Source organism: Labrenzia sp. R5_0 (assembly GCF_017743835.1).
Classification (GTDB): Bacteria; Pseudomonadota; Alphaproteobacteria; order Rhizobiales; family Stappiaceae; genus Roseibium; species Roseibium algicola.
Genome location: NZ_JAGHRK010000005.1, coordinates 113,593 through 171,263 on the forward strand (window position 1 = coordinate 113,593; position 57,671 = coordinate 171,263).

The following is a 57,671-nucleotide window of genomic DNA, read 5'->3' on the forward strand; positions in this document are numbered from 1 at the left end:
AATGAGTTCGCTGCGCGCACAGCTGCCGGCAGGAATTTATGCGGCACGGCAACGGAGGGCCTTCCATGCCTGACATGAGATTTGCTCCGCCCAATCCGCTGCGCATAGCCGACCGTGCGTCAGGCCTGAATGCCGTCAGTGTGCGAAGCTACAACGAGCGCCTGGTGCTTTCGCTGCTTCTGCAGAACTCCTCGACGACACGGCTGGAGATCGGCGAACAGACGGGCCTTTCGGCGCAGACCGTGTCCGTACTCGTCAGGTCGCTGGAGCAGGAAGGACTGGTGGCGAAGGGGGAAGCGCAAAAGGGGCGCGTCGGCCCGCCAACCGTGCCGCTGACCCTCAACCCTGAAGGGGCCTATTCCATCGGGATCAGCGTCGGCAACCGGCACACCGATATCGTTCTCATCGATTTTGTCGGCAAGATCCGCTTTCACAAGACCTTGCCCAATCCACAGCTTGCCCATGGCAGCAACCATTCGGAATTTCTGGAGACGATTGCGAGCGCGGTTAAGCTGCTGCCGGATGCGGAACGCGAACGCCTGGCTGGCGTCGGTCTTGCCCTGCCCCGCCGACTGTCGGGCGGCATGGACGAAGAAGCCTATTTCAAGGCCTTGCAGGCGGAGATCGAGCAACAGCTCGGCATTGCCGTTTTTGTCCAGAACGACATCACCGCAGCGGCCAGCGGTGAGAGCATGTTCGGCGCTGCCAAGACACTTTCGGACTATATGTTCTTCTACCTCGGCGCCGACCTGCACGGCCGCCTTGTCCTCAATCACCAGATCTACAACGGCAATTCCGAAGTCAGCTTCGATGTCGGCATTGCGGCGCTGGAGAGAGACCTGTCGGCACAGGGCAAGGAAGTCGACCCGCTCTGGGACCGTTCAGGATCCTGGCCAGACTACGGTGCTCTGGTGAGCGATTGGGAAGAACGGCTGATTGCCCAGATGCGCGCCTCCCTGCATGGGGTTGGCCAATTCGTGGAAATCGAAACAGTCATCCTGTCGTCTTATGCGCCTGAAAGCATTTGCCAGGACATCTGCCGGAAACTAGAAGCAGCAGCCCCGCAGATCAAGGCAATCGCCGGCAACATCGTGCCGGCACCGAAGGCGATCGGTGCTGCCAGTCTGCCGTTCAGTTCCAGGTTCATGGTCAGCGGAAACTGACCCGCTGAGGTCAGTATTCCCCGACAACCCGCCTGATCTTTTCCGCGGTCGGAAATTGCTTGATTTAAAATGTTCATAATAATAATAAACATAAAATCATTCGGGAGAGAGCCATGTCGACGTCAGCGATCGTTCAATTCGGGACCAGCCGCTTCCTGCAAGCGCATGCGGATCTATTCATTTCCGAAGCCATTGCCGAAGGGCAGGACGTCGGACCGATCACGGTGGTTCAAACCAGTGGCGACGCGTCCCGGGCACATCGCCTGAAGGCGCTTGCAGACCCTTCCGGCTACGAAGTCCGGATCAAGGGCATCGACAACGGCACCCTGGTGGACACAAGCAAGACCGTCAGCAGCATCAAACGTGCCTTGTCCTTGCCGGAAGACCTTGCCGAGGTCGCGAAAGCCGTGGCCGGCGAGGCAAGGATTATCCTCTCCAACACCGCTGATGCGGGCTATCGGCCAAGTGAGGCAGACAAGAGCACCGACTTTTCCATCGACATGTCCTATCCGGCCAAGCTGACGTGGTTCCTGTTCCAAAGGTTCGGCATGGGCGGCGCTCCGGTGCAGGTCATGCCGGCCGAACTGATTCCCGAAAACGGCAATGTTCTGAGAGATCTCGTCCTTTCCATTGCAGCTCTTTACCCGCCTGAATTTGCAGACTGGCTCCGCTCAAACGTGACCTGGGTGAATTCCCTGGTCGACAGGATCGTCTCCGAACCGCTGGAACCCGCCGGAGCAGTGGCCGAACCCTATGCGCTTTGGGCAATAGAGAAACAACCCGGCCTCATTCTGCCCTGCGTGCACCGATGCGTTCAGGTGGTCGAGGATCTGGAACAGGTCGAGACCCTGAAGCTGTTCATCCTGAACCTTGGACACACCTACCTGGTGTCACGATGGCTGGCTGCAGGCGGTTCGTCCCTGCAGTTTGTCCGGGAACTGATTGACAGTCCCGACTATGGCCCCGACCTTACAGATCTCTATCGACGCGAAGTCATCCCTGCCTTCGAGGCTCATGGCCGCAAGAACGAAGCGGAAGCCTATGCCGCCACGACAATCGACAGGTTCAAGAACCCGTTTCTGGACCACAAGCTTGCCGACATCGCACAGAACCACAGGGAAAAGATAGACCGACGTATTTCATCTTTCCTGTCCTGGGCACGGAAAGCCGACGCGTCACTTCAGATGCCCCGGCTGGATACAGTGACGGCTGGTGCCGAGGCAGCACGCGCATGAGGGCACGCAGACAGATCGGCAACACAGGTGTTCTGGTAACGGATATCTCCTTCGGAGCCTCCGCCATCGGAAACATGGGTCGGGTAGTGCCGGAACCAGAGGCGAACGAAGTTCTCCAGTCTGCCTGGGACGCCGGGATCCGGTACTTCGACACCGCACCTCATTATGGCCGTGGCCGGTCGGAAGAGCGGCTAGGCCGGTTCCTGAAGTCCAGGTGGCGTGAAGACTACGTCCTGTCCACCAAGGTTGGACGCGTTCTGTCACCGGGAACTCCTCTGAAGGAGGCCGACGGTTTTTTCAACCCGCTTCCGAACGCTGTTCGCTACGACTATTCCGGCGACGGCATTGAAGCGTCGCTGGAAGGCAGTTTCGAGCGGCTGCAGACGCGCCATGTCGATATCGTCTACATCCACGACATCGGCACCTACACACATGGCACTTCAAACGAAACACATATGCGGGACTTGCTGGCGACCGGTCTCGACCGGTTGCAAAGGTTGAAAGCCAAGGGAAAAATCCGCGCCTTCGGCCTCGGCGTGAATGAAACCCGGGTTTGTCTCGACCTCCTGAATGAGACCGACCTGGACGCCATCCTGCTTGCAGGACGCCTAACCCTGCTCGACCGGGAAGCCGAAGACCAACTCGTCGGGCGGTGCCGGGAAAAAGGCACAAGCCTGGTTCTCGGCGGGATCTTCAATTCCGGAATTCTGGCAACGGGACCGGTTGAGGGCGCCTGGTTCGATTACGCACCCGCGCCAGCGGAAATCCTGGCAAAGGTGACCGCGCTCAAGGAACAGGCCACGACACTGGGACTTCCGCTTGCCAGCGCGGCCCTTCACTTCGCCCACAGCTATCCCGGTGTCGCCTCTGTTCTGCTCGGCACATCGAAGGCCTCATCCCTGAAGCGCAATCTCGACTGCCTCGCCGAAGCACCGCCCGCCAGCTTTTCAAGAGTGTTTGGCACCCCTGCGCAAGAGGGCCTTCAGGCGAACTTGTGAACCCGCAGCGACTGCAGAAGCGTTTCCTTCGATCTCCGCAAATGCTTTAGCGCTGCGGCTTCCGACCTTGCGCCGTCCTTGTCGAGCATCGCGTCGATCCATTCGAGATGCTCCTCGATCGCGGCCGCATTGCGTTCCAGCTCGTCGCGTTTGTCCCACATGTAGTGGTAGTTGAAGATCAGCTTGATGAGCTTCTGTGCCTCGAGAACAAACCGGTTTTTGACCACACTGTTGACGGCTGAATGAAACTTTTCGTCCAGCAGGGAGAAGTCGTGATACCGCTCCTCAAGGACCGACTTCAGGTCCTCATGCTCGCGCTTCAAGGCCTTGAGCTTTTTCCAGATCTCGTGCTCGGGCGGAAGGGTTAGCAGCTGCCGGACCGCATTCAGCTCGAGCACCATTCGAAACTCTGACAGTTCAACCGCAAATTCCGACGTGAACCCAAGGAGCGACCAGCCTCCTCTTGGACGGCGCTCCACAAGACCGAGACGGCTCAGTCCGGCCAGAAATTCCTGAAGGTTGTGGACGGGAACACCGAATTGCCGCGACAGTTGCGCCACATTGAGCGACGTTCCCGCCGGAACGTCGAAACGCAGGATCCATTCAAAGAACCTGTGCTCCAGTTCCTCCGTGGACAGGGAGCTTTCGGCAGGAACCAGGCGGTGCTCCGCCTGCGGTTTCCGGATCAGCGTCTTGGTACGGCCTTCCCAGCGAATGAGATTGTCGCTGTCCAGCTTTTGCAATGCGGTGCGTACGATGGTTCTGCTGACTTCCATCTTGTCCGCAAGCGCGGTCTCGGCGGGCAACTCGTCGCCAATCGCCATGGTGCTGCAGATGTCCAGCAACCTGTTGTATGCGCGCCTGAATCGTTCGTCCGTTCTTGCCATGGCAGCAACCTAACATATCCAAAACGCTGAACAATTCCGATTGTTTGTATTAAAAAATAAAAAACTGTTGACGCGTCGCATTACCTGACCTCATATTGTTTTTAATAATTTTATTCAATATCCGGCCCGGGAGGATTTATGGCGGATCTTGATCGAGGCGCAGAGCCTGCTTCCTGGACCTTCAAACTGTCTGCAGGTTCCTTTCACAAGTTATCGGCGCTCCTGACCCTTGCCCTGCTGATCTTCGCGTTCTCCTTCGGAAACGCGGCCTTTTTCTCCATCAACAACGGACTGACGGTGCTGCTGCAGACGTCCGTCATCGGCTTGCTGGGCATCGGGATGACGATGGTGATCATTACCGGTGGCATCGACCTGAGCGTCGGCTCCGTACTTGCCCTTTCGGGAACCATCACCGGATTGAGCATCAAGGCGGGCGTGCCGGTCGGTCCCGCCATGGCGATCGGCGTGATGGCCGGCGCCGCTTGCGGTTTCGTCAACGGCTTCGTCATCACCAAAATGCGGATCACCCCGTTCGTGGCAACGCTCGGCATGATGCTGATCGCCCGAGGCGTTGCCCTCCAGCTGACGGGCGCAGCGCCGATTTCGCGCCTGGGCGAAAGTTTCGGTCTTCTGGGCAATGGCTCCTTGTTCCGCATCGTGGAGAAAACCGGCGGCATCTTCCCGAAAGTCGTCTTCCCCGGAATTCCCTATCCGGTCATTCTGCTCGCGGTTGTCGCGCTTGCCGCAGCCTATCTTCTCAGGCGCCGCCAGATCGGCCGGCATATCTATGCCACAGGCTCGAACGAGGAAGCCGCGCGTCTATCCGGTGTCCTGGTCGATCGCACCAAGATCTTTGCCTACGTCCTTTCGGGAGCGCTTGCAGGGCTCGCGGGCAACGTCCTGATGTCCCGTCTCGTGACGGTTCAGCCGAACGAAGGCGTCATGTACGAGCTCGACGCGATCGCCGCGGCCGTCATCGGCGGGGCTTCGCTCATGGGCGGCGTCGGCAATATTTCCGGAACGATGATCGGCGCAGCCATCATCGGCGTTCTGCGGAACGGCCTCAACATGGCAGGCGTGTCCGCATTCATCCAGCAAATCGTGATCGGGGTCATCGTCATTCTGGCGGTCTACGTCGATCAGATCAGAAACCGGCGCTGAGAAAGCCGGACGATTTCCAGAGCAACTTCAGACGGAGGAGAATGAAATGAAGAAGCTTTTGACAACAGCGATGATGGCGAGTGCCCTTGCGCTGTCCGCAGCAGCCGCGCAGGCCGGAGAAATTGCGGTCATCGTCAAGACGACGAATTCGAACTTCTGGCAGAACGTGAACAAGGGCGCCAGCGCGGCCATCGAAGGCCAGTCGGACCACACGATGACCTTCAACGGTCCGGCGTCGGAATCGGCCGTTGCCGATCAGGTCAGCCTTGTCGAGAACGCCATCAACCGCGGCGTATCTGGAATTGTCCTGGCACCATCCGATCCGGAAGCCCTGATCCCGGCGGTGAAGAAAGCGTATGAATCCGAAATTCCCGTCGTCATCATCGACTCCGGCCTCGCCGACAACGGCAAGGAATTTTACCAGTCATTCCTGTCGACCGATAACTGCGCTGCCGGTCAACTGGTTGCCGACAAGATGATTTCGGAAGTCGGGACAGAGGGCAAGGTTGCCGTGATGTCCTATGTCGCGGGTGTCGGCTCCGAACTTGGCCGCGTCGGCTGCTTCGTCAAGCGGATCGAGGATCAGTCCAAGATCGAGATCGTCGGCCCCTATTACTCCCAGTCGCAGATGGCCACCGCCTTGAACCAGACCACCGACGTTCTGGCGGCAAATCCGGACCTTGTCGGCATTTTTGGCGCCAACGAACCGACGGCCATCGGCATGGGCCGGGCCCTGGCACAAGCTGGCAAGGCGGGCAAGGTCACGGCAATCGGCTTTGACGGCAACACCGACCTTCAGGATTTCGTCCGTGATGGCACCCTGGCCGCAACGGCCGTTCAGGGCTCGTTCCAGATGGGCGAGATAGGGGTCCAGACCATTCTGAAGCTCTTGAACGGTGAACAGGTTCCGAACTTCATCGACACCGGCGTTGTCCTGGCGACCAAGGACAACATCGATCATCCGAGCGTTCAGAACGTCCTTTACTAACGCACCACAACGCGGCCGGAAGCCTTTCTGTTCAAAGGCTTCCGGTCTTTTCAATCGTCGATCGGGACACGGAATATGAAACCAGATGCACAATCCGCGGCACCGCTGGTGCAGATGGAGGCAATCGAAAAGCACTTTGGCGGCATAAGGGCGGTGAATGGTGTTTCTCTGGAGCTTTATCCAGGTGAAGTCGTTGGCGTTCTCGGCCACAACGGCGCCGGCAAATCGTGTCTGATGCGCATCCTGTCCGGGGCCATGATCCCCAATGAGGGGACAATCCGCGTCAATGGCGAAATCGCCGACATTCAATCGCCCCACGACGCCCGCGATCTGGGCATCGAAACCATCTACCAGACGCTTGCCCTTGCAGATCATCTGAACGCACCCGCCAACCTGTTTCTCGGCCGGGAACTGAAAACAAGGTTCGGAAATCTGGACGACAGCCGGATGATGGCCGAGGCGGTCCGTGTTCTGAAAAGGCTTAACCCGAACTTCAAGAACCTGAACGATCCGGTGTCGAGCCTCTCGGGCGGTCAGCGCCAGGTTGTTGCCATTGCCAGAGCGATCTATTTTGACGTCAAGATCCTGATCATGGACGAGCCGACAGCCGCTCTCGGCCCATCGGAAACGGCCATGGTCGGTGCCTTGATCAGACAATTGCGCGAAGAAGGAATAGGCATCCTCCTGGTGAGCCACGACATGCATGACGTGTTCGAACTCTGCGATCGTGTCATAGTGATGAACAAGGGCCGTAAAGTCGGCTCGCACCGGATTGAAGACGTGACCAAGGATGATGTTCTCAGCCTTATCATCAAGGGCGACCTTCCTCACGACTGGGCTCCCCGGAGCCGGAAAGCCGTTCAATGAATATTGAAAAGACTAAATCACCGGCAGTGGCCCGATCAATGGAATGCGGTATCGTCATCGAACCGGGTGTTTTCAGGCTCGAAACGCGGGCCCTGCCCGAGGACGCGCCGGACGGCTGGGTGCTTGTGGACATCGAGGCCGTCGGCATTTGCGGCACCGACTATCACATTCTGGAAGGCAAGCACCCTTTCCTGAACTACCCGCGTGTCATTGGTCATGAGCTTAGCGGCAGGGTCGCGGAAAGTGTCGGCCCGTGGACTGCCGAGGAACTGGTGGTGGTCAACCCGTATCTTTCGTGCAACGCCTGCCGGGCCTGCATGAAGGGCAAACCGAACTGCTGCAGCAGCATCGAGGTTCTCGGTGTTCACCGGGATGGTGGAATGTGTTCCCGCATCGCCGTCCCCCAGCAAAATCTCTATCCGGCGACCGGCTTGACGGAACTTCAGGCGGCGATGGTGGAGTTTCTTGCAATCGGGGCCCATGCCGTTCGCCGGGCGGCGTTATCTGCCGACGACAGGGTTCTGGTCACCGGGGCCGGCCCCATCGGCATCGGCACAGCTCTCTTTGCCCGGCTTTCGGGAGCCGAAGTCCATCTTCTGGACATGAGCCAAACACGGCTGGCCCAGGCGACGGAAAAATTCGGCTTCAAGAACACGCATCTCGTCGGAACCGACATTCTGTCAGGTCCGCGGCAAGACGGCTTCGACGTGATTTTCGATGCAACAGGCAATGCGGCCGCCATCGAAGCGGGCTTTCCTCTTCTTGCGCATGGCAGCCGCTATGTACTGGTGAGCGTCGTGAAGGAAACCATCAGCTTCAGCGACCCGGAGTTTCACAAGCGCGAAACCCAGATCATCGGCAGCAGAAACGCCACGAGAGAAGACTTCGAGACCGTCATGTCGGCAATTCGCTCAGACCGGATCGACACGGACGCGCTGTGCACGCTGACCGTGCGCCTTGAGGATCTTCCGGCGAAGATCAAGGAGCTGGCGACAGACAGGGAAGCCTTGATCAAGGCCATCGTCACTCTCTAAGCCCCCTTGTCGGATCAGGCAGACCACCAGCAGGCCTGCCCGGTCCATGCTCGCTCAAGATTGAAAAAGCGACATCATACCGTTTCCGAACGCGGCTCCCGGTTGGCCGGTGAAATGGTCGCAAGGGCGCTTGCCTGGCGTCGGGAGTTCCTGTGTTTGGCGATCTGATTGTCTGCGATGACACCGATCAGGATTACGCTGCCCATAACCGCAAAGTTGAGCGATGAGGGAATGCCGAGCAGATTGACGAGATTCTGAAGCATCTGCAGCAGAACGACACCCAACACGACGCCGACAACGGACCCCTCCCCTCCTCTTAGGGAAAATCCTCCCAGCACGGCGGCTGCAATTGCATAGAGTTCATAAAAATTACCGTGGGATGCGGGGTGGATGGAGCGGGTATACATGGCAAAGAAGATGGCCGAGAGACCGGTTAGAACAGCGCAGATGACATAGGCCAGAACAATGACCCGCCTCGTGTTGATTCCGGTGTAGCGGGCTGCTTCCTCGTTCTTGCCCACAGCGAAAAGATGCCTGCCGAATACGGTGCGATGAAGCACGAACCAGGCGATCACCGCTATAACGGTGAAGGCGATGATCGAGTGGGGGACACCGCCGCTCCGCCCCGAAATCAGCCACTCCAGAACCGGAAAACTGTCTCCGAACGAAAAGCCTGCCGTCCCGTCCTTGGTGTAGAACCGTGCGACCCCGCGATAGATCAGGAGGCCGCACAAGGTGACGATGAAGGGCTGAAGCTTCAACCGGGTGATCAGCCAGCCGTGGATGAAACCGAAACAGGCTCCCAGCAGAAGCACGATCAGGCAGGCAACCGGCCAGGGAACGCCCTGCTGAACGATCAGATCGACGAAGATGACACCAAGAAGCGCGATAAGAGAACCGACGGACAACTCGATACCGGCCGTCACGATCACGAAAGCTTCCGCTAGGGAAAACAACCCGAAAAGACCAATGAGATTGGCCGTGTTCGCCAGGTTGATCGGCGACAAGAACCGGGGATTGATCAGGGCGACAACTGTCCCGACCACCAGAACAAGTACCGCCAGTCCGATATCCTTCTTTTGCATTCTGTCTCCCCAACTCCCTTACCCGACCGCCAGCCGGAGTATGTTTTCTTCCGTCAGTTCATCACGACCCAGGATCCCCGACACGTGCCCCCTGCGCATGACGGCCACACGATCCGACACCCCAATGACTTCCTCCATGTCACTCGAGATCATCAGGATACCGACGCCTTCGTCCGCGAGCGCCTGCATGAGGTGATAGACTTCCGCCTTCGCGCCCACATCGATGCCTCTGGTCGGTTCGTCGAAAATGAGAACCTTCGGCTTCATCGCCAGCCACTTCGCCAGCACCACCTTCTGCTGGTTTCCGCCGGACAACTCAGCAGCGGCCCGTGTGATGGCGCTGGTCTTGATGGAAAGCCGGGCGCGCGAGCTTTCCGCCAGCGTTGCCTCGCGCGCCCGGTCAACGACACCTCGGCGGCTCAGCTTGTTGAGACAGGGCAAGGAAATGTTCGCGCAGATCGCAAAATCTAGAAGAAGGCCCTGCTCTTTTCTGTTTTCCGGCACCAACGACAGCCCTGCGGCAATCGCTTCTGGAACTGAATGAGTTTGCAATTCCCGGCCGTTGAGCCGGATGGTGCCATCAACCAGCGGCTCCACACCGAAGACGGCGCGTGCAAGTTCCGTTCGGCCCGCACCAACCAGACCGGCAACTCCGAGGATCTCACCGGCATGAAGTGTCAGGTCGACGTGTGAGCCGGGAAAGGTCGACGTCCGCACACCCTGCAGCTCAAGCACTGGCTCGCGCAATTGGTGGGGCTTTTTTTCATAGAACTGACCGACATCCCTGCCGATCATCATCCGTACCATTCTGTCCTTGCGGATGCCGGCACCCACCAGTGCACCTGCGTTCCTGCCATCGCGCAGGCACACAACCCTGTCCGCAACATCTTCCACTTCACTCAGACGATGGCTGATAAACAGGATTGCAACGCCCTGATCCTTCAGCCGCCGCATGACCTGAAGCAGCCTGTCGGTTTCCGACAAGGTGAGACTTGACGTCGGCTCATCGAGGATGACCAGGCGTGCATTCATCGACAATGCGCGGGCAATTTCGAGCAATTGCTGATCTGCGAGCGAAAGGTCCGCAACGGAATCGCTGGCACCGAAACGCGTACCAAGCATCTCGAGAATAGGTTCCACCTTGGCCACCATGGCGCGCCGGTCGAGCAATCGTAGCGGACCGGATGTGATTTCGCGCCCCAGAAGCACGTTTGCGGTCACGTCAAGATTTGAAAACGGATTGAGCTCCTGATGGACGAAGGCAATGCCGAGCGCAGAAGCTTCGACCGGGGTCAGTCCACCGGTCCGGACGCCGTCTATGATGATATCGCCCCCGTCAGGGGAGATCGCGCCACCCAGCACTTTCATCAAGGTGGACTTGCCGGCGCCGTTTTCGCCGATCAGGCCAACGATTTCTCCGCCCTTGATGCTCAAATCGACATCCTGAAGGGCAACGACACCCGGATAGACTTTCGTTACCCGTGCGAGTTCGAGGGAAATCTTCTCAAATCCGGGGATCAAGGTTTTGGCTCCGCCATAATGATCGGCTTCGGCTGCACGGGCCGGCAATGATCCGGTCCGCGCAGCCTCAGGGTCCGCCTGGGAGGGCCCGACCTAGCCTTTGATGCGCTCTTTCAGCTGCTGTTCGAACGGATCGACATTTTCCGCATCGATGATCTTCGTCGGTACGATGATCAGACCATCAGCCGGAATTCCGGATTTGTCGCCTTCCAGAAAGTCGGCCATGAGGTGCATGCCCTGATAGCCCCACTGATAAGGATCCTGCACCACCGTTCCGGCGAAGCTGCCTTCACGGATAGCACCGAGAGTGATCGGGTCCTCGTCGAAGGCAATGACGGTGATTTCACGCAGTTTGCCAGCCGCCTGAAGCGCTTCGTAGATCTTCGGGGGATTGTATGAGTAGAAGCCGACCATGCAGTCGATTTCCGGATTGGCAGCGAGAACGTCATCGACGTTCGACCGGGCCTTGGCGAAGTCGACGTCGTCACCTCGGACGTCGACCAGCTCGATGCCCTTGTCTTTCACGGTTTCGCGGAAACCGGCGATGCGTTCCTTGGCGTTATCGGCACCGAGAAAGCCGACAAAACCCATGCAGGTTCCCCCGTCCGGCAAGGCCTTGATTGCAATTTCACCAGCCTGATTTCCAGCAAGCGTGTTCGATGACCCCAGATAGGCAATCCGGTCGCTTTCCGGTGCATCGCTGTCGGTCGTGAACAGCGGCACCTGTGCGGCAACACGATTGAAGGCGTCGGTCGATGTCTTGGGATCCACAGACGAAATCATGATGGCGTCAGTCCCGGCAGCCACAAGGTCGTCCATGAGGGCATTCTGAAGCGCTGCCGTTCCCTGGGCGGGATACCGGAACTGCAGCTCGTAGCCGGGCAGTTCCGCCTGCGCGGCGTTCACGCCGGCTTCAGCCAGTTTCCAGAAGTCGGAGGCCGCGTTCACAACGAATGCCAGTTGCGGCTTTTCCTGCGAATGCGCCGCCGTGGCGGCGAGTGTGGCAATGGCTGCCACGCAAAGGGTTTTCCGAAGTTTCAATTTTTCCTCCCTGTCTCTGGGCAACGATACATTGCCCGCAACAAATTATTACTAATATTAATTAATTGAATTGTTCAAGTATTAATTAACAGACCATCCTTAGAAGCTAATCGAGAAGTAATATTTCGAACCTTGGCACCCTTCGCGAAAAAGATCTGATGGGCGCACGCACGCGCACCGGCAGGAAAGCACCATGTGAAAGCCATGGCCCCGCCAGGAAAAAGCGCCGCCGAACCAATGCGCCAGTTCGGCGGCCAGTGGAGAAGTTGTCTAGTTGTCTGCGCAGAAACCAGGATCTTCCTGGTTACAGACATCCAGCCCCGTATAGAGCGGATCGTCTACGCTATCTCCGTTGATGAGCTGCATCATCACATCCGGTGCACGATAACCCATTTCAAATGGCCTCTGGCCGACCTGGGCATGACTCCTGCCATCGCGGAAGGCTTTCGTCTGAGGCGGCAAGGTATCGCCGGCGATGATGATCAGATCCTTGGATTTCAGCTTGTCCATCACCTGATCCGTCACCTGCGTATAGGCCTGCGGCGCGAACTGAGCCCACCCACCGATCAGGATGAACGCATCAAGATCGGGATTGGCGATGAACGTGTCAGCCATCTGCTGGTTTGCAAGATCAGCCTGGTCATTGGTGAAAACGGGACATCCATCGATCTCGGTCCAGCCGTTCTGGCCAGTCAGGCGATCGACACCTTTTTCTCCAGCGGCCGTATCACGGAACCCCTGAGCCCGGGCATTGATATTGTCGGCAGCAACGTTTCCAAGTTGCAGGCAAACCGTTCCGCCATCCGCCTTGAGCTTCGCGGCCTCCTCGGCCATCTTGACGCCCATCAGATAATTGTCGGTACCAAGATAGGTCTTGCGAAGGTCGCGGTCGTCAGCCAGGAAATCCGCATCAATGGTCATGACCGGCACGCTTGGCGCGATCTGACGGATGCGGTTTGCCATGGCAGGTGCGTTGGACGGCGAAATGGCGATTGCGGCAACACCGCGGGTAAGCAGATCATCCACGATCTGGACCTCACCAGCCTCATCGGCGGATGATGCGGGGCCGGTATAAAGACATTCATATTCGCTGTCCGCGTTTTCGGACATCCACTTCTGGCAACCCAGATTGATCTGTTCGAAGAAAGGGTTATCAAGCCCCTTCACCACGATTGCGAGGGTTTTCTTGTCTTGTGCAAGGCTCGATCCGACTGAAATTGCCAAAACGGCAGCGGCGCCAAGCAACAGTAAATTCCGTCTCATGCGTGTCACTCCCTTCTGTCCAGCAGGTCCCGGAGCGATTTACCCCGGGTACCAGATTTTACGGGGATCTTTGATGTCCCTTCTGTAGTTCCAGGCCCCTTCAACAAGAGCCTCCAGGTCTACCGACGGCTCCCAGCCCAGCCTCTGGCGCGCCTTGGAATTGTCGAGCCAGTTGCTGTGGAGAGAGGTCGGAATTTCCGCGATTTCGTAGGATCTTGTGGCCGCGAGATGGTTGGCGACGCACCGGTAGTCGACCGGTTCGTTCATGGAGATATTGAAAAGCTGGCCAGCCGCCTTCGGACTGTCCAATGCCGCAAGGATCGCGGAAACCAGATCATCCACGTGCACGAAATTGCGCTTGAGCGGCGCACCTTCCCGATCCAGCAGCAACGGAGCAAATCGGCCGCCGGCAAGGCGCTGGATTTCATCGGCGGCAAGAAAGTCCGACCACAAGGGCCCGCCGAACTGGTCCGGACCAAAGCTCAGCGCAAACTTGAAGTCGTCCTTTTCCATGATCCAGGGCGCGCGCAATATGCAGCCGTTCAGACCATATTGATGCCGGTATTGCTCCAGCATTACCTCTTCCAGAACCTTGGTCAGGGCATAACAACCCGGATAAGCCTTGCGTTCCGAAGTTTCCGTGACCGGCTCCGAATATGGCTGGAAGGCATGACCAACGGCACAGTCCCCGCTGATCAGAACGAATTGCCTTGCATTTGCCAGTTTCCGGAACTCTTCGAGCAGGACAAACATTCCTTTCACGGAAACGTCGATTGCAAGTTCGGGAGATTCCTTGACGGCTGCCATGTGAAGCACATGCGTAACACCGGCCATGGCTTTCGACACACAAGCGGGATCGGCAATTGAGCCGCGGATGACCTCTACGCGGTCGCCGGGATCAATCGTCCGGTTGTTGCACAGAGCCACAACGCTCCACCCGCTGAACATGTCCTCAGACAGAAAGCGTGGCAGGAAGTTTTGCCCGACCTTGCCCGTGGCACCTGTAAGCAGAAGCTTCATTTATCTCCCCTTGCCTTTATTAAATAATATTTACTAATATTAATTAGTCAAGAATTGAAAAACGACACCAAAACGTGTGTCATGCGGTAAGCTGAAACCGGCTTGCCACGGGGACATGACCGGGAGGACTTCCCAAGTGGCGACGTCTATCTGGCCGGGTGTTTGGGGAGGAAAATCAGAATGTCGAGGCTGAGGCTGAGCGGAATCTCAAAAAGCTTTGGAGCCATTCAGGCTTTGAACGACGTATCCCTGGAAGTGGCTCCGGGCGAGGTTTTGGGACTGATGGGGGACAACGGAGCGGGTAAATCAACCCTGGTAAAGATCGTTGCGGGCAACTTCAGGCCCACCCACGGTTCGATTTCCATTGATGACACAAGCGTGGATTTTCATCGTCCGCTCGACGCGCAGGTAGAAGGTATTGAGGTCGTTTATCAGGACCTGGCGCTTTGCGATAACCTGTCGGCGGCGTCCAATGTCTTCCTTGGCCGAGAGCCGCGGCGATCCTTCGGCGGGATCAAGCTGCTGGACTATGCCACCATGTACAAGCGCTCAGCGGAGCTATTCGCGGTCCTCAAATCCGAAACCCGCCCTCGAGACCTTGTCAGACGGATGTCCGGCGGGCAGCGGCAGGCTGTGGCCATTGCCAGAACGCTCCTATCCAACGCCAAAATCGTCCTCATGGATGAACCGACCGCCGCCATTTCCGTACGCCAGGTTGCCGAGGTGCTGGACCTGATCCATCGGCTGAGTGACCAGGGTATCAGCGTTGTCCTGATCAGCCACAGAATGCCGGATGTGTTTGCGGTCTGCAGCCGCATTGCCGTGCTGCGAAGAGGACAGCTCGTAGCTTGCAAGCCGGCAAATGAAAGCTCTCCGGAAGAGGTGACCGGTTTGATTACCGGCGCCATCGAAACGGCTTGAGGGGGGTCGCACCATGACAACTCTTGAGCAAGCCATTGGGCACAGCCAGCACGGATCGCCCTTCTCCAGGGTCTTCAACTCCCAGATTTTCTGGGTCTTGCTGGCAGCCCTTCTCGCCTGTGTCGCCTTGTCCCTGCTGACGGATTCCTTCGCAACCCAGCGGAATCTGTTCAATGTGACACGCAACTTCGCGTTTGTCGGCCTGATTGCCATCGGCATGACGACCGTAATTGCATCGGGAGGTATCGATCTGTCGGTCGGCTCGACGGTCGTCCTGTCCGCGATGGTCATCAGTGTCCTGATGTCGTCGGGAAACCCGTTCTGGATATCGGCGATCGCGGCACTTGTCGCTGCGGGTATTGTCGGAGCGATCAACGGTACATTGATTGCTTACGTAGGCATGCCGGCGTTTGTGGTGACGCTCGGGATGCTGTCGGCCGCCAGATCTCTGGCGATGGTCCTGTCCAACAACAAGATGATCTGGGAATTCGGCCCCGATCACGACCTGTTGTTATGGGTCGGTGGCGGCTCGACACTGGGTTTGCCGCATCCGATCTACGTACTCGGCCTTCTGACCATCGTGATGAGCGTGGTGTTTCGGTGGACCCGATGGGGCCAATACGTGTTTGCGATCGGCGGAAACGAGCAGGCAGCGACGCTGACAGGCATTCCGGTGAAGCGAATCAAGGTCTCGATCTATGTGTTTTCAGCCATGACCGCGGGGGTCGCCGGCATCCTCATGGCCGGCTGGCTGGGCAGCGTGACGACAAATCTGGGACAGGCGATGGAACTGACGGTGATTGCCGCGGCGGTGATTGGAGGTGCCAATCTTGCCGGAGGCCAGGGAACGGCCCTTGGAGCGGTCATCGGGGCTCTCTTGATCGAAGTGATCAGGAACTCACTGATTCTTCTTGGCATCTCGACATTCTGGCAAGGCATGTTCATCGGCTGCTTCATTGTCATCGCAGTTGCATTCGACCGCGTCCGCAATTTGCGTTCACTCGACTAAAGCGTGAGGAGAAACAGACACCTGTGCAGATATCGACGGTGCAGAAACGTTGCGTTTGACCGTCTTTCCCGATAGTCATTCGCCGGTTCAGACACCTAATCCGTCCAGCGCGAGGAGACCGGAACGAATATGGCGAAAAAAGCCCGGCTTGGCAAAGATAGACGTCCTACAATGATGGATGTTGCGGCAATGGCCGGAGTTTCGCAGGCAACGGTATCGCTCGTCCTGAACGGAAGCCGCGGCGCGAAGTTGAGCGACGCAACGCGCAAGCGCGTGCACGAAGCCGCCAGAGAACTTGGGTACAATCTGATACGCCGGGGGGCGCGGACCGTGCCCGACGACAGGTCGAACATTGTTTTCATTGCGGACGAAATCACAACCGATCCGTGGATGGCGCTGGCTTTCGAAGGTGTTCGGGACAAGGCGTACGAATACGGCATCAACGTCAGCCTTGCAGTCAGCCACGGAGACGAAGAAACCGAGCAGATGATCGTCAACCAGATGAGCCGCCTGCCTCTTCTGGGCATGATCTACGGCACGATCCTGACCCGGCGCGTCGAACTGTCTTCCGCCTTTGACGGCCAGCACACCGTGCTCCTGAACTGTTACAACGCCGATCGCTCCCTTCCCTCAGTCGTACCTGGCGACGTTCTGGGAGGGCGGACGGCAACCGATCATCTGATCAAGGCTGGCTACAAACGCATTGCCCTGATCAACGGCCAGTCGGGCGTGGAAGCGACGCGGGACAGGCTCAAAGGCTACCGGCAAGCCCTCTCGAGCCACGACATTCCTTTCGACGGTGACCTCGTCAAACCGGGCAACTGGGAGCCGCTGTCCGGTTACGAGCACACCCATGCGCTCATGGATCTCGACATGCCACCGGACGCAATATTCTGCGCGAACGATCTCATGGCCCTTGGGTGTTTCGACGCCCTGAAGGAACGCGGCCTACGAATACCGGAAGACATTGCGGTGATCGGATTTGACAATCGGGAAATTTCCGAAAGCACGCATCCACCGCTTTCAACACTCGTATTGCCACAATACGAGATGGGAGAAATTGCCTTCGAACTGCTGCTCGACAACGCGAATGGCCGCCAGTCCGGACCGGCCCAGATCAAGGTCGAATGCCCGCTCATCGAGCGGGCGTCCGTAAGGGCTGCAAGACCGGTTCTCGGACAGGAAGCCGAAATGCTGTAAAGGGCCCAGGCGGCGCTCCAGGATTAACCAAAGACCCGTCCCTCAGGGGCCTTTAAAGGACTTTCTCATCGCCGAGAATGCTTCCTCACAAGCCAGATTTGTCAGATCGCCGATCTCGCGTTGACCGCAATCTCATAAACCGACGTGGTTGCGGTGATCAGCAACCGGTTGCCGCGCATGCCACCGAAACACAGGTTGGAGACGACTTCCGGCACCAGGATCTTCCCGAGCCGGGTCCCGTCGGGGTGGAAACAGTGGATGCCGTCGGACGCCGAACTCCAAAGATTGCCGGCGATATCAACCCGCATTCCATCGGGAAGGCCCCGGTCAATCGTGGCAAAAACATCGTCCGACAGGATCCTGCCGGTATCGTCCAGTTTGAAGGAGCGGATGACGGAGGGAACCCCGGCATCATGACTGGAACCGGATTCCGCCACGTAGAGAACGCTCTCGTCCGCTGAAAAGGCCAGACCGTTCGGCTGGGTGAAGTCGGTGATCATTGCCTCGACCTCCCCCGTCGTCGGATCAACGCGGAAGACATTGCGGGCCGCCTGCTCCGGCTCTGCCGTGTAGCCTTCATAATCGCTCAGGATGCCGTAGGTCGGATCGGAGAACCAGATTGCACCGGTCGACTGGACAATCACGTCATTCGGTGAATTGAGACGTTTTCCCTGGTAGCTGTCTGCAATCACGGTGCGGGTGCCGTCCAGCTCGGTCCGGGTAACGGAACGGGTTCCATGCTGACAGGACACCAGCCTGCCCTGACGATCCCGGGTGTTGCCGTTGGAATAATCCGAGGGCTGGCGGTAGGTGCTGACCTGGCCATCGAGTGTCAGCCGCATCATCCGGTTTGCGGGAATATCGGAAAAAAACAGGTGCTGGTGATCGGCAAACCAGACGGGCCCTTCTGTCCATTCAAAGCCGGTCGCAAGTTGGCGCAGCCTGGCGTTCTTCTGGATCAGGTTCCTGAACCGGGGATCGTCGATCTGATAGGGAGAAGAGAAACTGTTCATGTGGGTCTGCCCTTTCCGGATGCGGCAGCGACGATGCCAATGATGATGGCGCCGGTCATGATCAGGCGCACGCCTGCGCCGAAGCCGTAGGAATTCAACATCGAGACGACCAGGAACATCAGCAGCGCCCCACCCCAGATGCCCGGAACATTCGAATTGCCGCCTGCGATGGAGCAGCCTCCGATCACGACGACGGCGATGGAAATCAGGAGATATTCCGTGCCCATGTTCAGCGCGGCACCTCCTGAAAAGCTCGCCAGAAGGTATCCGGTGAACGCGGCCAGGACGGCGGACGCGATATAGGTGACCGCACGGACCGTCTCCACCGGGATCCCGCTCAGCCGGGCCGCGCGCGTGTTCTGCCCGAATGCGGACACCCAGCGTCCGAAGATCGAGCGTTCCAGAACCACCCAGCTCAACAGCGCAATCAACACGCCGATGATCGTCAGGTTTGGCAGGCCGGCGATGGCACCGGTCGAAAAATCCGCGAGCGCCTCGGGCGGTTTGATCCTGAGGCCGCGGTTCCACCAGATCGCCAGCGACTGATAAAGGAACGACGCTGAAAGGGTCGCAATGATTGGCGGGATCCGCAAAAGCCGGATCAAAAGGTAATTGAATGTGCCCGCGCCGATACCGACGGCAAGCGCGACGGCCAGCCCCGGCAAGATGAGATTTGCCGCGCCGTCCATGAACTTGAGCGACAGCGTGCCGGCCAGCGTCATGGTCGCAGGGATAGACAGATCGACATTGCCCGGCCCCAGCGTAATGACGAACATCTGGCCAAGCCCGACAATGGCCGAGAAGGAGGCAAAGGTCAGCGCCGCGGAAAGAAGCTCCCCTCCGCCGCGCCCTTCCGTCAGCGAAAGGGTTGCGAAATAGGCGATGGCACTGGCCGCGAATGCCCAGAACCAGGGTCTTCTGGGGATGGCGAGAACTGCCGAAAGACGGGAGTTATCCATTTTCGGCTCCCTTCCATTTCCGGCTACGGCGCGAAAAGATCAGCCGCACCGCCAGCACAAGGATGAGGATCGCGCCTTGGGCGCCGATCTGCCAGTCCGGCGACAGGCGCATGAACGAGAGGAAGCTTCCGGCGAGCGCGAGTGTCAACGCACCGAGAACCGCACCGACAGGCGAGACCCGGCCGCCAGTGAACTCTCCTCCCCCCAGGATCACTCCGGCGATGGAGAGCAACGTGTAGCGCAGCGCGATATTGGCATCGGCCGACGTTGTCAGTCCGACGAGGCAGATACCGGCCAGGACCCCGAAGAAGCCGGCAAGCGCATAGGCGCCCGCCTTCAGTTTCGTGACCGACCAGCCGGAGCGGGCGACCGCCTGGGCGTTGCCGCCGACGGCCCGCAGAAGCGTGCCTGTCGAGGATCGCATGATCAAAAGGTGCGTCAGACCGGCGATGAGGATGCAGGCCACCACCGCCATCGGCACCAGTGGGGGTTTGACGGTCATCACCGTCCGGATCCATGTCGGCGCCGCACCACCCGGCGATGGCAGCAGCAGAACCGCCAAGCCTCCCCAGACGAATGACATGCCGAGCGTGACCACAATCGCTGGAAGCTGGCGAATGTGAATGAGCGCGCCGATGGCCGCATAGGCGAGGATCGATGCCAGCAGGATAGCCGCACCGACGAGCGGCGCATCGTTCAGGAAGGTTGCCGTAACACAGGCGACGAAGCTGACGAACGTCCCGACCGACAGGTCGATGTCGTTGACCATGATGATCATCATCTGCGCGATGGTTGCCAATGCGATCGGCACCGCGAGATTGAAGAGCAGGTTCAGGCCGAAGTAGCTCATTGCCCGGGGTTGAAGGTAAAAGACGGCCACCAGCAGCACAGTCAGGGACAGGACCGGAAGCAGAATGCGGTACTTTCCGTTCATGCGCCGGCCCCCTGCATCTGGAAGGATGCGGCCAGAATGTTTTCTTCCGTGATGCCGTCCCCGGTCAATTCCGCTGATATCTGCCCGTTCCGGAACACAAACACCCGGTCACACTGGCAGACTTCATCCGTTTCCGTCGAGTACCACAGGAAGGTGCGCCCGCTGGCGGCTTCCGTTCGGATCATGTCGTAAGCTTCCTGTTTGGTGCCGACATCGACACCGCGCATCGGGTCGTCCATCACCACGATCGGGGCGGATGAGGCCAGTGCGCGGGCGAAAAGAACTTTCTGCTGATTGCCACCGGACAGGGACAGGATGAGATTTCCCAGATTGTCGGTCCGAATACCGATGCGTTTCTTCCAGTCTGCGCCCAGCGCCTGTTCAGCAATCCTGTCGACCAACCCTCGCCGGGTCAGGCTTGGCAGGTGTGTCAGCGTGAGATTTCGAAGGATCGACCAGAGCGGCATGACCCCGTCCCGGCCGCGGTCACCGGCAACGAAGGCCGCTTCAGGATCCTTCACCCGCGTGAGTTTCCCCGACCGGGACATGAAGAACCGCGCCAAAGCTTCTGCCTGCCCATGCCCGGCAAGACCCGCCAGGCCAACGATTTCCCCTTTGCGGGCACTGAGCCCTTCCGGCGTCTTCAGCACTTCTTCGCCGATGCGCTGGCTGCTTTCGACCGCCGCCCGGGCGACGGCCTTCTCGTTTGCCACATGTCCCATGGCATCGATCAGGCCCTGCTGGGTAAATTCGGACGCCGGTCTGCTGGCGATGATCTTGCCGTCCTTCATCACGTCGATCCGTGAAGCGACTTCGAAAACCTCGCCCAGCATGTGCGAAATGAAAATGACCGCACCGCCCTTGGCGCAGAAGCGACGGACATGTTCGAGCAGTTGCCGGGCGATCGAGGCATCAAGGGACGATGTCGGCTCGTCAAGGATGACGAGACGCGGCGGTGTAGGGCCACCTGCAAATCCGGCAGCGATCTCGACCATCTGACGTTCCGCCAGGGTCAGGTCGCCGACGATCATGCCCGGTTCGATCCTGTGTCCGGGAAAGATTTCGTCGAGAGCACCGGCAATCCGCCCGGCAGCCGTTTTGCGCCAGCCAAACCCTGTCAGATCACGATGTGGAACTCTCAGATTTTCCAGAACGGACAGGTTTGGGCATAAGGAGAGTTCCTGAAAAACACTGCGGATACCGCAGGCACGCGCACGTGCTGCACCCGTTCCTTTTCTGCCGTCCTCATGCCCGTAACGGACTTTTCCGTCCGTTGGCGTCAGTCCGCCATTGATCACGTTGACGGCTGTCGATTTGCCCGCACCGTTGTGACCCATCAGACCGACACATTCGCCGGGACTGACGGTCAGACTGACCCCGTCGAGCGCGCGCACTGCACCGAAGTGAACGCACGCGCCCGAAAGGGCAACCAACGGGACATCCGGCTTCGGCCTGCCGGCGCCAGTTGCCACTTCCAATTCCGTCTCTCCCTTAGTTGGCAGCTGAAATGACGGACTTGGCGTCTTCCTGACTGTATTCGACGTTCGCCACCGAACCGGCAGGTGTAGCGGCAAGCGTCTCGTCAAGCGTTTCCTGGGTGACTTTCAGGAAAGGGACCGTGAGATCCTTGGGCACTTCGGCACCATCTAGCACCTGCTGGGCGACCCAGAAGGCAAGCGTGCCAACACCCGGGGCAATGGAAAGAGACAGGGTCTCGTAGCCGCTTTCGTCACGCGCTTCGGCCCACCATTTCATTTCGTCCTGGCGGTTGCCCATCACGATGATCGGCATGTCGCGGCCGGCCGCCTTGATCGCCTGGGCTGCCCCGTAGCCATCGCCGCCCTGGGTCACGACCCCGACGATCTCCGGCAAGCTCGGCAAGACGCCTGCAACTGCCTTCTGGGCAACGTCCTGCGCCCAGTCGCCGTGGACCGACCCGACGATCTTGAACTTCGGAAATTCCGTCACGCCCTGCTCGATACCTGCGTGGATTTCATCGTCCACGAAAACCCCGGCCAGACCGCGGATTTCAAGAAGGTTGCCGCCATCCGGCAGGCGTCCGGCGAGATACTCGACCTGCTGACGGCCCATTTCCTTGAAATCGACCGCAATGCGCCATGCGCAGGGCTCGGTGACGATACCGTCGAACGAGACGACAGTGATGCCGGCGTCGCAGGCTTCCTTGATCGCGCCGTTGAGGGCGGTTGGCGAAGCTGCGTTGACCACAATCGCGTCGTAGCCCTGCAGGATCATGTTCTGAATCTGAGCGGCCTGTTCGGTTGCCTGGTTTTCGGACGTGGTGAATGCATCGGCCGAGGCGACCAAGCCGTCTTCAACAGCCTTGTCGCCGACCTTGGCCCAGCTTTCAAGCATGGCCTGACGCCATGAATTGCCGGCATAATTGTTGGAAAGGGCAATACGTTTATCCGCGGTATCCGCTACAGCGTGACCCGGCAGGGTGACCGCAACAAGTGCGACCGCCCCCAAGAGCTTGGCTTTGGTGTTCATGTTTCCTCCCTGACGCCAGCAGGCGTCTTTGATAACGGGACACAGTTCTCCCAACGCATCCCGCACTCAGATTGCTGACGTTAAGGAAATGCGTAAAGCGGAAGAAACGCATCACGGTTGCGGGTTCCCGCAACCGTGATGCACTTGAGCGCGCAACAGATGGGTTGCCGACGCAAGCCCTGTACCGCACACTGGCATGCAATAAACGGGAGGAGCTTGTTGTTGCCATGCGACAGGAAGCCAATGAAAACCAGGAGGTGTCGGAGCCGACGGCTCTCGTCTCTCTCTTACGCATTTCCAGTCATCTTGCGGGCCAGGTCGAAATCCGGGCTGCCCTGAGATCGGTGAAGGCCGAGATCGAGAACCTGCTTCCGATCGATCACCTGGACGTCTGCCTGGTGGACGACAAAAACACCTGGAACACCAGTTACGAAGTCGGCATGAAGACGCGCTGGAGCCTGTCACGCACGCCTGTCGCCATCTCGCCCGTTCGCAGCATCCTGCTCGGGGAGACGGATTACATGCTCACCGGCAACGCCATGGAAGACAAGCGCTACACCTATGAGGGTGCGCTGGCCCAACCGATCATCAAGCACAAGCTGCGCAGCCGGGTGAATGTCGCCATGAAGGTGCTTGGCCGCACCATCGGCGCGCTGAACTGCTCCTCCTGCACGGCGGACATCTACGACGAGGCAACAGTTGTGCGCGTCAGGCAGATTGCCGATGTGCTTGCCCCCTATTTCTATTCCCTTCGCGCGAACGAAAAGGCCAAGCGCGCAGCCGTCGTCCGCGCGGAAGCCCAGGCTCGCGAGGAAGGCCTGCGGCAAGGCGCACTGGAACTGACCCGGGTTCTGGAACAGGAACGCCAGCGCATCGGCATGGATCTGCATGACCAGACCCTTGCCGATCTGACCCGGATCATGCGCGATGTCGAGAAGATGGATACGGCCTCCGACAAAGCCCGGGTGATCGGCAGCATACAGCACTGCATCGGCGACCTTCGCCGGATCATCGATACTGCCGTACCAACGATCCTGGACCTGTTCGGCTTTGCACACGCCTTGCGAATACATCTGGAGCGCGCGGTGGAGGACGTTTCGTCCACCTTCCTTGAAGCTGCGGACGAGACGGACGGATTGATCGATACCCTGGATCCCACCATCCGGATTGCCCTGTTTCGCATTGCCCAGGAAGCCATCAACAATGCCGCTCGCCACTCCGGAGCCGACCAGATAAGTGTCTCCGTGAAGCGTGTGAAATCCGGCCTGCAAATGACAATCAGGGACAATGGCAAAGGGCTTCCCGGTTCCCGTCTCGGCCGGCAAACCAGCAAGGCAACAGGAGGCATTGCCCATATGCGCACACGGGCAAGGCTGATCGCCGCGGACTTCGGCATGTCGAGCAAGGAAGGCACGACCATCACGGTGAAGCTGCCGATGACCTGCGCCCCGTGTCAGGAAACCGCACCACAGACGGGTGAGGAAGAGCTGGCATGAAGGTGCTTCTGGTAGAAGACGATCAATTCCATGCCGGGTATCTGAGCGAAGCCCTGCAACTGGCCTTGCCGGACGTCGAGGACATCTTCCACGCGACCAACGGCCTGGAGGGCGAGCAGTTGGCACGCAGGCATTCCATCCAGTCGGTGGTGATGGATCTTCAGATGAAGGAACGCAACGGCATCGACGCCGCCCGAACGATCTGGCGCGAACGCCCCCAGACCCGCATCCTGTTCTGGTCGAACTATTCGGACGAGGCGTACCTGCGCGGCATTGCCCGGATCGTGCCCCAGGAAACGTCCTACGGATATGTTCTGAAGACGGCAACACAGGAGCGGCTCCACCTGGCGCTGCGCGGTGTTTTTCTGGAGTCCCAGATCGTGGTGGACCAGGAAATCCACCGGGTTCAGCAGCGCCACATCCGGACACACGACACGCTTACGGACAGCGAATATGCCGTTCTCCTGGACATGGCTCTCGGCCTGTCGGACAAGGTCATTGCCGTTCGGCAGGGACTGTCGCTTCGCACCGTCCAGAACCGCCTGCTCTCGCTTTATGACAAGCTGGGCGTGGACAATCTCGAAACGGTACCTGCCGATTTTGCGATCAACAAACGGACACGTGCCATTACACGCGCCCTGAACCTGCGTGCCATAAACGCCGAAAGCCTGGAAAGCGCCGAGCGCGACCTGCAGAAGTGGCTGGACAGCCATACCGAGCAGATCGAAAAGGCCCGTTGACGCTTCAGCCCGATTGCCACACACCACCCGGCATCCAGATCCGTCAAAGACGCTTCTCGACGCTGTAATTATGTATGTCGACATCGCCGATCTTCAGGTCGCGACGATGCCGACGTTCAAAGCCCTGCTTCAAAAATACAGGCAGTGCCGTCTCGCTTGCCTCCGAATAAAGACGACCCAGACCCCGTTGCCTCGCCGCGCCTTCAAGCGCCCTGATCAGGCTTGAACCAACACCACGGCCAGCCGCACCTGGATCAACGTAGAGGAACTGGATATGACCATCCTCTTCGAGGTCGGAAAATCCGATGACCCGCGCTTCGTGATCTACCGCCACAAGCGCGAGCCTTCCATCCCCATAGGCCGTTTCCATCATATCACCCGTCGGTGCAATGGAGAGCCAGGCAGACCGCTGGATTTCTGAGTAGTCGGTCCTGGCAATCTGATCGACCGCGCCTTGATAGATGGCGGCAAGGGCATCACCGTCGCCTGGCTCAAATGCCCTGATCTGGTAGGTCTTGTCAGTCATCGGCCCAGTGGATCTTTCGAGGTTGGCGGAGGGCGTGAATCAGCGCACCAGTAACGTGATGGCCTCTACGTGAAGCAGCAGGCCATCCGTTTGATCGATCAGCCACGAGCAGTCAACAAAGCGGCCTTCGCCACTGCAATCATGTTCTGGATAATTTAGCCCTGCATTTCCTGACCTCGTCGAACCTCGAGTACCTCGGTCTTTCCAGCCAGCACAAGCTTGACCTTATGATCCAGTGGCTGAAGGCTCCTGGTGACACTTGAAAGGCCGCGTACGGAACCAATGACTGTTCATGGCTGGACGGCAAGCAGCCTTCGGTTCTGGTCGCGTGCGATCTCGATTTCGGTGCCGATCCAGGCCAGCAGATCGCGATATCCTTCCGTGTCTGCATAGGCAGCCGTCGTCACCAGCCAGTATTTTGCCTTCGAGGCGACCGGCTTACCGACGACTTCCAGAAACCCTGCCTCGATGTCGTTTTCGATCAGTAGTGTCCTGCCGAGCGCTACACCCATGCCACTGATGGCGGCCTGGATCGCGAGGTCGGCTCTGGCAAAGGAAGCCGCAGGTTTTGGAGGTGACTCCGGCCAGTTGTGGCCCTTGAAATAGTCGGTCCAGCTGAAGCCCGTTCCGTCTGTCCCGCCGGACCTGTCTGCAAGCAGAGCCGGTGCCCCCCTGCCGGGAACCATTTGCCCCTTCAACAAGCCGGGCCGCGCAACGGGCACAAGTTGCGCAGTCATGAGCGCTTCGGCGTGGAACCCGGGATAAGGGCCTGTCCCGTAGCGGATCGCCGCCTGGGCCTCACCGGTGTGAAGGTCGATAAGCCTGTCTTCCACATCGACCACAAGGTCAAGACCGGCCTCCTGCGCGCGCTGCAGGGCCGGAACGATCCATTTCATGGCAACGGAGGACGATACGGACAGACGTATGGTCCTGGACGTCTTCACATCCGCTATCCGCGACAGTGCACTGCCCCAGATCTCCTGACAGCGCTGCGCGGCATCACAAACGATCCGCCCTGCTTCGGTCGGAACGATGCGCCGGGTCGTTCGCTCGAAAAGCCGAAGGCCGAGCGCAGCCTCCAGAGACTTGATGCGATGGCTGACCGCCGACTGCTCCAGCCCGACCGCGACGGCTGCCCGGGAGAAGTTCCCTTCTTCTGCAATAGCGTGCAGCAGCTGTGCATTCAGCAAAAGACGGTTTTGCAGTTCGTCTCGCTCATTCATGAAATTCAATCATGTATTCAGGCATTGAATGAGCAATACGACGACATCATTCTTGTGTCCAGTCAATGATTGATAGGTGCATGAAATGAATGAAACGAGAGAAATTGTCGCCCGCATTGTGAACGGGTTTGTTACGCGCCGGAACGGTTCGGAAGCCTTTGGCGGAAATCCGGCCGGCGTCATCCTCGATGCCGATGGCTTGTCAGAAGCGGACATGTTGACCGTTGCGGGAAAGATCGGACTCTCAGAGACAGCCTTCGTGTCGAAATCAGCGAAAGAAGGGTTCAAGCTGGACTTCTTCACGCCAAACAGGCGGATAGCCCATTGTGGCCATGCAACGATAGCGACCTTCAGCTACATGGCAGAACTGGGCCGGGTTCGGGAGGGTGTCACCTCAAAGGAAACCGTCGATGGTCCGCGCAAGATCGTCATCAAGAACGGCGCGGCATACATGGAACAGCTCGCCCCGACTTATGAACGGAGCCCAGCCTGGGCCGAGCGCGGTGTCAGCGAAGCCGACGTGCTGGCTTCGCTCGGTCTGAAGGCAGACCAGCTGGATGAGCGCCTGCGCCCTGTCCTCGTGAACACAGGCAACAGTTTCATCGTCGTCGCTGTACGCGATGCCGACGTCCTGAAGCAGATCGTACCGGACCAGTCGAGGGTCAATGACATCAGCAACAAGCTGGACCTGATCGGCTACTACGTTTTCACGACCGATCGAAACGCCACGCAGGCCGACGCCACCACCCGCATGTTTGCACCGCGCTATGCAATTGACGAAGAATCTGCCACAGGCATGGCCGCTGGCCCCCTCGCCTGTGTGCTGCACGACCTGCTTCACGAAAGGAAATCACGGTTCGTCATTGAACAGGGCCACTTCATGACCCCGGCTTCCCCCAGTGTCATTACCGTGGATCTTGACCTTGAAGATGGCAGGATTACCGGCCTTATGGCGGGTGGCTATGGATCCGTCATGGAGGAAATGACCGTCACGATCTGACGGCATGAAACTTAAAAGCCTGGAGGTCTGCGTTGGCGGGCCTCCAGAGACGTACGGTGATGGCAGGATCAGTTGAAGCTCATGTCCAGCAGGCGCGAAAAGAAATTCTGGGCTTTTTCGTTGCCGGGTTTGTCCTTTTCAAGCCGGACAGGCAGAAATTCGAGCACGATCTGCCGCGAAGACTGTTTGCCGATGAAGCAGGTGCGAATGCGGTAGTGCCGCTTGAGTCCGATGTGACTTTGAACCTGCCACACACGGCCAGCGTCCCAGCCGACCTTGTCGAGAACAAGGGTCAGATCACGAACGTCATTCGCGCTCATGAGCGTGTCGGATAGCCGTTCGGTTCCTATTTGTTTTGCGGACAAGCCCAACTCGCCGCGCCCGGCCTTGTTGGCGTATTTGATGCGGCGAGTATCCAGATCGGCAACCAGAATTGGGGTTGGAACCGCATCCAGAACTTCATTGGCGGATATTTCCACTGAATTGGCAGCAAGTTCCCCTGCAAAGATGATACCGCCGTTCGGATCATCGAGCGCCATCGGATGCAGATCGTAAAGAACTTCAACAGGATCGCCTACCGTCTGAGGCAGCTTGAGCGTTCCTTTGGACGCAAGGCGGCTTCGCAACATCTCGGCAAATGAGCCGGCGAGCTTCTTGCCTATGTAATTGGGGATCGTTCTTGCATCTCGGCCGACAACCTGTTTGGCGTTACTTATGCCGAACAGCTTCAGAAACTGGCGATTGGCCGACTGAACCACCCCCTTGTTGTCCGTAATGAGGACAGCACTGGCGTTCGAGATAAAGACGTTGGACAGGTTTTGCAGAATGTCCGGCAATTCCGCGTTGACCGGCGCTTCCGGCGCACACTCCTTCATCAGCCCTATGATCAGAAACGCCGGTTTGCCGGAAATGCGAGAAGCCACCAGGTCGTAGGACTTGTGACCGCCATCCGTTTTCATGGTGACACGAGTGGTCTGCGACAGACCGTGTTCCACCGCATTGGAAATCACCTTGAGGAAGCGGGTTCTGTCACGCTGGATGTAGTATTGAAGCGCCCTTTGAATGGACAGCTTTGCAAGGCGATAACCTCTGACAGAGGTCGGATCCGACCTTTGCCAGCACAACTCTTCCGCAACCGGATCGTAGGCCCAGTAGGAAACACCCATCGCAGTCAGGATCGCGCTTGTTTCCGGATTGGGAACCAGCTGACGCATGGACCGAATAAGAATGTTGACTTCTGTAGACATGCTGCGTCTTCGTCATTAGCGCCAACTTGCACTCAAGTATTGAGCACGTCAAAGCTGAAAAAAGCCTGAATCCGCATTTCTAAACCGGGTCTATTTAATCGAAAAAGTTCTGCACTCGTGAAGATTTAATCCAGTACGACCACGCTGTCAGTTCTACCCCCTCTACCCTGCGTCAAGCTGCAGGACAAAGCGGGTTTTCGACAAACATTCAGCGCCATTTCTTCTGTAGAACTCAGTTGCCTGACGGTTCCAGTCCGGCGTCTGCCATTCAAGCCGAACGCACCCGGCAGAATGCGCTTCTTCACGCACCTTCAAGAACAGTATCTGGCCGACGCCCCTGCCGCGATATTCCTTCGCAACGAAAAGGCAATCGAGATGCCCATAGCACGCTCCGGACCAGAGCGAATAGTCTGTCGTCAACGCGGCATATCCAGCGATCTGATCTGATTCAGCGACAAGGATCCGAACCGGTGGCGCCTCGACCTGCAGCAGTCGTTCCAACACGTTCTGTTCTATGGACGCTCTCCCGCCCTCATACTGTGCATGATCTCGGATCAGCCGAAGAAGTTGCGGGATGTCCTCCGGCCGCGCGGTCCGAACCATCATTGCCCGGCTCGCAGCATGCACACGGCAATTCCGTAGGGGCATTTAACAACGCAAACCTGTTTTGAAACTGGGGGCATTTGAAGTTCCGCGTTCAATGTCGACCCGCAGATGTGGCGGAACCCCGTCTGGGAAGCAATCGGGTTCCAGGACTAAATACGTAAAAATCGTGCCATGATTTCCGGTTGCCCGAACCCTGGGAGGGCCACACCCCTTTCAAATAATACTTAAGTACTCCCACGAATTGAGAACGTTCCCAATCACCGGTAAAAAAGATGCAAGTTTCAAGTGCTCCCATCGCCCAAAACCAAGAACACCGCCCTTGAAGCTGCTTACGACAATAAAAACGGTGTGCCAAAAATGTCTTTAAACATAAGAATTCTTGAGCCATTGGAAACAAGCAGCTGCACAACGCTCGAAGACTTGCAGGAAAAAGGGTACTCACTCTCCAGTTATTGCAAGTCTTGCAATGACCTTAACTCTCTGGAAATTGATTATTGGATCCAGACGCTTGGAAGAGCGTTTCCGCTCTACCTCGTCAGCACCAAAATCAATCTGTTCGCGATTGACCAATGTCATCCCGAGACGAGGGTCTGCTGCCTTTCGAGAAGCGCGGAAAACGCCTAGACGCAATTTCTTCTTCCGGCGGCGGTCAATAGCACCGCCGGAGCGAGGTCAGCGTTTTACGAGAACACCGCTTGCAAGCGCTCACACCAAAAGAGCGCTTGCGCCTACCTGATACGTCATCACGTACCTTTCGTATCACCGTTGGTGGTTTCGGCTGCAGCGTGAGTTTCCTCGCTCTGTTCAACGCTCTTCTTGAGAGCACCCAGCATGCTGGCTGCATAAGCAGCGTAGGGACCGATCCAGCGCTCGTGAACTGCTTGAATTGGCAGTGCGTCCAGGTGGTTCCACCGTTCCCGCCCTCGGCGTTCGACCACCACCAGCCCTGCTTTTTCCAGAACCTTCAGATGCTGCATGACTGTGCAGCGGTCTATCTGCGGCAGCGCCTCGCAAAGGTGGCCGGTGGTTAGCGGACCCTTCTTCAAAAGGTCAAGCATGTGCCTGCGCGCCCTGTGGCCAAGCGCCTTGAAAAGCGCGTCATCCTGATCATCTGTTGACATGTTATATTTTTATAACATAATAACTCGCAAGGCAACAAGGAACAGGGCCATGGAACTGAAATTCACAGTCGGCGGGAGGATTTCTAAACCCGTCGCGGAGGTGTTTGAGGCTGTCGTCGACCCGGCACAGCTTTCGGAATTCTTCACGACCGGAGGAGCTCGAGGCCGCATCGAAGCGGGTGCGGAGGTGACCTGGGACTTTCATGACTTTCCCGGTGCTTTCCCTGTTCTGGTGCAGGAGGTGGTGCCGAACGAAAAAGTCGTTCTGCAGTGGGAGGCAGGAGATGACGCCCGCACCTGGACCACCGTGACCATCACGTTTCAGGAGCTGGAAGACGGACGCACCTATGTCCGCATCAACGAATTTGGCTGGCCCGGAACCGAAACGGGTCTGAAGTCCTGTCTCGGCAACTGCGAAGGCTGGACGGGTATGCTCTGCGCCATGAAGGTCTGGCTCGAAAACGGCATCAGGCTACGCGACGGTTTTTACAAATAGGCAACACGCATTGAAAGGGAATTGGAAATGGAACCGGGCAAGAACATCGCGATCAAGGTGCCGCTGTATCGGTGGGACGAAACCGTAGCCTTCTACCGGGACAAGATCGGATTGCAGGTGACGCGTGAACTCAAGGACAGCACCGGCTTCTCGTTTGGCCCCATGACATTGTGGATCGACCGCGTGCCGCATCAAAGCCAGACGGACGTCTGGATAGAACTGTTCGATGAGGATCCCACGAATGCCCTTGCGGCTTTGGGATCTCCCAAACGCGACGAACTGGAGCCGCTGACCGATGTCACCGGCCATTGGACATGCGATCCGGCAGGAACCGTCATATTGCTTCGGAAAGGTTCCTGAACTGCCTGGCGTTCCTTATCGGACGTTCCAAGATTGGCAACAGCGACCAGAGCCAGGACGCCAATCGCCGGTTTTCAGCCTCCGCTCAGCTGCAAAATGGAGCGCAATCTCTTTGATGCTGGGCGCCCAATTTCAACGACATTGTTCCCATTCGAGAAATGAATGCTGCTGCGTCCGCTAGCGTGCCAATTGACGCGCTGGATCTGTGCGCAGTTCACGATAGTGGAACGATCCAGCCGGTGAAAAGGCGGTGCTGGAAGCCTGGTTTCGAAAACGCGCAGGAGGCCATTGGCGAGGTGTTGCTGACCGTTTTCCAGATAGACGCGGGTATAGTCCCCTTCCGCCCGCAGAAAGGCAACTGCATCGTGGGACACCAGGATCGACGCTGAACTGGTCTTGAATTGAAGCCGACCCTGCGCTGTGACCAAGGTTGGGGACACATTGTTATCCGGAGTGGACGGAACCGGCGGCAGTCTTTCTCGCAGACGACCAATCGCTGTTTCCAGCCGCTCGGGCTTGACCGGTTTCACAAGGAAATCGAGTGCGGCCACATCAAAGGCGTCGATCGCATATAGATCGTATGCACTGACGACGATCACGAAGGTTTCGGGCGGCAGGTCCGTTGCAAGGTCAAGACCCTTGCCGTTGGTCAGTTCCACATCAAGGAAAACCGCATCCGGGCGGACCTCATGCATCACTTGCCGGGCAGACTCGAGGTCCCCCGCTTCACCACTCACAGCAATGTCGGGAAATTCGGCAAGCATTCGCCTGAGGCCGCGCCTGGCGGAAGGTTCGTCGTCAACCAGAACTACACGGAGCATGCCGGACCTTTAAGCAAGATGCGTGCAACGACCATGCCTTGCCCCTCACACAGGCTGAACTCGTGCATTTCCGGATAGTAGAGCTGCAGGCGTTTTCTGAGGTTGGCATGACCGATCGATTTCCGTGTCGGGTCCGTTTCCGAAATCTTCCCTGAATTAGTGACCGAAACCTCGACCTCATCCTTGCCGAGACGGCTGACAGAGACGTGAATGTCGATACGGTTCGACTGATGCTTCAACCCGTGCTTGACCGCATTTTCCACGAGCCCCTGCAGAATCATGTGGGGAACGATCATGTCCCTGACGGTTTCATCGACGCTGACGGTGCATTGAAGCTTGTCTTCAAACCGGATTTCCTGGATGCGCAGATAGGCGTTCATCGCCTCCACTTCTTCCGACAGCGGACAGAGGTCCCGGCGCTGCTGGTTCAGGCAATAGCGCAGGTAACCTGCAATTTCCCTCACCATTTCAAGCGCGGTGTCGGGCCGTTCGTGAATTTCCGAAGCGACGGAATTGAGCGCATTGAACAGGAAGTGAGGCGCCAGTTGCAGCCGCAGCTGTTCCAGTTCGGAACGCATGGCCTCCGCAAGCGCCTCGCTGCGCCGCAACCGCGCGATTCGCGCCTCGTAATCGGACCTAAGGCAGAAATAGGCCAGCATCCAGCCCAGCAGAACCGAAGTGTAATAAACGACCGGCGTCAGAGGCGTGTTGAAGGGCAGAGCTTCAGGAAAAAGCAGATCGCGCAGAAACCAGGCTAGATACATCTGCAAGGTGCCGCACGCGAGCGAAAACGCTGCCGCCCCCAGGAACACCGGAATCGTGATCAGCCGCTGGACGTTCCGGAGAACATAGTGATGCGCTGCGCTCGTCAGCAGAAAGCCGACCAGATCCATCGAAAGGGTCAACGTGAACGCAAGCCGGAAATCGGAGAACGTCACCACCCGGGCGAAAAAGCCATAAACGGCTATGAACAACCAGCCGCCGATCTGAAGTTTCCAGAAGAGATGCTCGGTCTCTGGCTGCAGGCGCTCCTCGTGATGAGACTTACTGACGGCGTGCACGCGGACGTCTTCTTCTGGAGTGGAGACAGTCCTGCGTGTCGTCGCCGGAACGGCTTCATCTAAAAGCATGTTACAAGCAATCTCGTACTGGAAAGGTAACTTTCAATATAGGACCGCTCCTGCGGCACGGCCCACAATTTCATCGATGATTTCAGCTGGTTCATCGAATTTGCAGTGAAACCCGCTGCCCTGCAACCATAGTTATTCCTGACGAGGAAGAGCAAAAAGTTCCGTCTCAAAACTTTTTAAGCCAATTGTTTCAGGGATAAGAAAATGGGCCTCGGCCTTACAACCGAAGGAAAAGACCAGGTCTCCCGTCCTTCGGTCAGAAAAAACATTCGCGTGAAATCGCTGCTGCTGTCCACCGCATCCGTTGCAAGCCTGTGCCTTTCAGCCCCCGCCCTGGCGGATTCCCTGTGTGACGATTCCGGCGATCCATGGGTTTGCACCTTCAATTCCGGCACGGAGGTCACCGACGTCAATCTGACTGCAACGGGTGCATCCGCTGGCGCCCAGGCCCCTGGCATCACGATCCAGAATTACGGCCAGCAGCATATGGTTATCCCAACCAGCAAGGGCATCTATGCAAACTGGTATGTCGAGTCCAGAGGGGCGGCAGGCGAGGACTCCGGCGCAGCCGGCGCTGGCGGAACAGTTACAATCGTCAATCAGTCAAATATCGATATCAGCGTGTCGGAAGTCAGCCAATTTGCAATGGGCATCTTCGCCCAATCCAGCGGCGGCGAAGGCGATCAATCCAACGGAGATAACAATTCGAACGGCGGCGCAGGCGGCAACGGTGGCTCGGTTCAGGTTACCAACAACGGCCTTGCAAGCTATACCGCCATTGGTTACGCCAATTTCGGATTTGCTATTTTCGTTGCCGAAAGCAACGGCGGAACAGGAGGCAACCAGAACAACAGCGTCCTGTCCGACCAATATGGCGGCAAGGGCGGTGACGGCGGCAGCGTCACCGTCAACAACACCGCCCCGAGCAGCTTCACCGTCGGTTCGAGCAGCAACCGTTTTCAGGGGCTTGGAGAAGGCGGCGGATTCATCGCCAGATCCTTTGGCGGCAGAGGCGGCGATAACAACGGCAATGCCGGTGCTGGTGGAACAGTCACGATCAACAACGCCATGAACGGCGACATCTACTGGGATGTCACCACGGCTGGGGGCGACGGCCTGTTCGTTCTCTATGGGTTAAGCGAAGGCGGCGCCGGGACCGCCTCGACTGACAACAGCGACGACGGCGGCGATGGCGGCAACGGCGGCAACGTCTCGATCACCAACTCAGCCAGGCTCGTCCTCGATGTTACCGGCGGCAGCTACGAACCGAGCGCAGCAATCGGCGCAAAAAGCCTCGGCGGCAAGGGTGGCACCGGCCCCACCAAGGATCATAGCGGCGGCGATGGCGGTACGGCAGGATCCGTGTCGGTATCTCTTCAAGACGGAAAATCCATCGAGACAAGTGGCGCTAATGTGTACGGCGTGCTGGCACAGAGTATCGGCGGTGAAGGCGGAGACGGCGGCGACGGCACGGCTCTCGCCGGCACCGGTGGCGGCGGCGGTTTCGGCGGCGATGCCGGCGCGGTTTCCGTCACTGTCTCAGGCGATACCAGTATTGAGACAAGCGGCGCTTTTTCCGCAGCCATCGCGCTGCACTCCATCGGCGGCGGCGGCGGAACGGGGAGCGATTTTCAGAGTGTTCTCGGCGGTCAGAGCGGCAACGGCGGCAATGGCGGCGATGCCGGAAACGTCACCCTTTCGCTTGGCAATGCGACAGTCTCAACGGCAGCAGACCATGCCTTCGGTGTCGTCGCGCAGTCGATCGCAGGAAGTGGCGGAACCGGCGGGATCGATGCCTCAACCCTGGTTGGACTGGGCGGCGATGGCGCCGGTGGAGGCGCAGCCGGTACCGTAACGGTCAACTCAAGCGCGGACATCACGACCAACGGCTTCAACTCGCTCGGCATCATCGCCCAATCCATTGGCGGTGGCGGCGGAGCCGCGGGATCTTCCAGCGGGTTTGTCAGCGTTGGCGGCAGCGCTGCCGGATCGACAACGTCCAACGGAAGTTACGTCGGCGTTTCGAATACGCAGAAGGTCACGACCAAAGGCGACTCCTCTACCGGAATCCTTGCGCAATCGATTGGCGGTGGCGGTGGCTCGGGTGGCGATGCCACCGGCACTGTCGGCGTAGGCGGCCAGGGCTCAGCGGGCGGAACTGGCGGAACGGTCGCCATTCCGAACATCGGAACCATCGTCACCTCCGGCGGCTATTCTCCTGGAGCCATCTTCCAGTCTGTTGGCGGCGGTGGCGGCAACGGCGGCAGCGTGCAAACCCTGTCGACCATCGCCTCCATCGGCGTCGGCGGTTCCGCCGACCTCGGTGGTGACGGCGGCGAGGTCTGCGTCGACAACACCGGCGGATGCGTTTACTCCGACCTTCCCTCACTTCTGGCTGCCACAAGCAACGGCAACGCGCACATCACCACAACCGGCGTATTCGCACCGGGGCTGATCGCCCAGTCCATCGGCGGCGGCGGCGGCAACGGCGGCAGCGTCAAGAATTTCAGTGTCCTTTCGTTCCTCGCCTTCCAGATGGGTGGCAGCGGCGGCGATGGCGGTGACGGGGGAACCGTTTCCCTGACCCAGAACCAGTTTTACGCAGCGACTTCCGGCGCTCAGTCGACAGCTGTCCTCGCACAGTCCATCGGTGGTGGTGGGGGCACGGGCGGCAGCGCCAATTACTTTGACGCGACCATCGGCTTCAACGCCGCCTTTGTCCTCGGCGGCAGCGGCGGCGACGGAGGCGACGGGGACGACGTCACAATCGACCTTTCAAGCGGCACCATCGCCACCGGCCTTTCCGCGTCTGCCACCTCCAAATACGCCCCCAACAATGCCACCGGCATTCTGGCCCAGTCCATCGGTGGCGGTGGCGGCAATGGCGGCTCGACATCCGCCGGCGATTTTCTGGTTGCCGCTCCAACCGGCACCGGCGTTCCCCTCGCCTTCAACTATGTGGCAACCGTAGGCGGCAACGGCGGCAATGCGGGAGCCGGCGGCGACGTGACCGTCACCTATGACCAACCCTCCAGGCTCACGACAATCGGCGACGCCTCTCACGGGATCCTTGCTCAATCGGTTGGTGGCGGCGGCGGTAACGGCGGCGATGCCTCCGCGCTGACAGCCACACTTGGCGACAAGGACACTGTGGAATCCACCGCTACCGTTGCTCTGGGCGGCGGCACGGGCAATGTCCTGAGCGACTTCAATTCGGATTATGCGTTTACGACATCCGGTGGCGGCAATGGCGGGGAAGTCAACGTAACCTTGGGAACCTACGGCTCGTCTTCCAATTCAGGCAGCAGTACTGCAACGAAACTCATAAGTCTGGCCCCGGAAAGCACGCTTTTCACTTTTGGTGACGGTGCCCATGGCGTTCTGGCGCAATCAATTGGCGGCGGCGGCGGTAACGGTGGCCTGGGCAACAGCAACGCCTATTCGCAAGGCGGTATCGCTTCGCTGGAAGCGAAGATTTCCCTGGGTGGCCAGGGTGGTTCGGGCGGTGACGGCTCTTCCGTCGAGATCCATAACTTTGCCGGCTACACGGTCCAGACGCAAGGATCGGGTTCCAAGGGTCTGGTCGGGCAGTCCATCGGTGGCGGTGGCGGCAATTCGCAGGGTGGCACCGTCTACCTTGGCGTTGGCGCCGGCAGCGTCTCCGGCAGCATGTCCCTGGGTGTTGGAGCCATTGGCGGCAGCGGCGGCAACGGCGGTACCATCTACGCCGAACAATATGGCCGCATCGAAACCTTCGGCGGCGACTCGGACGGTGTCGTGCTGCAATCCATCGGCGGCGGCGGCGGGATCGGCGGATCGCTCGGCAATGACGCGTCGTCTCACAAGGTTCTTGACGCCATTGGGGCCTTGAAAAAACAGATCAAGCGCCTGTCGGATGCGGGAGCTTCCTATTCGTTCACGGTCGATGTCGGTGGCGGCGGCGGGTCTGGCGGTGACGGCAATCAGGTCAAATATTACCATGATGGCCAGATCATCACGCAAGGTGCCTGGGCGGACGGGGTCGTGCTGCAATCAATTGGCGGCGGCGGCGGTCAGGGTGGCTCGTCCACCGCCAGCGGCAGCGAAGTCAGTGCCTCCATCGACTTTGCCGTCGGCGGCAGGGGCGGCTCCGGCGGGGACGGCGGTGAAGTCGCCGTCTGGCTGGCAGACGGCAACAGCAATTTCATCAACACGGCAGGTTTTGCAGCCACCGGCATGACGATGCAGTCCATCGGTGGCGGTGGCGGCCAGGGTGGCGACGGCTCGGACAACCAGACCGGCACACTGGCGATCGGTGGCGACGGCGGCGGCACAGGTGGTGCAGGCGGCGATGGCGGCCAGGTTCACACCTATGACACCAGCGCGGTAACGATCACCACCAGCGGCAATGATGCTGCTGCCCTGGTTGCCCAGTCAATCGGCGGTGGCGGCGGCACAGGCGGGGTCGGCAGCAGTGCGGAGACAACCCGTGTCGACGGCAGTGAGCTGAGCGTCTCTGTCGGCGGTTCTGGCGGAGTGGCCGGCAATGGCGGCACAATCGATCTGACGATGGACACGTCGATTGCCACCTACGGCAACCGCTCTCATGGCGTTCTGCTCCAGTCCATCGGCGGCGGCGGTGGTTATGGCGTCACCGGTAGCGTAGAAGGCGGGCTTGATCTGGCAATTGGCGGCACGGGCGGTGCGGCAGGCAACGGTGACGCGGTGACGTTCCAGCTAACCGGAGGCGCCGGCATCCAGACCCGCGGCGACGGCGCTTTCGGCCTGGTGGCACAATCCATCGGTGGTGGCGGTGGATTGGCGGGCGATGCGACCGGCGGTTCCATGACCAACGCCACCGCGAACCTGACCTCCGGCGGCGCCAGCGGCAATGGTGGCCAGATCACACTGGATATCGACGCGCCGATCACCGTCACGGGTGACGAGTCCATCGGTATTATCGCTCAGTCCATCGGCGGCGGCGGCGGTATATCCGGAACCGGCACCGGCGGCGTGGCTGGCCTCATGTCAACAGACAGCACGGGAACCGCGGGCGCTATCGATCTGGAAATCGCAAGTCAGGTCTATGCCTCCGGATCGCGTTCGTCGGGTGTCTTTGCGCAAAGCCAGGGCGCTGACGGCAACGGCACAATCGGGATCACGGTTGACGGACAAGGCAACGTCCAGGGGGGCACGGATACGGACGCGGCCGCCATCAGGGTCTCCAACGGGCTCAACAACACGCTGGTTCTGAACGACAATGCCATTGTCCAGTCAGGCGCATCTCGCAACGGCACCGACGACACCGGCTCCTATGCGGTCTGGTATACCGGAACGGGCACGACGGCTGACGGGGCAATCCTCAATGTTACCGTCAACGACACTGCGTCTCTTTACGGGGATGTCGTCCTGACCAATGCCGACGGCGGCAGCGCCGGTACAGTCACCAACAACTCACCCAACACCCTTGCTGACGGCTATCTGTACGATGCAAATGTGGTCAACAACGGCCGCTTCGTATTGGGGCGCGCACGCGACCCCGGCAAGACAGTGATTACCGGCAACTTCAAGCAAAGCGCACAAGGGTTTCTGGTCGCGGACATCGACCTGAACAATTTCGATTCCGATTGGCTGGAAGTGCGCGGCGACGCAACGCTCGCGGGAACACTCGGCCTCAAGACCATCAGCCTTCTTCCGGAAAGGAAGACGAAAGTTCTGTCGGTCGGCGGGTCTGTTACAGGCACCCTCACCCCGCAGGACTCTCTCATCTTCGATTACCTGTTCAATCCGGAAGGCTCCGACTATTATTTCCAGGTAACCGGCGCCGACTTTACCCCCAACGGCAAGGTGAAACTAAACCGGGATCAGAAGGCCGTTGCGGAAAACCTGCAGAATATCTGGGATCGCGGCGGCAACAACATCTTCGGAACACTGTTCGGGGCCATTGCCGACGAGGTCGACAATCAATCCGGAAGCTATGCAGACACCCTGAACCAGCTTCTGCCGCGCACCGGGCTTGCTGCCGTCGTCGAACAGACCTTCGAAATGCTGTCCTTCGGCGACAGCCTGATGAGTTGTCCTGTCTTCGAAGGCGATGGCGCAGGCATAACCGAAGGCTCCTGTGGCTGGGCACGCGCAACCGGCGGAACGGGCCATCGCTCAGCCATCGGCAATTCACCGAGCTATAACGCTAACGCGCTGACCTACCAGCTGGGAGGACAACGGGAAATAGCGTCCGGCTGGTTCATCGGTGGCGCTGCTGCCTTTCAGCAAACATGGATTTCACAGGCCTCCGGAACCGTGAAAGGAGACGGCAAGGCGGGGTATCTCGGGGCAAGCCTGAAGCGGGAGATAGGGGCCTGGACCCTTTCGGCCGCTGCCGCTGGCAGTTACGGAGCCACCAGGTTCGACCGTAACCTGTCGATCTCCGATCTTTCCGAGACGATCTCCAGCTCTCCCGACGTGCTGGCTGGCTCCGTCAGAGCACGGATTGCCCGCACCTTCGCGGCAACCAACGTCTACGTTAAACCTTATGTCGACTTCGACGCTATCTACTCCAGGGTCGGCGACTACCGGGAAAGCGGTGATTACGGACTTGAATTCGACTCCACCGGCCACTGGAATTTTGCCGCAACGCCTTCTATCGAGATCGGAAGCCGCCTGCGCTACAAGGACGGCAAGGACCTGCGTGTATATGGAAAACTCGGTGTGTCGTTCCTGTCCAGTGACCAATGGGAAACAGATGCACGCTTCACCAACCGCGCCGGGGGAACCGGGTCGTTCAAGACGTCTCTCGAACATGAGGATCTGTTTGCCTCGATCGGGGCCGGCCTTCAGCTCACATCCATTGAAGGGGTCGACCTGCGCCTGGAATACAATGGCCGGTTCTCCGAAAATCTGGCCACCAACAGCGGCTCTCTCAGGCTCAGCATTCCGTTTTAAGTTTGGCGTTGGTCGGCAACGTAACCACATATGGCCAATCAGACCACGTCTTCCGCATTTCCAAATCGTGCAAGCAGCAACTCGGCACCGCCGTGTTCCTTAAGGGCATTTTCCAATGCGTTTTCGTAATCCGGTTGCGCGGTTTCAAAATGTGCACGTCCCTTGTCGGTGAGAACGGTGTAGACGCCTCGCTTGTCGTCCGGACAAAGATCACGAACCGTGAAGCCCCCCCGCTCCAGACGCTCGACCATGCGTGATACGGAACTCTGGTTCAGCTGCAGATGGGCAGCCAGTTCCTGCATTCGCAATTCGGAGGTGGGCGATTTGGAGAGGATCTCGAGTGCGCGATAATCCGACAGACCAAGGCCATGCCGGTCTTGCAGGACTTTTGCGAGGTCTGCTTCGACGTTGGCGACCGCGTGGATCAGCCTGAGCCACGAACCACTGCTATTTGACATGATCAATCTGGACCTTCGAGTGTTCTACGCTTGCGTTGAACATTTGTATGCTCATGCAAGCGCAGAAACAAGTAACTGCCATTAGTCGGAAATGCGGCTCATCGCGGCAAAGTTCTGGAAAGGCCGCATGGCTTTGGGCACGGCCAGCTTGGCCACGCGAGGCGACTGCCAGGCCAACGGATCACTGGCAAACAGCCCATAGGAACCTCGATAATCAAAGCCGTGCCTTGCCACTTCATCACGATCGGCGGCAAAGAATACCTGCGAGATGCCTGCATAAAGCGCGCTCATGTAACACATCGCGCAAGGTTCGCCTGACGCAAGCAGAATGGTCCCGTGCAGATGTGGAGTTTTAAGCGTGCGGCAAGCGTCGCGGATCGCATCGACTTCCGCATGCGCGGTCGGATCATGATGATCCCGAACGCGGTTGACACCGCGCCCGATTACTGTGCCATTTCCGTCAACGACAAGAGCGGTGAAGGGAATGCCGCCTTTGTGGACATGATCCACGGAGAAGGCCACGGCCTCCTCCATGAGCTGGTCGAGGAGTTCTGAACGATCCGTCCCCATCAGGCTGTCGCCGCAAGCTTCGGGCTGTCGGCCAACTTCAGCCAGACGACACCTGCGATAATGACACCCAGCCAGACTGCCTGGATCAGCGTCAACGGCTGGTCGAGCAAGAAGCTGCCGAAGACGGCAGCCCCGACCGAGCCGATGCCTGCCCACACCGCATAGCCGATCCCCACGTCGATGGTTCGCAGCGCGGCACTGAGGAAGTAAAGCGTGAGCAGGAAGAAAACGACGGCGGCAATCGACCAGCTCGGAATGGTGAAGGCCTGGCTGCCTCCGACGCTGAGCGCATAGCCGATTTCGAACGCGCTGGCGAGCATCAGCATGCCCCATGCACCGCCATTGCCCTGGGTTTTCTGGAGCGTATCCATGATTTGCTGTTCCTTTTGATCAGAAGAGAATTGGAGGAGATACTTCGTGTTTCAGGTGCTCAGGCAGCACCACTCAGGCGCAGGCCGACAACGCCGCCGATGACGAAGGCAATGCCGAGGCCTTTCTTCCAGTTGAGCTGCTGACCAAAGAACAGCGCCCCCAGGACGACGATCCCGACACCTGAGACGGAGGTCCAGATTGCGTACCCGACACCGACATCGAAGGTGAGGAGCGCAAGGCTCAGGAAGAAGGTGGCGATAGCGCCGCTCACGAGGGTTGCGGCGGTCCACCCGAACCGTGTGAACCCTTTTGCATTTCCGGCACTTATTGCGACCGCGATCTCAAAGATCACGGCGATTCCGAGATAAACCCAACTCATTGGATGTTCCTTTCGTAGATTGAGAGTGTGTGAAGGCGGATGCCTTTAGACTTGGCCGCGTCGATTAACGGGAGCGGCCGCTATTGCCGGGGGCGCTTTCCAACCGGTCGATCGCCTGAAGCAACTCGTCCAGCGGGGGCACTCCCCGGAAAATCTGATCCCCGACCACGATCGTGGGAACCGACGTGATCGCCATGTCTTCGCGGGCGTGGCGCAGTGCTTCACGGTGACGTTTGCGATAGGCCCCGCTTTCGAGAGCCTGCCGGGCTTCATCCGGGTCGATCCCCGCTTCCGCAGCCAATGCGACAAGAACCTCGGGATCGCCGATGTCGCGATCCTCCTGGAAGAAGGCGCGCAATATCCGCATCGAATAGGGATGATCCAACCCCTGATCCTGTGCCAGGGCCAGAAGCTCGAAAGCCTTGTTGGTGCGTGGCTGAGGCGAAATCGACGGCAGCTTGATTGGCACCTGAAGGCTTTCCGCAAGCGGATAAACCGACCGGTTCCAGATCGCCGGAAGGTAAGGATCCTCGGGCTTCAGCGTTGGCACCGGGTCGGGCCGCAATTCATGGGCTCGCCAGGATATCGGGATCTTCCTGTCACCGATCGCCGTCGTCACGACCTGTTCTGCGAGCAGGCAAAAGGGACAGACGTAGTCGGTGTAAACTGTAACGGCACTCATCAGGTAGGCTTTCATTTTATTTGTATGTGCATGCAATATAGTTAGAGCCTCGCCATCGTCAATATATTTGCATGCGCATGCATGTTTATTTTTGCCTTACGAGTGAAAAGGTCTCTTCTTGTTGCCGCTGCCAAAACCTCAAGGAGCGACCGTGCGGCACTGCCAACAGGTGATGGTGAGACTGGCAACCCTTGAGAGGTTTCGCAGTCGCGGTGGTTCGCCTAACGTTGTTACAAAGGGATTTTGCTCAAAGGCTCAATCCGCGAGGCAAACAGCGCAACGGAAATGCCCGCAAGGCCGGACCCCGGCGGCGGCGCCATCCCTCATTGGGAGCGCAAAAGGAATGGAAGAGCAATTTAGCCGGGTCATTAACGCTGCAACACTTCAGGTCATTGGGTGGTCCTGAAGTAGCACCGTTCGAACTTTTTATTTAAGTCATATAATTTCTATCAGAATGATCTGTTTAAATGATCATTTTCCCAACCGCCGCAACATCGATTTTCACGACGGTCGCCAGCGGACAGGAGCCCCTATGCCAGGAGTTTCCGATCCGCAGACATTCAATTGGGCGGCTGGGATATCACGCATGCAAAAGGGCGTTGCCGGTTTCCCTGTCGAACAGGTGGATGTGTTCCGGTTTGATCGAAACGGAGACCGACCGAACGCCATCTTCGACACGAACCGGAGCAGTAATCAGGAGCCCGGGATCCGTGTCAGTGAGCACGTAGGAGACTGCCCCCGTTCTCTCAACGAGCGATACCGGAAGCGTCATTTCATTTCCGGTATCCCCCTGCCCGACCATCAGGTGTTCCGGCCGCAGTCCGACCGTTACTTTCTGACCAGGCAATTGCAGCCCTTCAAATGCGATCTCCGGTGTCCCGGGAAGAGCAAGACCAACACTCTTGCCCCCCTCCGCTACGACGCCATCGACAAAATTCATCGCCGGGGAGCCGATAAAGCCCGCAACGAACTTGTTCACTGGCCTGTCGTAAAGGTCGAGTGGCGCGCCTTTCTGTTCGATTACCCCGCTTCGCATGACCACCACCTGATCGGCCATTGTCATCGCCTCGATCTGGTCGTGGGTCACATAGACGGACGTCGCACCGAGGCGATTGTGCAGTTGCCGGATTTCGGAGCGCATGTGCACCCGGAGCGCCGCATCCAGATTGGAAAGCGGTTCGTCGAACAGGAACGCCTTCGGGTTGCGGATGATGGCCCGGCCCATGGCAACGCGCTGGCGCTGCCCACCGGAGAGTTGCCGCGGATATCTGTCGAGAAGTTCGCCCAACCCGGTCACGCGGGCAATTTCCTCCACCGCCTTGTCGATTTCGGACTTGGGGCGTCTCCGGAGCCGCATGGAATAGGTCAGATTCTGCCGAACGGTCATGTGCGGATAAAGGGCATAGGACTGGAACACCATCGCCAGGTCCCGCTCGCGCGGTGCCTTGTCATTGACCGCATCCCCCGCGATCCGCATCGTGCCGCTGGTGATTTTTTCCAGTCCGGCGATGGTGCGCAACAAGGTGGACTTGCCGCATCCCGAAGGCCCGACCAGAGCAACGAATTGTCCTTTCGGGATCTGCAGGCAAACGTCGCGGAGCGCGTGATAGGCGCCATAATATTTCTGGATGTTTTCCAGCTCGATTTGATAGCTCATTTGAGGGCTCCGGAGGTCAGGCCGCTGACGATCTGGCGTTGCAGCAACACAAATATGATGAGAACCGGCGTCACGTAGATCGCGGAGTAGGTCATCACACCGGACCAGTCGGACGTGTTGGGGCCCATGAAGGATTGCAGACCGACGGTCGCCGGCTGTAGCGCTCGCTGTGTGATCAGGGAGCGCGAATAGACATATTCCCCGAAGGACTGCAGGAAGATGAGCACCGACGTTACCAGAATGCCGTTTCTTGCAAGCGGGACGATGATGGACAGGAAGGCACCGATCCGCGAGTTGCCGTCGACCAGCGCGGCTTCTTCCAGCTCCCTTGGAACCTGCAGAAAGGTTGCGCGGCACAGCACGATATAGAGCGGCAGAACCTTCGCCGCCTGCGCCAGTATCACCGATGTTCTTGGCACCTCGTTAAGGCCAACCTGGTTGAAGGCAACGAAAATCGGCGTGATCATCAGGGAAGATGGCAAGACCTGCATCATCAGAACGATGAAGAGCACCACGTCCATCCAGCGGTTGCGGATGCGAGAGAGAACATAGGCACAGCCCGTGCCGCAGATGGCGACGATAATCGTCACACCCGAGGCAATCAGAAGCGAGTTCCAGAGGTAGACGTCCATCTTCAGGCGCGTCCAGACTTCGCCAACCATCCATTGCGGATTTTCCGGCCAGAAGGTCGGCGGATTGGCGAAGATTTCCGTGCCGCTTTTCAGGGCCGTGATGTACATCCAGTAAAGCGGGAAGAGATAGAAGCTCACCAGACAGAGCGCGATTGCGGTCAGGCCATATTTTTTCATCATCGCTCGACGCCTCAAGCTAGCTGTTCGTGGCGCGTGGACCGCACATAGACCGCGGCAACGAAAATCACGAACAGGATCATCAGAACCGAAATCACCGAACCGACGCCAATCTCGTAGTACTGAAACGACAATTGCCAGCTCCAGTACTGGAAGACGTTTGATGCATTCGACGGACCGCCCTGCGTGAGGGCCGCAAACAGGTCAAACTGCTGAAGGGTGAAAATGACGCCCAGTGAGATCACCGCTCCGAGCTGGGCGCGCATCATTGGCAAGGTGATGGTGAAAAACCGTTGGATGGCATTCGCACCGTCCATTTCGGCGGCTTCGTAGATATCCTCCGGAATTCCCGCCAGACCGACGGACAACAGGATCATGTTGAACGGAACACCCAGCCAGATATTGGCGAGGATGACCGAATAAAGGGCCACGTTCGGGTCGGACAGCCAGAAGATACGCTCACCGGTCAGGCCGAGAGACAACAGGACATGGTTGAGAACGCCAAAATCCCCTGCAAGGATCCAGCTCCAGACAGCGCCGACAACAAGAGCCGGCATGATCCAGCCCGCCAGGAACAACCCGCGCAGCCAGGTGCTTCCCGGAAAATTCTGCTGAAAGAACATTGCCAGGGCAAATCCGATGGACAATTGCGCTGCGACCGAGATGCCGACGAATTTCACGGTGTTGAGGAAGATGCCCCAAGCCTCGGGACGTGACAGCACATCAACGTAATTGTCGAGACCGACATAGGGCCTGTCGAAGGATCCGAGTGAAAACAGGTCCACTTCCTGAAACGACATGACGAGGTTGTATACGAGCGGAAAACCCGAAAACAGAACCAGGTACCCGAGTGCCAGCGTCACGAGGATCGTGTCGAAACCGGCCCCGTCCCGGAACGGTCTGGTAAAGTTGAGCATCCGTCTCCTCCTCCATGGCGGATGAAAAAGGGTGTGCGCTCCCGTCCGGTCGGACGGCTCGCGAGCACACACCCCAAGGCAGGGCGAACATCGCAAAACCCCGCCTGAACAGACCCTACTTCAGGACCTTGTCGATGCTGGTCTGCGCGGCAGCGAGAGCATCTTCAGGCGTTGCCTGACCGGTCAGTGTCGACTGGATTGCGGTCTGGATCGCCTTGCTGATGCGCGGCCACTGCGGATGAGGTCCGCGGTTGCGGGCATATTTCATCGATTCTTCGAAGACCGCATAGATTTCCGGATACTTGGGATCCTTCACCTCGACCTTGGAAGCCGGCAGGTAGCCGAATTCATTCCAGACGCGGTCCATGTTGTCATAGAGAAACTCCAGGAACAGGAAGGCTTCGTCCGGATTGTCGGTGCTGGCCAGAATGACGTTGTCGCCCTCCCCCAGCGCCGAGGCACGGTCCGCTCCCTCGTCCGGTGCGGGCAGGAGCGCAGCCCTGAAATCGAACTTGGCTTCCGAGCTCATCCGGGGCAGTTCCCAGGGTCCCGAGATCGACATTGCGGCGGTCCCGGCATTGAAAGTACCGGTGCTGTCCCACTGACCGCGGATGAGCGTGTCCGGCGAGGCCAGTCCTTCGTCGAGGATTTTCTTCCAGAGTGAAAGCGCTCGGACCGCCCCGTCCGTGTCGACGTTGTCGTAATCCCCGCCGGTCATCTGCAGCCAGGGCAGAAACTGGAAAGTGCCCTCTTCGGTCGCAACCGCAGAAAAAGCGAGGCCGTAGATATTCTCTTCCGGCTTGGTCAGCGCCTTGGCGGCTTCGTAAAGCTCGTCCCAGGTGCGTGGCGGGTTGTCGGGGTCGAGCCCGGCCGCACGGTACATGTCGGCATTGTAGTAGAGAGCGATCGTGTTCGCCCCACGCGGAATGCCATAGATGCCGCCCTCGTAGCTGACCGATGACAGCGGTCCCGGGAAGATGTCGTCGGCATTCACGATATCGGACTGCTCGATATAGGGTTTCAAATCGAGCAACAGTCCGCGAGAAGCAAACAACGCCACTTCCGGATTGTCGATATAAGTGATGTCGGGAGCATCGCCCGTCGCCACGCCGCGTGCGAGGTCATTGACCATGTCCTCGAACTGGACGGTCCGCACGTTGATCTTGATGTCGGGATGCTTGGCCATGAACTCGTCGGCCATGACGTAGTGATATTCGCCCGGGTCGTCGATGGTCCACAGATCCAGCTCGACCGGATCGGCAACGGCGGTTGAAGCCAGCGCGATCAGCCCGGATGTTGCCAATGCTATTGATTTCAAGTCCATGTTGGGTCTCCTCCCTGTATGCGACATGAATGACGGACGGCGTTGCCCTAGGTCAGTGAGGGATCGCCGCCTTCGTATTTGCCGGTTCCCGGTATGAAGGCACCGCCCCGGCTGGTTTTCAGATGGTTGAGCGCATGCACCTGGCCGGTCATTTCGAGCTCGTCGCGATAGACCGGATCGTGCCAGCCCTCGATGTCGATGGAGCCTGAATAACCCGCAAGACGCAGCTCGCTGATGATGTCTGTCCAGTTGCTATCGCCAAAACCCGGCGTACGCATGAAGACGAACGGATGTTTTCCGAAGATGCCGTGTTCCCGGATGACATCATGGCGGACCGTGGCGTCCTTGCCGTGCACGTGAAAGATCTTGTCGGCCCACTTGCGGATCTGCGGCAGCGGATCGATCAGATAGACAAGCTGGTGGCAAGGCTCCCATTCCAGGCCGAGATTGTCGTCCGTCGTTTCGTTGAACATCAGTTCCCAGGCATCCGGATTATGGGCGATGTTCCAATCGCCGGTCTGCCAGTTCCCGTCCATGGCGCAATTTTCAAAAGCGATCCTGACACCCTTGTCGGCGGCGCGCTTTGCAAGCTCGGACCAGACTTCCCTGTATTTGGGCAGGCTGTCTTCCAGGGGCTTGCCACGGATCCTTCCTGTAAAGCCGGCGACGCAAGTGGCGCCGAAGTGATGGGCGTTATCGATACAGTCCTTCCATCCCTGCAGGGTGTCCCGGTCCAGCGGCTGATCTTCCAGCGGGTTCCCGAACATGCCCAGGGTCGAGATGGTGATGTCCCGGTCGCCGATCGACTCGACACAGCGTTTGCCGAGCTCGGCCAGGTCCTGCCCGTTGGTCGTCTGCCAGAAGAACGGCTCGAAGCTTTCAAACCCGAGATCGGCGATTTCATCGATCCGCTTCGCAGCTTCTCCGCCCGTGGCGGCGATCATCGTTCCGATGCGAATGGATTTTGCAGGATTGCTCATGAATGAATGTCCTCGGGTCAGATATCTATCTCGACGAAGCGCTCTTCCTCGGCGCTCCGGATTGCAGCAAATGTCATGGCGAGTGAGCGGATGTTGTCGGCGGAATCCGTGAGAGCAGCCCTGCCGGTCTCACGCGCATCCAGGAAATCGGCAATGACGCCTGCATGGCCGGTGACCTCCAGCGATGCGGGCAATTCGGGCACCTCGACCTCTTCCAGCGGATAAAGAAAGCCTTCGGCCGATTTCACGATTTCGGCTCGGAAGCCTTCGTTGCCGTCCCACAAAAGAGTTCCGCGCGATCCGATGATCCGCCAGGAGGCTTCCCAGTCCGTGCGCGCACCTTCCGCACACCACGAACCGCGATAGGTCATGGTCACATTGTCATGGCAGTCGAAGATGGCGGCGGCACTGGCTCCGTGGCGGTACCAGGAATGGGACGGATTGCTCTCGTGACAGAAGACCCGGCGCGGTTCCAGCCCGGCAACGAAACGGGCCGCGTCGAAAGTGTGGATTGCCATGTCGTGCAACAGCACATGATCCATCTCCTCCCGAAACCCGCCGAAATGCGGTGCGATGAAGAAGTCGCAATGGACCTCCGCGATCCGCCCAATGCCACCCTGGTCCAGAAACTGTTTTGCACGCCGGATGCCGGGCAGAAAGCGGCGGTTCTGAATCACGGCATGCAACCTGCCCTGATCCCGTCGCACGTCGAGCAGTGCTTTTGCCTCGTCCAGCGAGTTCGCCATCGGTTTTTCGGAAAGCACATCGCAGCCGGCAGCGAAGCCCTGGGTCACCACTTCGTTGCGGGCAGATGGCACGACGATATCGAACAGGAGGTCTGGCTTCAGCCTGGACAGCAGTTCCGTCAGATCGTTTCCGGCCTCTGCGTTGCCGAAGCCGGAGGTCTGAGCACGTTTTTGCGCAAGGTCCGTGTCAAGGTCGACAAAGCCGACAATCTCGACCCGCTTGCCGGAAGAGTTGATGTCCTGAAGTGCACGTAGCCAGCCCTCGGACATGGCTCCGCACCCCACCATGACGGCGGTCTGCATGTGATTTCCTCCCATCGGGCGCGGTTGTGACCTTTCGTCTTTCCGGGCTCCGTAAACGTTTACGACGCTAGATTACGATGGAACTTTGTGTCAAGAAGTTTCGTAAACGTTTTCGGAAATCTTTTCAGGAGCCCCTGTCCTTGAACATAAAAGACCTCGCGCAACATCTTGGGATCTCTATCGGAACCGTTTCGCGAGCGCTGAACGACAAACCGGATGTAAACGCAAAGACCCGAGAGCGTGTGCTCAATGCCGCAGTTGAACTCGGCTACAGTGCGAACGCTTCGGGCCGTTCGCTGCGTCGTGGAACAACGCAGACAATCGCCTTCATGCTTGAAACCGGGCAGTCGGAACTCAGGAGCGGCGACAACTTCTTCATGCGCGTGATTGACGCCATGCAGGCCGAACTCGATGATCAGGGCTATGATCTCATCATCCTGCCTTGCCATTCCGCCAACGATCCGACGGAGTTTCTGAAACGCGTTATCGCGCGCGGCACGGCGGATGCCATTGTTGTAACCGCGACCATGAAGAACGATCCGCGGATCGAGTTCCTGCTCAAGTCACGGCTCCCGTTCCTGACACTCGGACGGTCACGCCTGGAAGACCAGCACCCCTGGATCGATCTCGATTTCGAAGGATATGTCGATCAGACAATCCGCAAGCTGGTGGCCCTCGGGCATAAACGCATTGCCATTACCGTGCCGCCGACCCGATCCAACATCGCCAGTGTGTTGCGCGAAGCCTATGAAAACGCAGTTGCCGAAACGGGGCTGGAATTCGATCCCGGTCTGATCTTCGAGTGTGAAGTCAGCGAGTCCGGCGGCAATCAGGTGACCCGCCAGATCCTGGAAATGCCCAACCGGGCGACCGCGCTGCTGCTGAACTACGAACTGATGGCATTTGGCGTTTACTCGGCCCTTCAGGAAGCCGGGCTGTCACCGGGCAAGGACCTGTCGGTTGCAACACTCCGCAGAAGCAAGCTCCTTCGCTTCCTCAACCCGCCGGTAACGGCATTCGAGATCGATCTGGAGCAGCTCGGGCGAACAATCGCTCAGGAAGTTCTGCACGTGCTGCGCGACAACAGCCACAAGACCAGGATTGTCTGGCCTGCCACGATGGCCATAACAGAGAGTTTCGCGCCCCCACCTGGCCGGTAGTCCAACTCGTATCCGACCGGCTTGCCACTTGTTTTTCAGCGGACGCTGCCCTCCCCTCCCAAAGGCAGTCAGTCCAACGTCACTACATCGGAAATCTCTGCGCAGCTGCCTCAAACAGAGCGGACGAACAGGTCGTTCCAAGGACATCGCCGACCGGTCGTGTCAGCCATTTCGGTTGAAGTGCATCTGACAGGAATGACGGCAGTTTCTTTTCGTGCTCGCTGAAAGCCTGTGAGCTCATCATGCTGGGATCGGCGTCCAGGCACAGGGTCAGGTTGCTTGCGTCATCCTCCCCTCGGAAAGTGAGATTGAAGCCGTCAGCGGGGCCACTGCCAAGAATGTGGCGGCGAGACCTGCAACCGGTGAAAGCCGGTGCATTGAAGGGCAGCACGTTGATCAGGGGAGAGAAGAAGTACCGGCCACCTTCTGTCAGCCCCTGGTCTTGTGAAATCTGCTCGATACGGTAGCGGCTGTATCGCCTTTGGCGTTTCAGCTCAGCCGCCGAGCCTTTCAGAAAATCTGCCAGGGTGTCGGTTCTGTTCACCTCCATCCGGAACGGCAGAATGTTGACCAGCAGCGCCGGCAAATGCGCCCCCACACTGCCCCACCTGCTCATGAATGGAAGCCAGAGTGTCAACGCATTCTCGGGCGGCATCTGCCGACCGGCCCGTTCGCCCAGAAGATAGAGACCGCCGAGCAGTGTCAGGAGATCCGGCCAGCCAATTTCAACCGCCGCAGCGGTTGCCTGCAGGTTTCGCGTGAACTCCGGAAATAGGGAAACCTGAGCATGATAGCCGGGGCCACCATAGTCTTCATCTCCCCGCTCCAGAACTTCGATGTCGGAGGCTCTTGCGAAATACTCCGACCAGAACGCCTTGTCGTCGTTCCACTGCCAACTCTCCTGATATCGAGCCTCTTCAGACAGGAAACTTGCCAGCGGATGGAATGGCAGACCGGCGTCGCCCTGGCCGCGATAATGATTGTAAAGCTCGGCACAGCGCTGTTCGATCAACGCCAGGCCATAGCCATCGACAATGATATGGTGAGCGCGGATGTACCAGAGGTAAATTCTCTCCCCGACGCGGTAAAGCGCATGCGCCGACAGTTTATCGTGCCGTAAATCCAGTTTTGCGGCCAGATCGGTTTCCATCCGCTTTCTGGCGACTTCCAGTGGCTCGGCCTCCTCGCGCAAGTCCACCTGTACAAGCGCGGGCAAAAATTCCGGATCGCAGACCTGAACCGGCGCTCCACCATCCGGGCTCACCCGGAACCGGGCCGACAGAATCTCGGCCTCGCGGATGGTGCGTGTGATCGCCCTGGTGAGCGCGGGCTCGTCAATGTCGCCTTCAAGCTCGATGTAATGCGCGACCGTCGACACGGGCTGGTCGGGATGAAAGGTGAATTCTTCCCAGAAGTCGAGCTGTGGCAGCGTCAACGGCATCTCACCGGTTGGACCGATGTCCGGCATGAACGAAACTCCTTCTACGATTTCAAATGACGGCGGAATTTTTCGCAAGGTTGGAAAACGGAACGTCTTGTGACCAATCAAGGCAGCTCTCGGGAAAGGAGTTCCTCCACCTGGTTCGCGTTTCGGCACATGAGAAGTTGCTTTGGCGGCAAAGCGACGCCGAATTCGTCGGAGATGCGCTGAGCGATCGTCTTGAGATGCGACGGTAACAGCCCCATCGACAGGAAGTCGGTAGCCCCATTTACGGCTGACGTTGCTCCGCAGCCGACGACCTCCAGATAGATGTCGAGAAGCCGACGGTTTGCCGGGGATGCTTTCCTTGGCGGCACCGGTTGTCTGGAAGGGAAATCTGCAAGCAATTGCCTCGCAGCCCTTCGATCCGGTTTTCCGTTGGCAGACAGCAGAATGCTATCCACCTTTAAAAAGTACGCGGGAACGTGGGATTCCTGCAGGTGCTGTCTTGCAAAATTCCGAAGGTCCGCATCGGAAAGTCCGCTTCCAGGAACCGGTTCATAAAGGGCGCCCAATTCGGTTTCCCCACGGCGTTCGTCTCCAAGATCCGTCAGTAGAACGCGGGCGACGTCAGGGTGTTTCACAAGTTCATTCTCGACGTCAGGCATGGAAATGCGGACGCCGCGCACCTTGACGTAACCCTGAACGCGGCTGTCGAACAGGATCAGTCCGTCGCGCCTGTATCGCCCCCGGTCTCCAGACCGGAATGCACGAACCGGCTCTCCGTGCTCATCCCGGATCATGACGAAGTCATGCTGCCGCAACTCGCCGTCTTCCAGATATCCAAGCGCCGTGTTCACACCCGAAGAATGGATACGGCCAACAACACCGACAGGGCAGTGCTCGCCTTTTTCGTTGAGCACGAAATACCGGTTTGCCGGCAGCGGGCGGCCATAAGGTATGTTGCCTGTATCTTCCGGACAGATCCTATGCCAGATACTCCAGATCGTGGTTTCGGTCGGTCCGCCGATTGAACTCAGTCGGATAGCCGGGTTGCTGCGCCTTACGTCTGCGATCACCGCCGGTTTGAGGTAGTCGCCGCCCTGGTTGATCAGGCGCAAGTTGGCAAGTTCCGGCTCTTGACGGCAGGAAAGCAGCATCTCGAAGATGGTCGGAACCGACGACCAGATCGTTACGCCGTGCGCGTCAATCAGCTGGTTCCACCGAACCGCATCCTTCTCCTCGCCCAGAGCAGGTTGAACCAGCGTTCCGCCAGCGGTCAGACACCCGAAGACCTCATAGACAGACATGTCGTGATGCAATGGACTGACTGAAATGAAGACGTCACCCGAAGTGATTTCCCACTCCGCATTGGTGCTGCCGATGACGTTGTCGGTCGATCGGTTGGACAGCACGACGCATTTCGGTTTCCCGGTCGTGCCTGACGTATAAAGATAGTACGCGGCCGCCGGACTGGACGAGAGCTCCTGAAGCGGCGGCATGAAGTCAAATACGTCGCCGGAGAGTTCTCCCTGCAGCAGCGTCTCGGCAGAAACGACGTCGTAGCCCTCAATCGGCTGTGTTCCGACGACAAGGTCTGGCTTGCAATTGTCGCAGAGAAATTTTCTGCGTTCTTCTGGGGCAGAAGCATCCAAGGGAACCCAGGTTACCCCACGCAGTGCACAGGCCAGCGTCACCATCGTCTGTTCAGGAGAACGCGGCAGCGCAAGAACCGCAACATTTCCCTTTTGAAGGTTTCGGGCCGCGAGAGACGCCAGCACCTTGTGCACGCCCCTGCCGAGCTCTGCATAGGAGACCCGACGGGCACCGCAGGCGAGCGCGTCGTTTTCCGGCGGTGCTGAAAACATGTTGTCGGCAATGCGCCTCAAGTACCCGCAGGCGGCATAAGTCTCCACCGGCATGTTGAACCGATAGTGGTCGAAATCCAGCACGTTTCGCGCTTCGACCTGAAGCTCTTCGCTTTCGCAGATGGCGGTCACGGCCCTGTCGATGGCTGCCTGAATATCGTCGACGACGGTGCGCTCGATAGCCTCGACAGCATGATCGATATCGATCAACAGACCTCCGTCGACCGACGCACCCAGGCGAATGTCCAATGCGACCTGCGGTGTCTGTGTCAGGCCGTCATGCAGGCGAACGTGCGCATCGGACGATAGCACTGGCCAGGACAGCCCGTTCGTGAGGACAACCGGCAGGGCGACACCACTTGCACCACCTCCGAGGTCCATCAGAAACCGGCTGATTTCGACGCCGGAAAACGACAGGTGATCCAGCCCCTCCAGAACGTCGTCCTGCAAGGCCTTTGCCCTGGCAATAAAATCGTCTGTTCCCTGCCCGTCCCAAGCGACGGCAAAGAACGTCGACCCGTTTTGGTAGCCCCCTTCCGTTCGCGGGGCCGCCGGCACGCCGACATGAAGGCTCCCTTCGCTCAACCAGTGCGACAGAACTTCCAGGATCACGGCCGACAACACAGTATTGCGAAAGAGGCCCGCCTTTGCCCCCATGCGCGTGAGCTTGCGGAAACGCGCTGCATCGATCGCCAAACCGGCCCGCGCATAGCGAGAGCTTCCGATGGTCTCCAGAGATTTCGCCCAGGGAAGCTTCGGCGCGCCTTCGTAAGACCCGAGCTTGGCCTTCCAGTAGTTTGCATCAGCCTCGTTCTGGCTCTTGATCGGCTGTATGGCAGAAGGAACAGGCAAGCTTGTCGCGGATTCGATCTGTCGATCCTCGAACAGTTCAACCATCAGCGCAGCTATGGAAAAACCGTCCAGGACCAGCGCATCGAACCGGAAGAAGATTGCACAGTCATCTCCGGTCTTGCCGGCCGTTTCGGGCAGCTGGAACGCGACGACCCGCCAGGGCGGTGCAGTCAGATCGAACAGCTCATGGGTAAACCCCTGCTTCAACTCGGCGATCTTTTGCTCAGCACTTTCCGGCGTCTGGTCGGACAGATCGATGCGGAGGAAATCGACCTGTGGCGTTGCCAGGACGTGTCTCGATTGGCTTTGGCCATCGACAACCGTCCGCAGGCTGTCATATCGCTCCGCCAGATGGAGCAGCCGGCGCTCCAGAAGAGCGAGGTTGAAGCGACCGCGATACTCGCGAAACTCCTGCATCGCGACGCCGCCGAGAGGCACATATTCGCTTCTGCCAAGGAGGTACGCGCGCTGCAGCGACGTCAGTTCGGATGTCATGATGTCTCCAGCGGATCTATTCGGCAGGTTGAGCTGCAAGCGAAATCCGGCTACTTGCGCCAACCGCCTGCAGAAAAGCTCGTGCGATGCTGTCCGACGCCTTGCCGGAGCGATCGTTGATCAGGGATGCCAGGGCGGCGGTTGTGCTCGCAGGACCAATGTCCTCCGGTGCAATGGCTGCAGACGGAATGTAACGATTGAGAAAGGTGACGAAGTCCGCAAGATCGCCCTCGCCCAGTCCGAAATCCCGGATAGGGAGATGCATGTGAGCATCACTGCCAGTCACCCTGCCCGGCGCCAGCCGGTTCAACAGTTCCAGAAGCATGTCTTCGGTGTATGTGGCGGGCCGTCTTGCAGAGCCGCACGTCATGACGTTGCAAACTGCCTGTTCGCCAAGTGACCGCGGGTCGGCCGCAACTTTCCTCGCGAGCCGCTCATAGCTCTTGAACGCGGCATCGACCCAGGCTTCGGGCAGTGCATCATAGCGGATATCCCAGTTGACCAGGATACCGCCGTCCAGTTCCGCAACTTGGGCATCCAGGGCAACTTGCGGCCCTTGTGACACGGCCCAGTTCATCGATCCGAAAACCTGGCGGACACGTTCGGAGAAGAGGCCTCCCGCTGGCAGACCGAGGCCGGAGGTAAACACGATGGGCGCAGACTGCAGGGACCGTTGATGGCGCGACAGATCACGCATCACGCTGACACCCGGATAGGCAGAATGGGCGAGAAGGTCCAGCATTCTGCCGGCCAGAGATTTGCAGACGTCTTCGTAGGTCTCCCCGGGCCGTAGATCGACCGCCAGAATAAGGGTGTTGGAAAAGTCTCCGACAAGCCGCTCGACACCGGCGGTGTAAGGAGCACGCCAGAACATCGGCACGTTGAGACGAAAACGGCCGCTGCCGGTGGCCCCACCCACAACGGCGGCGAACAACCCCAGCATCAACGCCGACACTGTCACGCGCAGCCGGCGCGCGGTCTCTTCCAGTGACCTGCGTTCAGCAGGCGACAGATAGGCGGCGAGCCTGCCGCTTTTGACCCGTTGGCCAGCGGCAACGACCGGCAGATCGGGAGCCGGCGGCATGTCATCCAGACGCTCTTGCCACCAGCGCTTGTCTTCCTGCTGACGCCTGTGCAAATCGGCATCATCGGCTTTGGCGTCCAGCCAGTCGAAAAAGCTGCTTTCCCCGGGTTCGGCCGGCAATGACGGCTTTTCGTAGTACCGGGCAAGGTCCTCCATGAGGAGGCAGAAACTCGGCGGATCGATCGCCGCCATATCCGTGTCGACATGCAAGCGGCTGGCACCATCGGGTAGAAGGCTAAGTCCGAATGCGGACGTCTCACCGCTGGCAAGGTCCAGCGATCGACTGGTCCAGCTTTCCCGCTTTTCCGCCAGTCGATGGGCGAGTGCTTGCGGCTTGAGAGGGCTCAGGTCCTCAACCTCGAAAGACAGGCTTTCTTCTGTTTTTCCAATGACTTGCCGGCCATCCGCCGTGATTTGCATGCAAAGCATGGCATGCGTCTCATAGAGTTTGCGAACCGCGCCTTCCAGGCGGATCGGATCGATGTTGCTGCCATCGAATTCCACATAAAGATGAGCTGATACATTTCCGAGGAAGCCCTTGGCTTCGCGCCCGGTCCAGTAAGCGGCCTGCATGGGTGTAAGATTTTTCATTGCGACTTTTGGTGTTGACAAAACATGAGTATCATACTCAAGTATTGAAGCAGGTCAACCATTCATATAGGAGATGCTCCATGGCAACCGGAGCGAGAGTGATGCGTCACGAAGACGTGGCCATCCAGCCTGATCCCAAGCGAAAATTTCTGTTCACTTCAGGCGGAAACGAACTGCATGCAGATGGAATTCGCGAGCGGATTGCCGTCCCGGCCCGGACCGGAAAAACTTCGGGCGACCTGTTTCAGGCCACGGTTGGCGCAGCCCTGGAACGCGCCCGCAATGCTGGCCAGGCAAACCCGATTGTCGTTGGTGCCATTCCGTTCGATCTCGGTGAGGTGTCCTGCCTCTACGTGCCTGAACGCCATGAATGGCGCACCTGCAAGGAGCCGAACGGAGGCGCTGTCACGAAACGCATCATGCCGGAGCTGCTCGCGCAGCGGAGTTATCCGGATGAGGCCGGCTTCAAACGGGCCGTCCAACACGCCATCGTCAACTTCCAGCACAGTG

At 58.7% G+C, this 57,671-nt stretch carries 51 protein-coding genes and 1 pseudogene (2 of these 52 only partly in view); 19 read left to right on the plus strand and 33 right to left on the minus strand.

All coding sequences use genetic code 11. The features are described 5' to 3' along the window. The 4 genes from J7447_RS23960 to J7447_RS23975 form a co-directional block, all read left to right on the plus strand. A protein-coding gene (locus tag J7447_RS23960; RefSeq protein ID WP_209171164.1) for an SGNH/GDSL hydrolase family protein crosses the window boundary here: on the plus strand, positions 1-5 show its 3' portion. Its footprint begins 637 nt before the window's first position; 5 of the gene's 642 nt are visible here — the last part of the coding sequence; its start codon lies beyond the left edge, outside the window; it ends in the stop codon at positions 3-5. 60 nt (positions 6-65) lie between these two features. Next, a complete protein-coding gene (locus tag J7447_RS23965; protein WP_286189524.1) occupies positions 66-1,163 on the plus strand; it encodes an ROK family transcriptional regulator in 1,098 nt (365 codons plus the stop codon). 113 nt (positions 1,164-1,276) lie between these two features. Then, positions 1,277-2,398 (plus strand): mannitol dehydrogenase family protein, encoded by a 1,122-nt coding sequence (locus J7447_RS23970; RefSeq protein WP_209171165.1) that lies wholly within the window; start codon positions 1,277-1,279, stop codon positions 2,396-2,398. Next, positions 2,395-3,396 (plus strand): aldo/keto reductase, encoded by a 1,002-nt coding sequence (locus J7447_RS23975; RefSeq protein WP_209171166.1) that lies wholly within the window; start codon positions 2,395-2,397, stop codon positions 3,394-3,396. The genes J7447_RS23970 and J7447_RS23975 overlap by 4 nt, the downstream gene beginning before the upstream one ends. On the opposite strand, the gene J7447_RS23980 is transcribed toward J7447_RS23975, so the two are convergent. Next, a complete protein-coding gene (locus J7447_RS23980; RefSeq protein ID WP_023001505.1) occupies positions 3,381-4,283 on the minus strand; it encodes a GntR family transcriptional regulator in 903 nt (300 codons plus the stop codon). The two genes, J7447_RS23975 and J7447_RS23980, sit on opposite strands and share 16 nt — an antisense overlap. Positions 4,284-4,421: 138 nt before the next feature. Here J7447_RS23980 and J7447_RS23985 point away from each other — a divergent pair, with 138 nt between their 5' ends. The 4 genes from J7447_RS23985 (at position 4,422) to J7447_RS24000 (ending at position 8,333) form a co-directional block, all read left to right on the plus strand. Then, positions 4,422-5,444, plus strand: a complete 1,023-nt coding sequence (locus J7447_RS23985) for an ABC transporter permease (RefSeq protein WP_152507791.1) — start codon at positions 4,422-4,424, stop codon at positions 5,442-5,444. A gap of 46 nt (positions 5,445-5,490) precedes the next feature. Continuing rightward, positions 5,491-6,432, plus strand: a complete 942-nt coding sequence (locus J7447_RS23990; RefSeq protein ID WP_023001507.1) for an ABC transporter substrate-binding protein — start codon at positions 5,491-5,493, stop codon at positions 6,430-6,432. A gap of 75 nt (positions 6,433-6,507) precedes the next feature. Beyond that, the gene (locus J7447_RS23995; RefSeq protein WP_023001508.1) at positions 6,508-7,299 is read left to right on the plus strand and encodes an ATP-binding cassette domain-containing protein; all 792 of its coding nucleotides are present in this window, start codon (positions 6,508-6,510) and stop codon (positions 7,297-7,299) included. 38 nt (positions 7,300-7,337) lie between these two features. After that, on the plus strand, positions 7,338-8,333 hold the full coding sequence (locus J7447_RS24000; RefSeq protein WP_209171325.1) for a zinc-binding alcohol dehydrogenase family protein: 996 nt from the start codon (positions 7,338-7,340) through the stop codon (positions 8,331-8,333). 74 nt (positions 8,334-8,407) lie between these two features. Here the strand turns inward: J7447_RS24000 and J7447_RS24005 are convergent, their stop codons facing one another. The 5 genes from J7447_RS24005 to J7447_RS24025 form a co-directional block, all read right to left on the minus strand. Further along, entirely contained in the window at positions 8,408-9,418 is a 1,011-nt protein-coding gene (locus J7447_RS24005) for an ABC transporter permease (protein WP_209171167.1), read from the minus strand. A gap of 18 nt (positions 9,419-9,436) precedes the next feature. After that, positions 9,437-10,939 (minus strand): sugar ABC transporter ATP-binding protein, encoded by a 1,503-nt coding sequence (locus J7447_RS24010; RefSeq protein ID WP_209171326.1) that lies wholly within the window; start codon positions 10,937-10,939, stop codon positions 9,437-9,439. A gap of 93 nt (positions 10,940-11,032) precedes the next feature. Further along, positions 11,033-11,980, minus strand: coding sequence for a sugar-binding protein (locus J7447_RS24015; protein WP_077294132.1), 948 nt, complete (start codon positions 11,978-11,980; stop codon positions 11,033-11,035). Between the two features lie 270 nt (positions 11,981-12,250). Continuing rightward, entirely contained in the window at positions 12,251-13,243 is a 993-nt protein-coding gene (locus J7447_RS24020; RefSeq protein ID WP_077294129.1) for a substrate-binding domain-containing protein, read from the minus strand. 39 nt (positions 13,244-13,282) lie between these two features. Further along, positions 13,283-14,263 carry an NAD(P)-dependent oxidoreductase gene (locus J7447_RS24025; protein WP_209171168.1) on the minus strand — a complete coding sequence of 327 codons (981 nt, stop codon included), beginning with the start codon at positions 14,261-14,263 and terminating at the stop codon, positions 13,283-13,285. Positions 14,264-14,443: 180 nt separating this feature from the next. Here J7447_RS24025 and J7447_RS24030 point away from each other — a divergent pair, with 180 nt between their 5' ends. From J7447_RS24030 to J7447_RS24040, 3 genes are all read left to right on the plus strand, one after another. Further along, a complete protein-coding gene (locus J7447_RS24030; protein ID WP_055660747.1) occupies positions 14,444-15,184 on the plus strand; it encodes an ATP-binding cassette domain-containing protein in 741 nt (246 codons plus the stop codon). A gap of 13 nt (positions 15,185-15,197) precedes the next feature. After that, positions 15,198-16,193, plus strand: a complete 996-nt coding sequence (locus J7447_RS24035; RefSeq protein WP_209171169.1) for an ABC transporter permease — start codon at positions 15,198-15,200, stop codon at positions 16,191-16,193. 174 nt (positions 16,194-16,367) lie between these two features. After that, positions 16,368-17,393, plus strand: coding sequence for a LacI family DNA-binding transcriptional regulator (locus J7447_RS24040; protein ID WP_286189580.1), 1,026 nt, complete (start codon positions 16,368-16,370; stop codon positions 17,391-17,393). A 101-nt stretch (positions 17,394-17,494) separates the two neighbouring features. Here the strand turns inward: J7447_RS24040 and J7447_RS24045 are convergent, their stop codons facing one another. From J7447_RS24045 to J7447_RS24065, 5 genes are read right to left on the minus strand one after another with little or no spacing between them, the layout of a single operon-like run. Further along, a complete protein-coding gene (locus tag J7447_RS24045; RefSeq protein WP_209171171.1) occupies positions 17,495-18,406 on the minus strand; it encodes an SMP-30/gluconolactonase/LRE family protein in 912 nt (303 codons plus the stop codon). Further along, positions 18,403-19,365 carry an ABC transporter permease gene (locus J7447_RS24050; protein WP_209171172.1) on the minus strand — a complete coding sequence of 321 codons (963 nt, stop codon included), beginning with the start codon at positions 19,363-19,365 and terminating at the stop codon, positions 18,403-18,405. The genes J7447_RS24045 and J7447_RS24050 overlap by 4 nt, the downstream gene beginning before the upstream one ends. After that, on the minus strand, positions 19,358-20,299 hold the full coding sequence (locus tag J7447_RS24055; RefSeq protein WP_168693599.1) for an ABC transporter permease: 942 nt from the start codon (positions 20,297-20,299) through the stop codon (positions 19,358-19,360). The genes J7447_RS24050 and J7447_RS24055 overlap by 8 nt, the downstream gene beginning before the upstream one ends. Beyond that, the gene (locus tag J7447_RS24060; RefSeq protein WP_286189525.1) at positions 20,296-21,777 is read right to left on the minus strand and encodes a sugar ABC transporter ATP-binding protein; all 1,482 of its coding nucleotides are present in this window, start codon (positions 21,775-21,777) and stop codon (positions 20,296-20,298) included. Before J7447_RS24060 ends, J7447_RS24055 begins: the two co-directional genes overlap by 4 nt. Positions 21,778-21,790: 13 nt before the next feature. After that, complete coding sequence (locus tag J7447_RS24065; protein ID WP_209171173.1) at positions 21,791-22,807, minus strand: ABC transporter substrate-binding protein; 1,017 nt, start codon at positions 22,805-22,807, stop codon at positions 21,791-21,793. 227 nt (positions 22,808-23,034) lie between these two features. Here J7447_RS24065 and J7447_RS24070 point away from each other — a divergent pair, with 227 nt between their 5' ends. Both J7447_RS24070 and J7447_RS24075 read left to right on the plus strand, forming a co-directional pair. Next, positions 23,035-24,303, plus strand: coding sequence for a sensor histidine kinase (locus J7447_RS24070; RefSeq protein WP_209171174.1), 1,269 nt, complete (start codon positions 23,035-23,037; stop codon positions 24,301-24,303). Then, the gene (locus J7447_RS24075) at positions 24,300-25,043 is read left to right on the plus strand and encodes a response regulator transcription factor (RefSeq protein ID WP_023001516.1); all 744 of its coding nucleotides are present in this window, start codon (positions 24,300-24,302) and stop codon (positions 25,041-25,043) included. The genes J7447_RS24070 and J7447_RS24075 overlap by 4 nt, the downstream gene beginning before the upstream one ends. 43 nt (positions 25,044-25,086) lie before the next feature. Here J7447_RS24075 and J7447_RS24080 read toward each other — a convergent pair whose 3' ends face one another. Next, positions 25,087-25,569, minus strand: a complete 483-nt coding sequence (locus J7447_RS24080) for a GNAT family N-acetyltransferase (RefSeq protein ID WP_209171175.1) — start codon at positions 25,567-25,569, stop codon at positions 25,087-25,089. Positions 25,570-25,859: 290 nt separating this feature from the next. After that, the gene (locus J7447_RS24085) at positions 25,860-26,792 is read right to left on the minus strand and encodes a LysR family transcriptional regulator (protein ID WP_209171176.1); all 933 of its coding nucleotides are present in this window, start codon (positions 26,790-26,792) and stop codon (positions 25,860-25,862) included. A gap of 85 nt (positions 26,793-26,877) precedes the next feature. Here J7447_RS24085 and J7447_RS24090 point away from each other — a divergent pair, with 85 nt between their 5' ends. Then, positions 26,878-27,792 (plus strand): PhzF family phenazine biosynthesis protein, encoded by a 915-nt coding sequence (locus J7447_RS24090; protein ID WP_209171177.1) that lies wholly within the window; start codon positions 26,878-26,880, stop codon positions 27,790-27,792. Between the two features lie 68 nt (positions 27,793-27,860). Here J7447_RS24090 and J7447_RS24095 read toward each other — a convergent pair whose 3' ends face one another. The 3 genes from J7447_RS24095 to J7447_RS24105 form a co-directional block, all read right to left on the minus strand. Continuing rightward, positions 27,861-29,039, minus strand: a complete 1,179-nt coding sequence (locus J7447_RS24095; protein WP_081713180.1) for a PAS domain-containing protein — start codon at positions 29,037-29,039, stop codon at positions 27,861-27,863. A gap of 162 nt (positions 29,040-29,201) precedes the next feature. Continuing rightward, a complete protein-coding gene (locus J7447_RS24100; protein WP_209171178.1) occupies positions 29,202-29,543 on the minus strand; it encodes a GNAT family N-acetyltransferase in 342 nt (113 codons plus the stop codon). Positions 29,544-30,388: 845 nt separating this feature from the next. Next, positions 30,389-30,766, minus strand: a complete 378-nt coding sequence (locus J7447_RS24105) for a metalloregulator ArsR/SmtB family transcription factor (protein WP_209171179.1) — start codon at positions 30,764-30,766, stop codon at positions 30,389-30,391. 49 nt (positions 30,767-30,815) lie between these two features. Between J7447_RS24105 and J7447_RS24110 the strand changes: the two genes are divergently transcribed. Both J7447_RS24110 and J7447_RS24115 read left to right on the plus strand, forming a co-directional pair. Beyond that, positions 30,816-31,262, plus strand: coding sequence for an SRPBCC family protein (locus tag J7447_RS24110; protein WP_075281832.1), 447 nt, complete (start codon positions 30,816-30,818; stop codon positions 31,260-31,262). Between the two features lie 27 nt (positions 31,263-31,289). Continuing rightward, entirely contained in the window at positions 31,290-31,622 is a 333-nt protein-coding gene (locus J7447_RS24115; RefSeq protein WP_152512188.1) for a VOC family protein, read from the plus strand. A gap of 74 nt (positions 31,623-31,696) precedes the next feature. Here J7447_RS24115 and J7447_RS24120 read toward each other — a convergent pair whose 3' ends face one another. Further along, positions 31,697-32,443: a LytTR family DNA-binding domain-containing protein gene (locus J7447_RS24120; protein WP_168687741.1), complete on the minus strand. Its 747-nt coding sequence runs from the start codon at positions 32,441-32,443 to the stop codon at positions 31,697-31,699. Continuing rightward, the gene (locus J7447_RS24125) at positions 32,431-33,573 is read right to left on the minus strand and encodes a histidine kinase (protein WP_209171180.1); all 1,143 of its coding nucleotides are present in this window, start codon (positions 33,571-33,573) and stop codon (positions 32,431-32,433) included. Before J7447_RS24125 ends, J7447_RS24120 begins: the two co-directional genes overlap by 13 nt. A gap of 204 nt (positions 33,574-33,777) precedes the next feature. Between J7447_RS24125 and J7447_RS24130 the strand changes: the two genes are divergently transcribed. Next, positions 33,778-40,494 carry an autotransporter outer membrane beta-barrel domain-containing protein gene (locus J7447_RS24130; RefSeq protein ID WP_209171181.1) on the plus strand — a complete coding sequence of 2,239 codons (6,717 nt, stop codon included), beginning with the start codon at positions 33,778-33,780 and terminating at the stop codon, positions 40,492-40,494. Positions 40,495-40,532: 38 nt separating this feature from the next. On the opposite strand, the gene J7447_RS24135 is transcribed toward J7447_RS24130, so the two are convergent. The 12 genes and pseudogenes from J7447_RS24135 to J7447_RS24185 all read right to left on the minus strand — a co-directional run bounded on the left by J7447_RS24135 (position 40,533) and on the right by J7447_RS24185 (position 49,691). Next, a complete protein-coding gene (locus J7447_RS24135) occupies positions 40,533-40,952 on the minus strand; it encodes a MarR family transcriptional regulator (protein ID WP_031269552.1) in 420 nt (139 codons plus the stop codon). A gap of 81 nt (positions 40,953-41,033) precedes the next feature. Then, complete coding sequence (locus J7447_RS31385; RefSeq protein WP_235814959.1) at positions 41,034-41,243, minus strand: hypothetical protein; 210 nt, start codon at positions 41,241-41,243, stop codon at positions 41,034-41,036. A 9-nt stretch (positions 41,244-41,252) separates the two neighbouring features. Continuing rightward, positions 41,253-41,522 (minus strand): annotated as a pseudogene (locus J7447_RS31390) (deaminase); the annotation flags it as partial. Next, on the minus strand, positions 41,522-41,893 hold the full coding sequence (locus tag J7447_RS24145) for a multidrug efflux SMR transporter (RefSeq protein WP_055660707.1): 372 nt from the start codon (positions 41,891-41,893) through the stop codon (positions 41,522-41,524). The gene J7447_RS24145 and the pseudogene J7447_RS31390, both read right to left, overlap by 1 nt. 59 nt (positions 41,894-41,952) lie before the next feature. Next, a complete protein-coding gene (locus J7447_RS24150) occupies positions 41,953-42,273 on the minus strand; it encodes a multidrug efflux SMR transporter (RefSeq protein ID WP_023001532.1) in 321 nt (106 codons plus the stop codon). 64 nt (positions 42,274-42,337) lie between these two features. Then, positions 42,338-42,955, minus strand: coding sequence for a DsbA family oxidoreductase (locus J7447_RS24155; protein ID WP_209171183.1), 618 nt, complete (start codon positions 42,953-42,955; stop codon positions 42,338-42,340). 580 nt (positions 42,956-43,535) lie between these two features. Then, on the minus strand, positions 43,536-44,612 hold the full coding sequence (gene ugpC, locus J7447_RS24160; protein WP_055660702.1) for a sn-glycerol-3-phosphate ABC transporter ATP-binding protein UgpC: 1,077 nt from the start codon (positions 44,610-44,612) through the stop codon (positions 43,536-43,538). Further along, on the minus strand, positions 44,609-45,424 hold the full coding sequence (locus tag J7447_RS24165) for a carbohydrate ABC transporter permease (RefSeq protein ID WP_023001536.1): 816 nt from the start codon (positions 45,422-45,424) through the stop codon (positions 44,609-44,611). Before J7447_RS24165 ends, ugpC begins: the two co-directional genes overlap by 4 nt. Positions 45,425-45,435: 11 nt before the next feature. After that, positions 45,436-46,338 carry a sugar ABC transporter permease gene (locus J7447_RS24170; RefSeq protein WP_023001537.1) on the minus strand — a complete coding sequence of 301 codons (903 nt, stop codon included), beginning with the start codon at positions 46,336-46,338 and terminating at the stop codon, positions 45,436-45,438. 115 nt (positions 46,339-46,453) lie between these two features. After that, entirely contained in the window at positions 46,454-47,662 is a 1,209-nt protein-coding gene (locus tag J7447_RS24175) for a sugar ABC transporter substrate-binding protein (RefSeq protein WP_075281840.1), read from the minus strand. Between the two features lie 47 nt (positions 47,663-47,709). Next, positions 47,710-48,642 (minus strand): sugar phosphate isomerase/epimerase, encoded by a 933-nt coding sequence (locus tag J7447_RS24180; RefSeq protein ID WP_209171184.1) that lies wholly within the window; start codon positions 48,640-48,642, stop codon positions 47,710-47,712. A 17-nt stretch (positions 48,643-48,659) separates the two neighbouring features. Then, on the minus strand, positions 48,660-49,691 hold the full coding sequence (locus J7447_RS24185) for a Gfo/Idh/MocA family oxidoreductase (RefSeq protein WP_209171185.1): 1,032 nt from the start codon (positions 49,689-49,691) through the stop codon (positions 48,660-48,662). A 140-nt stretch (positions 49,692-49,831) separates the two neighbouring features. Between J7447_RS24185 and J7447_RS24190 the strand changes: the two genes are divergently transcribed. Beyond that, positions 49,832-50,851, plus strand: a complete 1,020-nt coding sequence (locus J7447_RS24190) for a LacI family DNA-binding transcriptional regulator (RefSeq protein WP_209171186.1) — start codon at positions 49,832-49,834, stop codon at positions 50,849-50,851. 82 nt (positions 50,852-50,933) lie between these two features. Here J7447_RS24190 and J7447_RS24195 read toward each other — a convergent pair whose 3' ends face one another. From J7447_RS24195 to J7447_RS24205, 3 genes are all read right to left on the minus strand, one after another. Further along, complete coding sequence (locus J7447_RS24195) at positions 50,934-52,319, minus strand: condensation domain-containing protein (protein WP_286189528.1); 1,386 nt, start codon at positions 52,317-52,319, stop codon at positions 50,934-50,936. A 77-nt stretch (positions 52,320-52,396) separates the two neighbouring features. Beyond that, on the minus strand, positions 52,397-55,486 hold the full coding sequence (locus J7447_RS24200) for an AMP-binding protein (protein WP_209171187.1): 3,090 nt from the start codon (positions 55,484-55,486) through the stop codon (positions 52,397-52,399). A gap of 16 nt (positions 55,487-55,502) precedes the next feature. Beyond that, positions 55,503-57,161, minus strand: a complete 1,659-nt coding sequence (locus tag J7447_RS24205) for a condensation domain-containing protein (protein ID WP_209171188.1) — start codon at positions 57,159-57,161, stop codon at positions 55,503-55,505. Between the two features lie 101 nt (positions 57,162-57,262). On the opposite strand from J7447_RS24205, the gene J7447_RS24210 reads away from it, so the two are divergent. Then, positions 57,263-57,671, plus strand: partial view of an isochorismate synthase gene (locus tag J7447_RS24210; protein WP_286189583.1) — the start only. It continues 752 nt past the right edge of the window; the window shows 409 of its 1,161 coding nt (coding positions 1-409); its start codon is at positions 57,263-57,265; the stop codon falls past the right edge of the window.

Excerpts from the sequence above, each read along its gene's own strand:
- J7447_RS23965 (WP_286189524.1), top strand. The coding sequence starts at position 66 with ATGCCTGACATGAGATTTGCTCCGCCCAATCCGCTGCGCATAGCCGAC.
- J7447_RS23970 (WP_209171165.1), top strand. The coding sequence starts at position 1,277 with ATGTCGACGTCAGCGATCGTTCAATTCGGGACCAGCCGCTTCCTGCAA.
- J7447_RS23975 (WP_209171166.1), top strand. The coding sequence starts at position 2,395 with ATGAGGGCACGCAGACAGATCGGCAACACAGGTGTTCTGGTAACGGAT.
- J7447_RS23980 (WP_023001505.1), bottom strand. The coding sequence starts at position 4,283 with ATGGCAAGAACGGACGAACGATTCAGGCGCGCATACAACAGGTTGCTG.
- J7447_RS23985 (WP_152507791.1), top strand. The coding sequence starts at position 4,422 with ATGGCGGATCTTGATCGAGGCGCAGAGCCTGCTTCCTGGACCTTCAAA.
- J7447_RS23990 (WP_023001507.1), top strand. The coding sequence starts at position 5,491 with ATGAAGAAGCTTTTGACAACAGCGATGATGGCGAGTGCCCTTGCGCTG.
- J7447_RS23995 (WP_023001508.1), top strand. The coding sequence starts at position 6,508 with ATGAAACCAGATGCACAATCCGCGGCACCGCTGGTGCAGATGGAGGCA.
- J7447_RS24000 (WP_209171325.1), top strand. The coding sequence starts at position 7,338 with ATGGAATGCGGTATCGTCATCGAACCGGGTGTTTTCAGGCTCGAAACG.
- J7447_RS24005 (WP_209171167.1), bottom strand. The coding sequence starts at position 9,418 with ATGCAAAAGAAGGATATCGGACTGGCGGTACTTGTTCTGGTGGTCGGG.
- J7447_RS24020 (WP_077294129.1), bottom strand. The coding sequence starts at position 13,243 with ATGAGACGGAATTTACTGTTGCTTGGCGCCGCTGCCGTTTTGGCAATT.
- J7447_RS24025 (WP_209171168.1), bottom strand. The coding sequence starts at position 14,263 with ATGAAGCTTCTGCTTACAGGTGCCACGGGCAAGGTCGGGCAAAACTTC.
- J7447_RS24030 (WP_055660747.1), top strand. The coding sequence starts at position 14,444 with ATGTCGAGGCTGAGGCTGAGCGGAATCTCAAAAAGCTTTGGAGCCATT.
- J7447_RS24035 (WP_209171169.1), top strand. The coding sequence starts at position 15,198 with ATGACAACTCTTGAGCAAGCCATTGGGCACAGCCAGCACGGATCGCCC.
- J7447_RS24040 (WP_286189580.1), top strand. The coding sequence starts at position 16,368 with ATGGATGTTGCGGCAATGGCCGGAGTTTCGCAGGCAACGGTATCGCTC.
- J7447_RS24045 (WP_209171171.1), bottom strand. The coding sequence starts at position 18,406 with ATGAACAGTTTCTCTTCTCCCTATCAGATCGACGATCCCCGGTTCAGG.
- J7447_RS24050 (WP_209171172.1), bottom strand. The coding sequence starts at position 19,365 with ATGGATAACTCCCGTCTTTCGGCAGTTCTCGCCATCCCCAGAAGACCC.
- J7447_RS24055 (WP_168693599.1), bottom strand. The coding sequence starts at position 20,299 with ATGAACGGAAAGTACCGCATTCTGCTTCCGGTCCTGTCCCTGACTGTG.
- J7447_RS24065 (WP_209171173.1), bottom strand. The coding sequence starts at position 22,807 with ATGAACACCAAAGCCAAGCTCTTGGGGGCGGTCGCACTTGTTGCGGTC.
- J7447_RS24070 (WP_209171174.1), top strand. The coding sequence starts at position 23,035 with ATGCGACAGGAAGCCAATGAAAACCAGGAGGTGTCGGAGCCGACGGCT.
- J7447_RS24075 (WP_023001516.1), top strand. The coding sequence starts at position 24,300 with ATGAAGGTGCTTCTGGTAGAAGACGATCAATTCCATGCCGGGTATCTG.
- J7447_RS24080 (WP_209171175.1), bottom strand. The coding sequence starts at position 25,569 with ATGACTGACAAGACCTACCAGATCAGGGCATTTGAGCCAGGCGACGGT.
- J7447_RS24085 (WP_209171176.1), bottom strand. The coding sequence starts at position 26,792 with ATGAATGAGCGAGACGAACTGCAAAACCGTCTTTTGCTGAATGCACAG.
- J7447_RS24090 (WP_209171177.1), top strand. The coding sequence starts at position 26,878 with ATGAATGAAACGAGAGAAATTGTCGCCCGCATTGTGAACGGGTTTGTT.
- J7447_RS24095 (WP_081713180.1), bottom strand. The coding sequence starts at position 29,039 with ATGTCTACAGAAGTCAACATTCTTATTCGGTCCATGCGTCAGCTGGTT.
- J7447_RS24105 (WP_209171179.1), bottom strand. The coding sequence starts at position 30,766 with ATGTCAACAGATGATCAGGATGACGCGCTTTTCAAGGCGCTTGGCCAC.
- J7447_RS24110 (WP_075281832.1), top strand. The coding sequence starts at position 30,816 with ATGGAACTGAAATTCACAGTCGGCGGGAGGATTTCTAAACCCGTCGCG.
- J7447_RS24115 (WP_152512188.1), top strand. The coding sequence starts at position 31,290 with ATGGAACCGGGCAAGAACATCGCGATCAAGGTGCCGCTGTATCGGTGG.
- J7447_RS24120 (WP_168687741.1), bottom strand. The coding sequence starts at position 32,443 with ATGCTCCGTGTAGTTCTGGTTGACGACGAACCTTCCGCCAGGCGCGGC.
- J7447_RS24125 (WP_209171180.1), bottom strand. The coding sequence starts at position 33,573 with ATGCTTTTAGATGAAGCCGTTCCGGCGACGACACGCAGGACTGTCTCC.
- J7447_RS24130 (WP_209171181.1), top strand. The coding sequence starts at position 33,778 with ATGGGCCTCGGCCTTACAACCGAAGGAAAAGACCAGGTCTCCCGTCCT.
- J7447_RS24135 (WP_031269552.1), bottom strand. The coding sequence starts at position 40,952 with ATGTCAAATAGCAGTGGTTCGTGGCTCAGGCTGATCCACGCGGTCGCC.
- J7447_RS31385 (WP_235814959.1), bottom strand. The coding sequence starts at position 41,243 with ATGAGCGCGCTTTATGCAGGCATCTCGCAGGTATTCTTTGCCGCCGAT.
- J7447_RS24145 (WP_055660707.1), bottom strand. The coding sequence starts at position 41,893 with ATGGATACGCTCCAGAAAACCCAGGGCAATGGCGGTGCATGGGGCATG.
- J7447_RS24150 (WP_023001532.1), bottom strand. The coding sequence starts at position 42,273 with ATGAGTTGGGTTTATCTCGGAATCGCCGTGATCTTTGAGATCGCGGTC.
- J7447_RS24155 (WP_209171183.1), bottom strand. The coding sequence starts at position 42,955 with ATGAGTGCCGTTACAGTTTACACCGACTACGTCTGTCCCTTTTGCCTG.
- ugpC (WP_055660702.1), bottom strand. The coding sequence starts at position 44,612 with ATGAGCTATCAAATCGAGCTGGAAAACATCCAGAAATATTATGGCGCC.
- J7447_RS24165 (WP_023001536.1), bottom strand. The coding sequence starts at position 45,424 with ATGATGAAAAAATATGGCCTGACCGCAATCGCGCTCTGTCTGGTGAGC.
- J7447_RS24170 (WP_023001537.1), bottom strand. The coding sequence starts at position 46,338 with ATGCTCAACTTTACCAGACCGTTCCGGGACGGGGCCGGTTTCGACACG.
- J7447_RS24175 (WP_075281840.1), bottom strand. The coding sequence starts at position 47,662 with ATGGACTTGAAATCAATAGCATTGGCAACATCCGGGCTGATCGCGCTG.
- J7447_RS24180 (WP_209171184.1), bottom strand. The coding sequence starts at position 48,642 with ATGAGCAATCCTGCAAAATCCATTCGCATCGGAACGATGATCGCCGCC.
- J7447_RS24185 (WP_209171185.1), bottom strand. The coding sequence starts at position 49,691 with ATGCAGACCGCCGTCATGGTGGGGTGCGGAGCCATGTCCGAGGGCTGG.
- J7447_RS24195 (WP_286189528.1), bottom strand. The coding sequence starts at position 52,319 with ATGCCGGACATCGGTCCAACCGGTGAGATGCCGTTGACGCTGCCACAG.
- J7447_RS24200 (WP_209171187.1), bottom strand. The coding sequence starts at position 55,486 with ATGACATCCGAACTGACGTCGCTGCAGCGCGCGTACCTCCTTGGCAGA.
- J7447_RS24205 (WP_209171188.1), bottom strand. The coding sequence starts at position 57,161 with ATGAAAAATCTTACACCCATGCAGGCCGCTTACTGGACCGGGCGCGAA.